This is a genomic window from Brachybacterium sp. J144, assembly GCF_036321705.1.
In the GTDB taxonomy this organism is placed as follows: Bacteria; Actinomycetota; Actinomycetes; order Actinomycetales; family Dermabacteraceae; genus Brachybacterium.
In genome coordinates, this window is sequence record NZ_JAZDCG010000031.1 from 113,210 (window position 1) to 168,803 (window position 55,594).

The window sequence follows — 55,594 nt, forward strand, 5'->3', positions numbered from 1 at the left end:
TGGTCTCGATGACCGGGGACGGGGTGAACGACGCCCCGGCGCTGAAGAAGGCCGACGTCGGCGTCGCGATGGGCATCAAGGGCACCGAGGCCACGAAGGAGGCGGCCGACGTGGTACTCGCCGACGACGACTTCGCGACCATCGGCGCCGCGGTCGAGATGGGTCGGACCATCTACGACAATCTCCGCAAGGCGATCGTGTTCATCCTGCCCACCAACGGCGCGCAGGGCCTGGTCGTCCTGGTCGCGGTGGTGCTGGGTATGACCCTGCCGCTCACCCCGGTGCAGGTGCTGTGGGTCAACACCATCACCGCCGTCACCCTCGCGCTCGCCCTCGCCTTCGAGCCCGGGGAGCCCGACGTCATGGACCGCCCGCCCCGCCCGCCGGGCGCCTCGATCCTCTCGCGCGCGGGCGTGGTCCGGATCGTGTACGTCTCGCTCCTGCTGGGCGCGGTGACGGTCGCGGTGTTCCTGGGTGGCCAGGCCGCGGGGGTGGCCCTCGAGGTCTCCCGGACCACCGCCGTGAACACCCTTGTGGTGGGGCAGATCTTCTACCTGCTCGCCTCCCGCTTCAGCGCCGGCACGAGCCTGCGCCGGGAGCTGCTGACCACCAACCCCGTCTCCTGGGCGTGCATCGCGGTCATGCTCCTGCTGCAGGTCGCCTTCGTGCACCTGCCCCCGCTGCAGGCGGCGTTCGGTTCCGCGCCGGTGGGCTGGGTCGGCTGGCTGATCCCGCTCGGCGCCGGGCTGCTGGTGCTCGCCGTGGTCGAGGTCGACAAGGCGCTGCGCCGCAGGTCCCGGTAGACTCCCGCGGGTGCCTCCGGGCACCGGGAGGGTTGTCAGAGCGGCCGAATGAGATGGTCTTGAAAACCATTGTGCAGTGACCCTGTACCGCGGGTTCGAATCCCGCACCCTCCGCTCACCGCGCCACCTCGGCCCGCGCCCACGCGGCGACCCGTCGGGCCAGGTCGCGGTCCAGCGCGGCCACGGAGCGGCGCAGCAGCGTCGGCCGCCCCCGCAGCGCCCCGCGCCCGTCGGGCCCGATGTAGGAGCCGGGCGGGAGCGGCTGGGTCGCGGCGAACAGCACCGCGGCGGCGCCGTCCGACGGGGACATCGCGAAGGGGCGGCTCGCGGCGGTGACCACCCGGTCCAGGCGAGCCGAGCCGGTCGCGTTCTGCAGGTTCGTCAGCACCCAGCCCGGATGCACGAGCTGCAGGTCCACGGAAGAGCCAGCCTCCTGCAGACGCTCGGCGAACTCGAGCCCCCACAGCATCGTCACCAGCTTGGAGCGCCCGTAGCCGGCGCGCAGCGACCAGCCGCCCCGGGTGAAGTGGGGATCGGCGAGGTCGATGGCGCCGAAGGTGTGGGCGTGCGAGGCGGTGACCACGATCCGCTCCCGCACCAGCGGCAGCAACAGGTCGGTCAGCAGCAGCGGGGCCAGGGCGTTCACCGCGGTCATCCGCTCGAAGCCGTCGGCGGTGACCTCGCGGCGCCGGGTGACCGTCCCCGCGACGTGGATCAGCAGGTCGATCCCGCGCCCCTCCACCGCCGCGGTGATCCGGGCGGCGCCGGCCCGGACCGCGGCGAGGCCCGCGAGGTCCAGCTCCACCAGCCGGATCGCGTCGGGGCGGCCCGTCTCCCGGACGATCCGCTCCCGCACGATCTCCCCCTTGGCGCGGCTGCGTACTCCGAGCACCAGATCGGCGCCCCAGCGGGCCAGCTGCAGCGCCGCCTCCCGGCCCAGCCCGTCACTCGCCCCGGTCATCACCACGGTCCGGCCACGGAGGTCGGGCTCGCGGAGGTGCTCCCACGCCATCACCGTCATGCGGCCATCGTAGGAGGCGGTCAGGCCGCGAGCGTACGATGGGAGGGCAGGTCCCGCGCCGTCGTCGCACCGAGGAGAACACCGCAATGGCCCAGTACACCGGCGTCCCCGTCAGCCCCGGCCGCGTGGTCGGCACGATCCGCACCATGGCCCCGCCGGTCGCCGAGCCCGCCGCCGATGCGACCCTCCCGGAGGGGGCCGACGCCGCCGCCGAGGCCGAGCGCATCCCCGCCGCCGCCGCCGCGGTGCAGGCCGCTCTCACCCGGCTCGCCGAGCGCGCCAGCGGGGACGGGAAGGCGATCCTCGAGGCCACCGCGCAGATGGCCGCGGACCCGTCCCTGACCACCACCGCCAAGGGCCTCGTCCTCAGCGCCGGCAAGAGCGCCGAGCGGGCCGTGTGGGAGGCCGGTGACCAGGTCGCGACGATGCTCGAGGGCCTCGGCGGCTACATGGCCGAGCGCGCCACCGACGTGCGCGACGTGCGCGCCCGCATCGTCGCCGAGCTGCGCGGCGAGCAGGCCCCGGGCATCCCCGACGTCGACGAGCCCTTCGTCCTCACCGCGATCGACCTCGCCCCCGCCGACACCGCGACCCTCGACCCGGAGCGGGTCCTGGCCCTGGTCACCTCCGACGGCGGCCCGCAGTCCCACACCGCGATCCTCGCCCGCCAGCTGGGCCTGCCGGCGATCGTCGCCGCCAAGAGCATCCACGAGTTCGCCGACGGCACTGAGGTGTTCGTCGACGCCGGCTACGGCACCGTCACCGACGAGGTCACCGAGGAGCACCACCGCTTCGCCGCGGCGTGGAGCGAGCTGCAGAAGAACCCGCTGACCTACGAGGGCGGCGGCGGGGTCCTCGCCGACGGCCACACCGTCCAGCTGCTCGCCAACATCGGCGGCGCCAAGGACGCCGAGAAGGCGGTCGCCGCGCACGCCGACGGGGTGGGCCTGTTCCGCACCGAGTTCCTCTTCCTGGACCGCGAGGACGAGCCCACCGTCGAGGAGCAGACCGCCGCCTATCGCGAGGTCTTCACCCTGTTCCCGGGGAAGAAGGTCGTGGTGCGCACGATCGACGCCGGCGCCGACAAGCCGCTGCCCTTCCTCACCGACGCCGAGGAGCCCAATCCCGCGCTCGGCGTGCGCGCCTACCGCACCAGCTGGGAGAAGCGCTCCGTGCTCACCAACCAGCTCGACGCGATCGCCGCCGCGGGCGCGGACACCGAGGCGACCCCGTGGGTGATGGCCCCGATGATCTCGACCGTCGAGGACACCGAGGACTTCGCCGCGCTGTGCGCCGAGCGCGGCCTCAGCCCCGCCGGGATCATGGTCGAGACCCCGTCGGCCGCGATCACCGCGGACCGGCAGCTCGCCGCGTGCGACTTCGCCTCGATCGGCACCAACGACCTCACCCAGTACACGATGGCGGCCGACCGCATGCTCGGCTCCCTCGCACACCTCAACAACCCGTGGCAGCCCGCGGTGCTCGCCCTCGTCGAGGCGACCTGCACCGGCGCCGCCACGGCGGGCGGCAAGCCCGTGGGCGTATGCGGCGAGGCGGCGGGCGACCCCGGCCTCGCGGTCGTGCTCGTGGGCCTCGGCGTGACCTCCCTGTCGATGACCCCGCGCTCCCTGCCCGCGGTCGCGAAGGTGCTCTCCACCGTGACCCTCGAGCAGGCGCAGGAGCTGGCACGGGCCGCCGTCTCCGCCCGCACCGCCGAGGAGGGCCGCGACGCGATCCGCGCGGGCCTCCCGGTGCTCGGCGAGCTGGGTCTGTGACCAGCCACTGACCGCAGGACGCGCGAAGGGCGCCCCACCGCGAGGTGGGGTGCCCTTCGTCTGTCGTGCGCGGGGCTCTCAGGCGTCCGCGTCGAGATCCGTCTCGAGCAGGTCGCCGAGGGCCTTGAGGGACTCCTCGGCGCCCGCGCCCTCGGCCCGCAGCACGACCTGGTCGCCGTTGCCGGCACCGAGGGTCATGAGCATCAGCATCGAGGCGGCGGGGACGGGGTTGCCGCCGACCTTCTCGATGGTGACCTGGGCGGGCTGCTCGCCGGCGGCCTTGGAGAAGATGGTGGCCGGACGGGCGTGGAGCCCGGAGGCGCTGGCGATGGTGACGGTGCGCTCTGCCATGGGATGGCCTTTCAGTCGGGGTGGTGGTGGCGGGTGCCTACGGGATGGGACCTTAGCGGACCCGTCCCGTCAGAGCTGAGCCTTCCGGGCGGCGATCGCGTCGCGCACGGCAGGGAACAGCGGGTGGTCGGCTGCGAGGCCGGTCACCTCGGTGGTGGCGGCATCGGCGTCGGACGTCCGCAGGATCTCCTGCAGGCGGTCGACCTCCTCATCGCCCTCGGGGGTGAAGGCGAGGGCCGCGGCGAGGGAGCGCAGCAGGGCGTCGGCGGTGAGGCCGCGCTCGGCGAGCTCCGCGGCCGGGCCGATGATCCGGTCGTCCCGGGAGAGCTTGCGCAGGGGAGCGCGGCCCACCCGCTCGACCGGATCGGGCAGCGCCCGGTTCGCGAAACGGCCCTGCACCTTCGTGCGGTAGGCCTCCATCTCCTCGGGGGCGAAGCCGTGCTTGGCCACCAGCAGCGAGGAGGTCTCCTCGAGCACCGCCGCGACCTCGGCCGAGACCTGCGGATCCGCGACCGCGTCGGCGATCGTGGCGTGGCCCGCGGCGAAACCGTGCCAGGCCGCGGTGGCATGGCCGGTGTTCACCGTGAACAGCTTCCGCTCGATGTACGGCCCGAGCTCGTCGACCCAGGTGATCCCCGGGACGTCCGGCTCGGCGCCGCCGAAGGGGCCGCGCTCGACGGCCCACTCGTGGAAGTCCTCGACGGTGACGTCGAGGCCCGAACCCTCGGCCTGCACCGGCACGATGCGGTCCACGGCAGTGTTCGCGAAGAAGGCCTTCTCGTCGAGGTCCTCGCCCGGGTAGTTCGCCCGGATCTCCTGCTCGAGCAGGTCCGTCGCGTTGATCGCGTTCTCGCAGGCGAGGACCGCGATGCGCGGGGCGCCCTCGGGACGCGCCGCGATGCCGGCCGCGATGGCCGGCGCCACGAAGCGCAGGATGTGGGCGCCGACGGCGGTGGTCACCAGGTCCGCGTCGGACAGCTCCGCGGTCAGGGTCTCCGGGTCGCTCGAGGAGTTCACGGCCCGGAAGCCGTCGACGACGGTCTCCGTGGGGTGCTGGCCGACGGTGCGGACCGTGTACGAGTCCGCCGCCTGCAGCTGGCTGATGAGCGCGTCTGCGACATCGGCGAAGACGAGCTCCGCCCCGGCCTCGTGGAGCAGGAGCCCCACGAAGCCGCGTCCGATGTTGCCAGCGCCGAAATGGACGGCCTTCATCTGTGCCTCACTCCCCGTCCTGGAAAATCGCCAGGATCTCGTCCGCGGTGGTCGCCTGCTCGAGCTTCTGCACCTGGGAGGCGTCGGAGAAGGCCATCGCGACCTTCTGCAGCAGCTCCAGGTGCTCGTTGCCGACACCGGCGATGCCGATCGCGAAGCGCACGGTCTGGCCGTTCCAGTCGATGCCGTCAGGGTAGCGGACCACGCTCATCGCCGAACGGCGGATCGAGGACTTCGCCTCGTTCGTGCCGTGGGGGATCGCGAGACCGTTGCCCATGACGGTCGAGACGGTCGCCTCGCGGTCATGCATCGCCGCGACATAGGCGGCGTCCACCGCCCCGGCGGCGACGAGCAGGCCGCCCGCCTCCTCGATGCCGGAGGCGGCGTCGGTCGCGGTGCCGGAGAGGACGATCGACTCGCGGGTCAGGATCGACGCGCCGGCCGGCTGCTCCGCCGGCGCTGCCGCGTCCGGTGCCGCTGCGGCCGGTGCCGCTGCCGCGTTGTTCCGCTGGCCGACGAGGTCGACGACCTCGTCGTAGCGGGGCGAGTTCATGAACTGGTCCACGCTCACGTGCACGGCCGAGCCGGTGCGCTGGCGGGCACGATCGGTGAGCTCCTTCTGGGTGACGACGACGTCCCACTCGTCGCTCAGGTTCGAGATCGCCCGGTTGGTGACCTCGACGTCGTCGAAGCCGGCCGCGCGCACCTTCTTGCGCAGCACGGTCGCGCCCATGGCGGAGGAGCCCATGCCCGCGTCGCAGGCGAAGACGATCTTGCGGATCGGCCCGGTGTGGCCGGAGGCGTCGGCCGCGGCGGCGGCACCCGCCCCCGCACCCGCGCCGGCGAGCGCGCCCGCGACGGAGGACTTCTTGCCCTTCATCTCCTCCATCTTGGCGGTGGCGGCGGCGAGGTCGCCGTCGTCCTGCTTGCCGATCTTGAGGAACAGGGTCGCCAGCAGGAAGCTCACGAGCGCCGCGCCGGCCACGGCGAGGGCGATGCCCAGGTAGGAGTCGCGCGCGGCGACGCCGAAGATCGCGAAGATCGACCCGGGGGAAGCCGGGGCGATCAGGCCGGTGCCGAACAGGACGTTGACGAAGACACCGGTCATGCCGCCGCCGATCGCGGCGATGATGAGCAGCGGCTTCATCAGCACGTAGGGGAAGTAGATCTCGTGGATGCCGCCGAAGAAGTGGATGATCGCGGCGCCCGGGGCGGAGGCCTTCGCGGCGCCGCGGCCGAAGACGGAGAAGGCGAGCAGGATGCCGAGGCCCGGGCCGGGGTTCGACTCGAGCAGGAAGAGCACCGACTTGCCGTCGACCGCGGCCTGGCTGATGCCGAGCGGCGTGAGCACGCCGTGGTTGATGGCGTTGTTGAGGAAGAAGACCTTCGCCGGCTCGATGAGGATCGACACCAGCGGCAGCAGGCCCGCGTTGACGAGGGCGGCCACGCCGTTGGAGAGCAGCGTCATCAGGCCGTTCACGATCGGGGCCAGGCCGAAGAAGCCGACCACCAGCATGAGGAAGCCGAAGATGCCGGCGGAGAACATGTTCACGAGCATCTCGAAGCCGGCGGGGATGTGCTCCTGCCACAGCCGGTCGAGCTTCTTCATGAGCCAGGCGGCCAGCGGCGCCATGATCATCGCGCCGATGAACATGTGCACCTGGCCGAGCTCGGCGTAGTCCGCGGCGTTGTTGCCGGCCGCGACCCACTCCTCGAGCAGGCGGGCGTTCTGCTGGGCGATCAGCCAGTCGGAGCCGCCGATCACGCCCATGGTGGCGATGACGCCGACCACGGCGCCGCGCGCCTCGTAGACCATGCGGCCGCCCGTGTTCGCGATGAGCAGCGGCAGCAGGTAGTGGATCATCGGGCCGACGACACTCGCCAGCGGCTCGTTCGGCGTCCAGCCGTCAGGGATGAAGAAGGCGGTGAGGATGCCCCACGCGATGAGCGCGGGGATGTTCGGCATCACCATGTTCGACAGGGAGGTGCCGACCTTCTGCAGCGCCACGCGCGGGGAGAACCCGCGAGGCGCCTCGGTCGCTGTGGTCATGACTCGTCCTCGACTCCGGGGGCCGCGGCGCACCGGGCGGGGCGCCGGGAGCCCGGGATCGGCACTGACCATGGGGGATGGGGACGTCACAGGCTCAGGAGCAGTCTAGGACGGTCCCACAGGTCAGCACAGGAGGGCGAGGGTCCCGGAGCGAACACGCGGCGCGTGCCGCACGGGGCGAGCGGTTGCCCGGGGCGAGGAGGGTCACCCTCGGGGAGGGGTCAGAGCTGGCCCTGCGCCTCGGTGCCCGCGGGGATCGGGGTCATGCGGGTGACCGTCGCCGGCTTCGCGACCAGGTCCTTCACATCCGCGCGGAGGATCTCGACGACGCTCCCGGAGCCGTGCGTGTCGAGGTCCTCGACCGTCGTCCACTTCTCGATCATGGTGATCGTGCCGTCCTCGGAGTCGTGGATCGCGTAGAGCTCGCAGCCCTGCTCACCGTGCACGGCGGCGATGCCGCGCTGCATGGCGTCGGCCAGCTCCTGCTTGCGGTCGGGCAGGGGGTAGAACACGGCGGTGACGACGACGGTCATCGGAACTCCTTCGAACCAGCGGCGGGGTCGGTCACCTCCGAGGCTACCGGCGCGCGGTGTCCGTACCCCGCGTCGTCCACCCCTCGACAGATCTATCGAGAAACGATAGATTTCTGTCGTTCCTCGAGAGAAGGAGGGGTCATGAGGGCCTCCACCATCGTCATCCTGCGGATCATCCTGTGGATCTCGCTCGCGGGCAGCGCCGTCGTGCAGCTCGCCGTGGTCACCTCCCCCTGGTGGGACCAGGACGCCCCCGACCGCGTCGACGGCATCACGGTCTCGCTGATGGTCCTCGCGGTGCTCGGGATCCTCGCCCTCCAGGTCGTGGCGGTGAGCATCCTGCGCCTGCTCACCCTGGTGCGGAAGGGCCGGGTGTTCTCCGCGCGCTCCTTCCGCGAGGTGGACCGGATCGTCGTCGCCGTGCTCGCGATCGCCGCGGTGGTGCTCGGGGTGCCGATCGTCGGCGCGATCGCCAACCGCCTGCACCCGGGGGATGCGATGGCCCCCGGCATGGTGCTCGTGCTCGGCGGACTGGCCCTCGTGGTCGCAGGGGTGGCGCTGGTGATCCGGGTGCAGCGCCAGCTGCTGGTGCAGGCCACCGAGACCCTCACCCGGGCGGAGCACCTGCAGTCCGAGCTCGACGAGGTGATCTGAGTGGGCATCGTGGTGGACATCGACGTGCAGCTCGCCCGTCGGCGGATGACCGTGGGCGAGCTCGCCGAGCGGGTCGGGATCACCCCGGCCAATCTCGCGGTGCTGAAGAACGGTCGGGCGCGGGCGGTGCGCTTCACGACCCTCGCCGCGCTGTGCGAGGCGCTCGACTGCCAGGTCGGGGACCTGCTGCGGCACGAGCCCGACGGGGAATGAGAGCGGGCGCACACTCCACCGTCCACAACGCGGTGTCGCATGTCGGCTCGGTGCCGTAGGCTCGAAGAGGTCGCTCCGGCGACTGCGCCGCACCTGCGGCGGATCTCCCGTCGGCACCTTCGACGGGGGCAACGGACCACTGAAGTGGTTCACGACCGAAGGAATATCGCCATGGCAACTGGCACCGTCAACTGGTTCAACTCCGAGAAGGGCTACGGCTTCATCGCCCCCGAGGATGGCAGCGCGGACGTGTTCGCGCACTTCTCCGCCATCGTCGGCACCGGCCGTCGCGACCTGGTGGAGAACCAGCGCGTCGAGTTCGACGTGGAGCAGGGCCCCAAGGGCCTGCAGGCGTCGAACATCCGCCCCCTCTGAGACCTCCCGCCCGTCCCTGATCAGGGACCTGCGGATCGCGCCCGTCGCCCCGGCCCCGTGCCGGAGCGGCGGGCGTTCCTCATGTCCTCACCAGTCTCACCAGTCTCACCAGTCCAGGGCGTGCTCCCCGGGCCCGAGCTGCCGGTCCGTGCCCGGGAGCAGCACGCGGGCGCGGGTGCCGTCGGGGACGGTGAGCCGGAGCGTGCGCGCCTCCCGGTCCACCGCCAGCGAGATCTCGCCCGCCCGCGTGCGGCGCGTCATCGTGATCCGGCCGACGGGGACGTCGGGATCCGGCGCCACCAGGAAGTTCCCCCAGCCGTCGGGTCCGCGGCGCAGCCCGGCCACGTTCTCGTGCAGCCAGGTCGCCGGGGTGCCCATGAAGTAGTGCGAACAGGATCGCGGGTCCTCCCACATCTCCATGAAGGTCGAGTTCCCGGCCTCGAGCCAGGCACGCCAGCCGGGTGCCGTGGGATTCGCGAGCACCCGCCAGGCGAGCGCCCCCTGCCCGGCCGCGGAGAGCACCGGGAGCAGGAAGCGCACGCCCAGGTGGCCGCAGTCGTGGTGGTCCCCGGCCCCCTCGATCGCCCGCACCAGGTTCTCCTGCACCGCCGCGACGTGCTCGGCGGGCACCGTGCCGAGCGCGAGGGGGAGCAGGTTCGAGGTCTGCCGGTAGCCGTGGCCGGTGCCTGCGGGGTCGCGGTAGAGACCGCGCTCGGCATCGAGGAAGACCCGGTTCACGGCCTCCTCGAGCTCCTGGGCGGAGGCGCGCAGCTCCGCGCCGCCGGCGAGGTCCGCCAGCTCGAGGGCGTGGGCGAGGCGGCGCAGGGCGCTGCCGACCATCAGGGTGGCGCTGAGCCGCTTGTCGTCGGGGGCGGGGCCGGGGCTGCCCGGGGTGAGGTAGTCGCCGAGCACCCCGGAGATCAGTCCGTCGCCGTCGCGGCGGGACAGCTCGTGGTCGAGATAGCGGCGCGCCGCGGGCTCGTGGGTGCGCACCGCCTCGAGATCCCCGTACTCGCAGGCCAGCTCGTCGAGCAGCACCGGCATCAGCGTGGTCCATTCGGGGGCGGGGGAGAGTTCCTCATAGCCCCAGCCGGGGTTCGGTGAGATGACCGAGAGGGAGCCGTCGGCGCGCTGCGCGTCGACCTGGTCGTCGAGCCACTTGCGCAGCATGCGGTGCATGTCGAAGCTCGTGGTCATCGCCGCGAGCGCGGTCAGCGCGTCGCCGGTCCAGCCGTTCTTCTCGTGCATCGGGGTGTCGGTGGGGACGTGGTGCATGTTGTTGGCGAGCGAGGCGCGCATCGCCGCGTCGAACCGCGCGACGAGGGGCTCCGAGCAGGTCAGGGTGCTCGCCGGGGCGAGATCCGCATGGGCGAGCAGCCCCGCCACCCGCACGTCGGCGAGATCTCCGGCGACGGCCTCGAGCTGCACGTAGCGGAATCCCTTGTAGGAGTGCTGCGGCTCGAAGGACTCGGCGATCCCGGGGCGCAGGCGGACGTCGTCGCGCTGGAAGCGGTCGCCGCGGATGTGCTCGCTGTCGTCGTCGACCGTGCCGTCGGCCCGCAGCTTCTCCCCGTGCCGGGCCCGGAAGGCGACCGGCTCGGCGAGGGCGTCGACGTGCGCGGCGAGCTCGAAGCGGCACCACCCGGCGATCACCCGTCCCAGGTCCAGCACGATCCGTTCGGGCCCCACGGAGACGGTGCGGGGGGCGATCTCCTCGCGCACCACGATCGGCTCCTGGGCCTGGAGCTGCAGGATCGGCTCGTCCCCGACCGCTCGTCGTCGGGAGGCGGGGCGGTCCGGCTCGACGAGCACCGGGTCCCAGGCGGTGTCGTCGTAGCCGGGCAGGCGCCAGGCGGCCGGGTCCTCCCGGGGGTCGAAGGTCTCGCCCGCGTACATCGAGTCGTGCGTCACCGGCCCCGGGGCGGTGCGCCACTCGGGGCCGGTCGCGAGGATCCGCGAGCTGCCGTCGGCGAGGTCCACGCGCAGATGCGCCCAGGCCCGCACCGGTCCCCGCCACGGCGCCTGCTCCCAGCGCCACACGTTCTCGGTCGTGAGGGCGTGGAAGCCGCGACCCAGGTCCAGACCCAGCACGTTCTCGCCCGCCCGCAGCAGCGGGGCGATGTCGACCTCGAGGACCTGCACGCGGGCCCGCGGATCGGTCAGCCCCGGATCCAGACGGGAGGCGGACGCGGGGGAGCCGTTCACCCAGGCGCGCACCGTGCCGAGCCCTGTGTACCGCCAGCGTGCGGACAGCGGCGGGGAGGGCAGGTGCAGCACCGCGCGCAGCAGCGGGTTCTGGGGGTCGTCCCCGGGGGCGGTGATCCATCGGGCATCGAGCGGATCGAGGGCTGCGGACAAGGCTGCCACCTGGTTCTCTGTGCGACGTCGGCGTCGGCGTCAGTCTGTCACGCAGGGAGCGGGGAGCGGGGCGGCTCAGCTCCCGAGGTGGCCCGAGAGCAGCTCCATCCGACGGGCGCTCTCGCCCTCGAGGCCCACGATCCGCGCCTCCTTGCCGCGCTCGGCGTACTTGCCGCGGACCGCATCGAGGGCCGCGACGCTCGAGGCGTCCCAGACGTCCGCGCCCGTGAGGTCCACGATCACCACCTCGGGGTCGCCCGCGTAGTCGAAGCGGTAGACGAGATCGTTGCTCGAGGCGAAGAACAGCTGGCCGTGGACGAGATAGCGGCGCACGTCGACCGTGCCGTCGCCGTCGAGGTCGCTCTCCCACACCGCCTCGATGCTCACCAGGTGCGCGACCCGGCGGGCGAAGGCCACGATCGCGGTGAGCACCCCGGCGATCACGCCCACGGCGAGATTGTGGGTCGCGACGGTCGCCACGACGGTCACCACCATCACCAGGGTCTCCGAGACGGGCATGCGGCGCAGGGTCGACGGGCGCACGCTGTGCCAGTCCACTGTGGCCACGCACACCATGATCATCACCGCCGCGAGGGCCACCATCGGCACCCGGCCCACCACGTCGCTCAGCAGCATCACCAGGACCAGCAGGAACACCCCGGCGCTGAGCGTCGACAGCCGCGTGCGGCCCCCGCCGTCCTTCACGTTGATCATGGTCTGGCCGATCATGGCGCAGCCGCCCATGCCGCCGAAGGCCCCCGCGGCGAGGTTCGCGACGCCCTGCCCCCAGGCCTCCCGGGTCTTGTCCGAGTGCGTGTCGGTGAGGTCGTCGACGAGCTTCGCGGTGAGCAGAGATTCCATCAGGCCCACGAGCGCCATCCCCACGGCATAGGGCGCGATGATCCGCAGCGTCTCGAGGGTGAGCGGCACATCGGGGATCATCAGCGCGGGCAGCGACTCGGGCATCTCGCCCTGGTCGGCGACGTCCGGGACCTGCCATCCGGTGACCACGACCAGGACGGTGAGCACCGCGATCGTGATCAGCGGAGCGGGGATCACGGTGATCAGCCGCGGCACCACGATCAGCAGGGCGAGGGCCAGCGCGAGCAGCGGCAGCACCACCCACGGCACGTCCCCGCCGAACAGGTGGGGCAGCTGGGCCGTGAAGATCAGGATCGCGAGCGCGTTGACGAAGCCGGTCATCACCGAGCGGGGGATGAAGCGCATCAGCCGCGCGACGCCCAGCAGCGCCAGCACGATCTGCAGCACCCCCGCCAGCAGCACCGCGGCGATCAGATGGTCCATGCCGTGCGAGGCGACCAGCGGGGCGATCACGAGCGCGGTCGCCCCCGCCGCGGCCGAGACCATGGCGGGCCGCCCGCCCACGATCGCGATGGTGATCGCCATGATCACCGCCGTGAACAGGCCCACCCGCGGATCCACCCCGGCGAGCACGGAGAAGGACACCACCTCGGGGATCATCGCGAGCGCCACCACCAGCCCGGAGAGCAGCTCGATGCGCAGCAGCCGCGGGGAGCGGAGGGCGGAGAGGATCGAGGGCGGGCTCGCCTGGGAGTGGGCAGGGGCGTCGGGGAGGACGGAGGATCGGGTCACCGGGACATGATCCCAGGCTCCGCCCCGGGGCCGCTGGCACGATGGCCCGATGGACATCCCCGGAGCGCTCGCGGCCGTGTGGCGGCGGATCCCGCCCGACGCGGCCCCCTCGCCCGGCTGGTGGCTGGTGCTCGCACTCGTCGTGACCGCGCTCGCGGTGAGCGTGCCCGTGCTGTGGCGGCTGACCCGCCCGGCCGTGACGATCGTGCACGAGCTCGGCCACGCCGTGGTCGGCGTGCTCTGCGGTCGGCGCTTCACCGGCTTCGTGGTCAGCGCCGACATGTCCGGGCACGCGGTGACCGTCGGGCCCACCCGCGGGTTCGGCCGGATCGCGTCCACCTGGGCGGGCTATCCGGCGCCCGCGATCCTCGGCGCGCTGCTGGTGCAGATCGCCCTCGCCGGCTGGGGGCGCACGGCGCTGTTCGCGGCCCTGATCGCGCTGGTCCTCGCCCTGGTCTTCTCTCGGTCGCTGCACACCGTGCTCGCCGTGCTCGCCACCGCAGCGGGCGTCGGCGCCCTCTGGTGGTGGGGCGGCCCGGGACCGATCGCGCTGCTCACCCTCGCCGCGGGCGCCTTCCTGCTGCTCGGTGCGTGGCGGCACCTCGGGGCGGTGATCGCCTCCGGTCGCAGCGGCGACGATCCCGCGCAGCTCTCCCGGCTCACGGCTCTGCCCGCCGGGGCCTGGACCGCCTCCTTCGTCCTCGTCCTCGCCGCCTGCACCCTGTGGGCGGGGGCGCTGCTCGCCGGACCGCTGGGCGATCTGCTCTGAGACCGCGGCTCGCGCCTGGTCTACGCTGGGCGCTTCCGCCCGCCGTCCCGAGGAGCCCCATGTCTGCGATCGCCGTCCCGGCCCGCCGCCCCGTCCTGGCCGATGCGCTGCCCGCGCACCGAACCCTGCTGACCGATGCGGGGCTGATCCTCGCCGGCGTCGTCGTGCTCGCCGCGCTCGCGCAGGTGACGATCCCGCTGCCGCTCGTGCCGATCACCGGGCAGACCCTCGGCGTGATCCTCGTCGGCGCGTCCCTCGGCTCCCGTCGGGGCGCCCTCTCGATGCTCGCCTACCTGCTGGTCGGCCTCGCGGGCGCGCCGGTCTTCGCCGAGTTCTCCGGCGGGCCCGCCATGCTCCTCGCCCCGAGCTTCGGCTTCGCGCTGGGATTCGTGCCCGCCGCCTTCGTGGCCGGCTGGTTCGCGGAGCGGGCATGGGATCGTCGGCCGCTGATGGCGCTGGCCGGCTTCCTCGCCGCGAGCGCGGTGCCCTTCCTGGTCGGCGTCCCGTACCTCGCGATGATCCTGCACTCGGTGATGGGTGTGGAGATCACGCTCGGCTCGGTGCTCGCCGCGGGCCTGTGGCCCTTCCTGCCCGGTGGCGTGGTGAAGGCCGCGATCGCCGCGGTGCTGCTCCCCGCCGCCTGGCGCGGGGTGCGGGCGCTCGACGCGCACCGCTGACCCCGCACCGAGGCGGACCTCAGGCTCGGGCTCCGGTGCCGGCGCTGAAGGGCGCCAGGTGGCGGCCGATGTGCTCGGCGACCACCGCGGTGTGCTCCTCCTGGTGGGCGGCGACGACCCGCACGAAGCGGTCGTGGATCGACTCGCCGGAGGGCAGTGCGCCGTTGAGGGAGTCGCCGTAGCCGACGTGGAGGATCTGCCGGGCATCGTCCGAGCGGATCAGCTCGGTGAGGTCGACCCCCTCGAGGGTGGTGGGGGTGCGGTCCTCGTGCGCGGAGACCTGGTAGCTCGCGCGGGCCTTCACGTAGGAGGCGCGGGAGATCTCCCAGATCGTGGCGAACAGCTCCGGGTCGTGGACGGCGATGACCTCGAGGGCGCACAGGTAGCTGGTGCCGGAGGTCTTCAGATGCACGTGGCCCTGCGTCGCCTCGACGCACAGCGGGTAGATCGAGAACTTGTCCGAGCCCGAGTGCAGCGAGATGCGGTAGCCGCCGAACTGCTCGGAGATCGCGTGATGGGCCTCGAGGTTCCGGCGCAGCTCCTCGGCATCGCCGAGGAAGTCCAGGCCCTTCTCGAAGCCGTCCACGTAGCGCGGGGCGAAGCTGAACCAGCTCGCCCCGAGGCGCTTGAGCTCGGTGGCCAGGTAGAAGTGCTCGAAGAAGGTGGTCAGCCAGGCCGTCTCGTCGACCGCGAACTCGATCTCGATCTCGTGACGGGCGTTCTCCATGGCGTGGCGGTACAGACGGATCGCCTCGGCGACCGCCGCCCCGTACTTCACGGTCGCGGTGATCACGTCCTGCTCGGTGACCTCGATCTGCGAGTGGCCGACGTCGAGGGTGAGGCCGGCGTAGCGGGCGAGCGTCTGCTCGAGGGTGTCCTCGAGGGCGTCCCAGGGCAGGGAGGCGGCGTCCGCCGCGGTGACGCCGCCGGTGACGTCGGCGACGTGATCGCCCGGATCGAGCGTGAACATGACGAATCCGGCCTCGAGGCCGCGGTCGATGCCCTCGGTGGTCTTGATGTGGTCGCAGTCCGCGCCGAAGCCGCCCTCCCAGCCGGCCTCGAGCAGGCCGAAGACCGCCTCGTCCATGACGGTCCGGGCCGAGCGGCCCAGACGGTCCATCTCGCGGATCGACTGCTGGGCCAGCACCGGCATGACCCCCTGGCCGTGGGCGGCGAAGGCCGCTGCCTGCCCGGGACCGGCCAGGCCGATGCGGTCGCCGGTCCCGACCGAGGTGCGGTGGCGGCTGATCAGCTGCGGGCGCAGCACCTCGAAGGCGTCCTGCAGGGCCTTCGCGTTGGCGGTACTGAGCGGGCCCTCGAGCAGATGGGCCTCGCCGTCGGGGCGGATCTCGCCCTCGAAGGGGGCGAGCGCGTCCGCGGCGGCGGCGCGCACGTGCAGGGAGCGGACGGCGCCGTCGTAGTGGATGTCGGCCTCGAGCGCGTCGGTGCGCAGGGTCATGGATCTCTCCGATCAGAAGGGGTCTGAGGTGGGGTCTGTGCGGGGTGGGGTCAGCGGGTCAGGTCAAGCAGGATCTTGAGGTCGGCCGTGGCGCCCTCGGCGGCCGCGCGCAGCACGGCGGGCGCCTCGGCGAGCGGGACCGTGCGGGTGCGCAGCGGGGAGACGTCCACGGCGCCGCCGGCGATCAGCTCGATCAACTCCGGGAAGACATGGCGGCTGTTGCGGGAGCCGAGCACGTCCAGCTCCTTCTTGATCAGCGCGGACTGATTGAAGGTGACCTCGCGGGTGCCGTTGCCGATGAGCACCAGCCGGGCGCCGACGGCGGCGGCCTCGATCGCGCCGAGGAAGGAGACCGGGAGGCCGGTCGCCTCGAGCACCACGTCGAAGCCGTCCCCGTCGGTGGCGCGGGCGACGAGGTCGGGGATCTCCTCCGTGCGGAGATCCGCGGTGCCCTCGGCGCCGAGGGAGGCGGCGAGCTCGAGGCGGTCCGGGAGGATGTCGGCGCTCCAGACCCGCGCCCCGTGCGTCCGCGCGGACAGCAGGGTGAGCTGGCCGATCGTCCCGGAGCCGAGGACCAGCACCCGCTCGCCCTCGCGCACCCCCGCCCGGCGCACGGCATGGTGGCCGATCGAGAAGGGCTCCACCAGCGCGAGGTCGCGGGGGTCGAGGCCGCGGGCGGCGTGGAGCCGGTCGACGGGCAGGGTGATCAGCTCCTGGAAGGCGCCGTCGCGGTGCACGCCCAGGGTCTCGTTGTGCACGCAGGCGTTGATCAGCCCTCGGCGGCACGAGTAGCAGGTGCCGTCCTGCAGGTAGGGGACGCCGGTGACCACGTCGCCCGGGGCGAAGCCGCCCGGATCTCCCTCGATGCGCACGATCTCGGCGGAGAACTCGTGGCCGGGGACGCGCGGGTAGCTCGCGAAGGGCTGCGTGCCGCGCAGGACCTGGAGGTCGGAGCCGCAGATCCCGGCGTAGAGGATGCGCAGCAGGGCCTCGCCCGCCGCCGGGACGGGGTCGGGGACCTCCTCGACCTGGACCTCGCCCGGTGCTCGCACGCGCAGCGCTCTCATGGTGCTCCTCTCGGCGCCTTCGCCCTGGGAATTCGCTTGCCGGAAACGATTGCATATCTTCGGCCTGCATGGAAGAGTCGGCCCACGCCGGATTCGCACCGGGATCATGCAATTGTTGCAGTGGGGAGGTGGGCATGTCCGTGACCCTGCGGGACGTCGCCGAGCGCGCCGACGTCTCCGTCGCGACCTGCTCCCGCGCCTTCCAGCGCCCCGAGCTCGTCGGCGAGGCCACCCGCGAGCGGATCCTCGCCGCGGCGTCGGCCCTCGGCTACCGGCCCAACCGCAGCGCCCGCGCCCTCATCACCGGGCGCACGGGCGTGTACGGCGTGATCGTCCCCGACCTCGAGAACCCCTTCTTCGCCGCCGTCCTCAAGGGGGCGCAGGCGCGGGCTCACGAGCTCGGCACCCAGCTGCTGATCACCGACGCGGGGGAGGCCCCGGAGGGGGAGCTGCCCCTGGTGCGGACCCTCGCCGCCCAGGTCGACGGGATTGTCCTCTGCTCGAGCCGGATGGACGAGACGTCCCTGCGCGAGGCCGTCTCCCTCACCCCGCTGAGCCTGGTCAACCGCATCTCCCCGGACCTCTCGGGGGTCTACGCCGATCCGCTGCCCGGCATCCCCACCGCGCTCCGCCACCTGCGCCGCACCGGGCACACCCGCATCGGGTACGTCGGCGGCCCGCCCGCGAGCCGCTCCGACGCGGTGCGCCGCGAGGTGATCGCCGAGCAGTGCGCGGCCGCCGGGATGGACTGGACGGACATCGGCGCCTTCACCCCCGACGTCGACGGCGGCCGCCGCGGCGCCGAGGCGGTGCTGCTCAGCGACGTCACGGCGGTGCTCGTCTACAACGACCTCATGGCCCTGGCCCTGCTCGAGCGGCTCGCGGGCTTCGGGGTCGACGTCCCCGGGGAGCTCTCGGTCGTGGGCTGGGACGACATCCCCTTCTCCTCCCTGCTCCATCCCGGACTGTCCACGGTGCAGGTGCCCCGCTACGACATGGGCGTGACCGCCGTGGACCTGCTCCACGACGACGCGACGAGACCCCGGCGCGAGGATCCCGTGCGCACCCGCATCGGCCTGCCCACCACCTTCGTGCCCCGCGGCACGACTGGACGCGCCCGCGCGGTGGACCCCGCCGGTACCCTCACCCCATGACCGCCACCGACGCACCGCTCAGCACCCCGCTCGCCGAGCTCCCGGGCGTGGGCTCGCCCGCCCCCCGCGCCCTCGCCGAGCAGGGGCTCCGCACCCTCGGCGACCTGGCCGGCAAGGACTGGACGACCCTCGCCGCACTGCACGGCGTCGGCCCCGCCTCCGGCCGACGGATCCAGTCGGCGCTCGCCGCCCACGGGGAGAGCCTGCAGAACCCGCCCGCCCCGGACACCCGTGGGGCGAGCGTGACCGCGGGGAACACCGGCGTCGGTGCGAAGGACATCAAGACCCACGCCACCACGGTGACCCCCGAGGAGTACCTGGAGACCGTGACCGGGCGCCGCCACGAGGAGGGCCTCGTGCTGCTCGAGCTGTTCCGCGCGGCGACCGGCGGCGCCGAGGCCGTGATGTGGGGCCCGAGCATGATCGGCTTCGGCGAGGTCCACTACCGCTACGCGAGCGGACGCGAGGGCGACACCTTCCACCTCGGCTTCAGCCCCCGCTCCTCCGACCTCTCCCTCTACGGGCTCACCGGCACCCCGCGCGCCGAGGAGCTGCTCGCACGCCTGGGAAAGCACCGCCTCGGGAAGGCCTGTCTCTGGGTGAAGAAGCTCGAGGACGTCGACCAGGATGTGCTGCGGGAGATGGTCGAGCACGCCTGGGGGACCCCGCCTGAGGCCTGCTGACCCGGCTAGCATCGTCTCCGACCCCGCCCCCTCGGAGAGGACCCCATGATCACGAGCCCCGCGACCGCCGCCCGCCCCTGGGACGAGATCCCGGCCGGGGCCGCCGACCTCCGCCTGGTGGTCAGCGACATGGACGGCACGCTCCTCACCCCCGACGGCGAGCTGCCCGCGGGATTCTGGGAGCTGATGGGGACGCTGCGGGAGCGAGGCATCGCCTTCGTCCCCGCGAGCGGCCGCCAGCTCGCGACGCTCCAGGCCATGTTCGGCCCCGATCCGGCCAGCGGCCGCGAGGGCGTGCCCAGCTACATCGCGGAGAACGGCACCCTGGTCCTGCACCAGGGCGAGGTGGTCGAGACGACGCCGGTGGGGGAGGGGACCACCGCCGAGGTCATCGAGCTCGTGCGCGCCCTGAACGCCGACGGCGCCGGGCTGGGCCTGGTCCGCTGCGGGGTCGAGAGCGCCTACGTCGAGGCCGAGGACGAGCACTTCCTCACCGAGGCGCGCACCTACTACCACCGCCTCACCTCCGTCCCCGACCTCACCGCCGTCGAGGGGCCCACGCTCAAGCTCGCCGTCTTCGACGCGGTCGACGCCGAGGCGACCGCCCCCGCCTTCGACCGCTTCACCGTGAGCGAGCAGGTGGTCGTCTCCGGGCGGCACTGGATCGACGTCATGAGCCCGACGGTCGACAAGGGCCGCGGAGTCCGGGCCCTGCAGGCCGCGCTCGACGTGACCCCGGCCCAGACCGCCGTCTTCGGCGACTACCTCAACGACACCGGCCTGTACGCGACCGCCGACTGGTCCTTCGCGATGGCCGACGCCCACCCCGGCATCACCGAGCTCGCCCGCTACATCGCCCCCGGCAACGACGAGCGGGGCGTGCCGCGCGTGCTCGAGCACCTGCTCGGCCTCGGCCGCTGACCCCGCCCTCAGGAGAGACATGACCGAGAACGTGACGCTCGCCGTCGGCGACCCCGCCCCCGACTTCGACCTGCCCACCGCCGGCGGCGGCCGGGTGAGCCTCGCCGACCTCCGCGGCGCTCCCGCGCTGCTGTGGTTCTACCCCGCCGCGAACACCTCCCTGTGCACCCGGCAGGCCTGCGACCTGCGCGACCACCACGAGATGTTCGCCGATGCCGGCTACCGCGTCGTCGGCATCTCCCCGGATCCGGTGCCGGAGCTGGACCGCTTCGTGGCGGAGCAGGGCCTGCCCTACACGCTCGCCGGCGACGAGAGCCACGAGACCATGGCGGCCTACGGCGCCTGGGGCGAGAAGAACATGTACGGGAAGGTCGTCGAGGGCGTGATCCGCTCGACCTTCGCCGTCGACGCCGACGGGATCCTCACCCTGGTGAAGTACCGCGTCGGCACCCCCTCGCACATCGCGCTGCTGCAAAAGCGCCTCGGGCTCACGGCCGACGGGTGAGCGGCCGGGTGTGACGTGATCCGCCCGGGCTCGCTTTGGCGCACTCCGCGCCAGCCCGTATGCTGTATCGGCGTGCTGCGTGCGAGCGCAGCGCCAGGAGACGTGGCAGAGCGGCCGAATGCGCTCCCCTGCTAAGGGAGTAGGTGGTGATAAACCGCCTCGGAGGTTCAAATCCTCTCGTCTCCGCCGCAGCAGACAGCCCCCGGCAGGGTCCTCCCGCCGGGGGCTGTTCGCGTTCCAGGGCCGCCGGGTGCTCAGCCGTCCTCGGACAGCGGGGACCACTCCGGGCCCGTGCTCTCCCGCAGCTCCGGGTCGCGCAGCACCTCGGTGCCCTCGCCGGTCAGCAGGCGATGGGCGAGCTCCCGCAGGGAGAGACGCAGCAGCGCTCGGGCCCGCGAGTCGTCGCCCGCGGCGAGGGCCTCGAGCAGCTCGTCGTGCTTCTCGGGGAGATCGGCGCGGACCCCGAAGCCGAGCGGATCCGAGAAGGAGCCCATCCGGGTGAGGATCACGATCGTGCTCATGGCGGAGGCGAGGAAACGGTTCCGGGCGATCTCCGCGAGCTGCTGGTGGAGGTCCAGATCGGCGTTCCCCGCCTCGATGACCTCCTCGGCCGCGAGGGAGGCCGCGCTGCGGGCCGCGCACTCGCGGAGCGGCGCGAGCAGCTCGCGAACCCCGTCCTCGTCCCCGTCGGCCCGCAGCTGCGCGGCGCGATCGGCGACGATCGTGGCCGCCTGCATCTCGATGCCCAGGCGGTAGTCGATGAACTCCGACATCGTCTCGGGGTCCATGCGGGTGACGAACAGGCCGCGGCCCGGGAACTGGGTGAGCAGGCCGTCGCGCACCAGGCGCTGGCAGGCCTCGCGCAGCGAGGAGCGGGAGATGCCCATCTGCTTGGACACCTGCACCTCGGGGATCCCGTCACCGGGGCGGAGGTCGCCGTAGTAGATGGCGTTGCGCAGCTCCAGCTCGACCTGGTCGATGATCGAGGGCCGCCGCAGCGGCTGCATCATCGGCAGCTGGACCGTGTCGCGTCGCGGGGTCATCCGGTTCCTCCAACAGCTCGGGCGCGATGGCGCGGGGGCGACCTGCAGTATTCCACCGCTGCGTCCGCTCCGCGATCGGTGCGGGGTCCCGCGATCCGCCCCCTGTACCCTAGGCCCGTTCGTCCCGCGCCGACGCGGTCGCCCTTCGCTGTCGGCGGCCGTCGTTCGGCGCCGACTCCCAGGAGGCCCCGTGCCCGAATACGACGCCCTCGTCGTGCCGACGCTGACCAGCGAGTTCCCCGTCGTCGGCGACGATCCCCATATCGACGCCCCGCTCCGTGCGAGCGTGCGCCGGCTGTCCACCCTGCTGGGCCGCACGCTCGCGGACCAGCACGGCCCCGAGCTGCTCGAGCTCGTGGAGCAGGTGCGCCAGCTGACCAAGTCCGCGAAGTCCGAGGACACCACCGCGAGCGCCCGCGACGTGCAGGCCCGCCTCGCGGAGCTGCCCCTCGAGCAGGCCACCGCCCTCACCCGCGCCTTCACCCAGTACTTCCTGCTGGCCAATGCGGCCGAGCAGGTCTACCGGGTGCGCGCGCTGCAGGAGCGGCCCGCCGCCGAGTCGTGGGTGCCGCGCGCCGTCGAGGGCGTCGTGGAGAAGGTCGGGGCCGACGGGCTGCAGAAGGCCGTCGACTCCCTCGACGTGCGCCTCGTGTTCACGGCGCACCCCACCGAGGCCAGCCGCCGCGCCGTGCTGACCAAGCTGCGCCGCATCTCCGACCTCCTCGCCACCGAGACCGAGGAGGGGACGGTCGAGCGCCGCCGCCAGGACCACCTGCTGTCCGAGGCGATCGAGGCGCTGTGGCTGACCGACGAGCTGCGGCGCACCCGCCCCACCCCGCAGGACGAGGCGCGCAACGCTCTCTACTACCTGCGCCAGCTCTACCTGCACACGATGCCCGGCTTCCTCGACGACCTGCGCGAGGAGCTGCGGGCCAAGGGCGCCGACCTCACCGAGCGCCAGGTGCCGCTGCGCTTCGGCTCGTGGATCGGCGGCGACCGCGACGGCAACCCCTTCGTCACCGCCGAGGTGACGCGCGAGGTGCTGCAGCTGCAGTCCGAGGCCGCGATCGACATCGCCATCGAGATGGTCGGGGAGCTGATCGCGGACCTGTCGATCTCCAGCGCCCTGGCCGGCGAGGACGCGGAGCTGCGCGGGTCCATCGCCGCGGACCTCGCTTTCGAGTCCGAGGTCGACGAGACCCAGCAGGAGCTCTTCGACCAGGAGCCCTACCGCCTCAAGCTCGGCACCATGCGCGCCAAGCTCCGCGCCACCCGGGATCGGGTACGCAGCGGCGAGGCGCACGTGCCCGGGCAGGACTACCGCGACGGCGAGGAACTGCTCGGCGACTTCGACGTGCTGCGCGAGTCGCTGCGCCGCCACGGCGCTCATCGGGTCGCCGACGGGGCTGTCGCCATCGCCCAGCAGGTGCTCGCCGGCTCCGGGCTGAACCTCGCGACGCTCGACATCCGCGAGCATTCCGAGAAGCACCACCACGTGCTCGCCCGGCTCTTCGACCGCGTCGGCGAGCTGGACCGCCCCTACGACGAGCTCAGCCGCGCGGAGCGCACCGAGGTGCTCGGCGCCGAGCTGGCGAGCCGTCGGCCGCTGGTCGGCACCTCGATCAGCGAGGACCCCTCGCTCCTCGACGACGCCACCCGCACCACCTATCGGGTGTTCGGCGAGATCCGCGATGCCCACCGCCGGTACGGCCGCAGCGCCATCGAGACGTACATCATCTCGATGACCCACGGCGCCGACGACGTCCTCGCCGCCGCGCTCCTCGCCCGCGAGGCGGGCCTGGTCACCCTCGCCGGCGGTCCCGGCGCGGAGGAGAACCGGGCCGACATCGGCTTCGTCCCGCTGCTCGAGGAAGTCGCCGAGCTGCGCCACGCCGACGAGATCCTCGAGGCGCTGTTCGCCGACCCCTCCTACCGGGAGATCGTGCGCCTGCGCGGCAACCGCCAGGAGGTCATGCTCGGCTACTCCGACGGCAACAAGGACGCCGGTGTCATCACCAGCCAGTGGGAGATCCACCAGGGCCAGCGTCGGCTGCGCGACGTCGCGGCCCGCCACGGCGTGACCCTGCGGCTGTTCCACGGCCGCGGCGGCTCCGTGGGACGCGGCGGCGGCCCCACCTACGATGCGATCCTCGCGCAGCCCTACGGCGTGCTCGAGGGCGAGATCAAGTTCACCGAGCAGGGCGAGGTCATCTCCGACAAGTACATGCTCCCCACGCTCGCGCGGGAGAACCTGGACCTGTCGCTCTCGGCCGTCATCGAGGGCTCCGCGCTGCACACCGCGCCGCGCACCAGCCCCGAGCAGCTCGAGCGCTTCGGCGGCGTGATGGAGAAGGTCTCGGACGCGGCCTTCGCCCGCTACCGCACCCTCGCGGACGATCCCGACCTGCCCGAGTACTTCGTGACCTCGACCCCCGTCGAGCAGCTCGGCGACCTCAACATCGGTTCGCGGCCCTCGAAGCGCGCCACCTCGGACAAGGGCCTCGACGGCCTGCGCGCCATCCCGTGGGTGTTCGGCTGGACCCAGTCGCGCCAGATCGTGCCCGGCTGGTTCGGGGCGGGCTCCGGCCTGAAGGCCGCGCGCGAGGCCGGCCTCGAGCCGGACCTCCACGAGATGCTCAAGCACTGGCACTTCTTCCGCAGCCTCATCAGCAACGTGGAGATGCAGCTGGCGAAGACCGACCTGCAGATCGCCGCGCACTACGTGCACTCCCTCGTGCCCGAGCGACTGTGGCCGCTGTTCGACCGCATCAAGGAGGAGTACGAGCTCTCGGTCGCGGAGATCGAGCGGCTCACGGGCGTGCTCGAGCTGCTCGACGGGCAGCCGGTCCTCAAGCGCACCCTCGCCGTGCGCGACCGCTACCTCGACCCGATCTCCTACATGCAGGTCGCGATGCTGCAGCGCGTGCGCGCCGCCGCGGCGGCCGGCGAGGAGCCCGACCCCGAGCTGCAGCGGGCCCTGCTCACCACCATCAACGGCGTGGCCGCCGGCCTCAAGAACACCGGCTGAGCCGCCACCCCGCCCGTAGCCCCGCCCCGGGCACCCGCCACGCCACCCCGCCCCACCCCGGTCCGGCTCGGTTACCGGCGGGTAGCGGTACCTGAGGGAGCATGTTCAGCGGAACATGCTCCCTCAGGCGCCGTAACGCATCCGGCCCGCCCCGGGCGGGTCCGTCGGGGGACGCGACGTCCGACCGAGTTCCCGGCCGGGGCGGCCCGACCAGCGGCTCTCGGGTGGGGCGTCCAGCCCCCGGGACACGAAGGCGCGGCGGAGCGTCGACAGGAAGCGGCCGGGCGCCGCGATGTCGTCGGCGTTGAGGAAGGGCAGCGTCCACCCGAGGGAGACGAGGGACTCCCGCCGGGCGTGATCCGCCCGCCACTGCGAGATGCCGCGACGGTCCTTGTCGTGGCCGCGCCGGTGGTAGTCGCCGTCGTACTCCGCCCCGATCAGCGCCCCTTCCCAGGCGAGGTCGAGGCGGCGCATCGCGCCGTTGTCCGGATCGAGCACGGGGAGGTTCGGCACGGGCTCGGGGAAGCCGGCGCGCATCACCAGCAGCCGCGCCCGGGTCTCGCCCGGTGACTCCACCCCGGGGCGAGCATCGCGCAGTGCCGCGCGCACGGCGGGGATGCCATGGGCTCCGCGGCACTCGTCCAGACGCTCCTCGATCCGTGCCACGTCGAGCCCCCGGTAGCGGCTGCGCGGGCCGAGGAGGTGGTCCAGGGCAATGACCAGGTCATTGTGCGGCAGGACGGACGCGAGCTCGACCAGGCACACCACCGGATGCGAGACCCGCAGGCCGCGGACGGTGATGGTCCGAGCGGGCGGCATGCGGTGCACCGTCACGAACTCGCCGGCCTGACGCCGAGAGTCCCCGGGAACGCGGCAGTGGATCGGCGGTGGCGGGGACGGCGACTCCGCTTCCGGGAGTCTGCTCGGTACCGGGGCCGGGAGGCGACCCGTCGCATCCGGCTCACCCAGTCGGCACACGCCGCCGTCGAGCCACCACGGCATGGGGATCCCGCGCAGGAGTGCCGCGGTCGAGTGACTCGCGACCGCGTCCGGCAGGATCTCCCGCTGCAGCACCGCGAGGATGCGATCGAGGCTGGCGGGGTCCGCGGCGGGCGTGTGGAAGCCGGTGAGCGGGCTCTGCAGCTCCGGCCCGCGCAGCCGCCGCGCGGAGACCCCGAGCTCGACCCACTGCGCGCGGGGGAGGAGGACTCGGGGCGGGAGGGGAGTGGCGCGCATGCTGCCAGGCGTTACGGCGCCTGAGGGAGCATATTCGGGCGATCATGCTCCCTCAGACGCCGCTACCAATGAGTAACCCCGAAAAGCGGGCGAGGGGCGGCGCAAGCCCGGCCGTCAGCGTCCGGTGCCGTCGACGGCGAACTCGTCGATGCGGGCCAGCTCCTCCGAGGTGAAGGAGGGGTTGTCGAGCGTCTGGATGTTCTGCTCGAGCTGATGCACCGAGGAGGCGCCCACGAGGGCGGTCGCGACCTGCGGGTGGCGCAGGGCCCAGGCAAGGGCGAGCTGGGCGAGGCTCTGCCCGCGCTGGTGCGCGATCTCGGAGAGGCCCCGCACACGCGCCTGGTAATCGGGGTCCTTGACCTGGCGCTCGCTGAGGGAGCCGGAGGAGCCGCCGGCCCGCGATCCCTTCGGCACCCCGGACATGTAGCGGTTGGTGAGCAGGCCCTGCTGCAGCGGCGAGAACACTGCGAGCCCCACACCCAGATCCGCGACCGTCTCGAGCAGGCCGTTCTCCACGTGCCGGTTGAACATCGAGTAGGAGGGCTGGTGGAGGAGCAGCGGGGTCCCCATCTCGCCGAGCAGCCGGGCGGCCTCCCGGGTCCGCTCGGGGGAGTAGTTGGAGACACCCACGTACAGCGCGCGCCCGCTCACCACGGCCTGGTGGAGCGCCCCCATCGTCTCCTCGAGCGGGGTCTCCGGGTCCTCGCGGTGGTGGTAGAAGACGTCCACGTAGTCCAGCCCCATCCGCTCGAGGGACTGGTCGAGCGAGCTCAGCAGGTACTTGCGCGAGCCGCCGTCCCCGTAGGGACCCTCCCACATGCGGTAGCCCGCCTTCGTGGAGACGATCAGCTCGTCCCGATGCCGGGCGAAGTCCTGGGCGAGGATGCGCCCGACATGGGTCTCGGCGCTGCCCGGCGGCGGGCCGTAGTTGTTGGCGAGGTCCAGGTGGGTGACGCCGAGGTCGACGGCGCGGCGCACGATGTCGCGGAGGGTGCGCGGATCGCGGTCCTCGCCGAAGTTCTGCCACAGGCCGAGGGAGATCGGGGACAGGCGCAGGCCGGAGCGGCCCGCGCGACGATAGGGGGTGTGCTCGTGCCGGTACTGGGCGGGGACGTAGGCCTCGTTGCTCATGCGTCCAGCATAGGGGGCCATCGCAGGTCAGCGCGGGACTGCCGTCCGTCAGGGGAGCGGGCGGACCATCACGCGCATGCCCAGTCCGGGCACCTTGAGGTCCGCGGCGTTCCCCGCGAAAGGCACCGGGCGGCCGACGTCGGCGAAGCCGCAGCGCGCGTACCAGGCGGCGAGCTCCGGCCGGGAGTCCAGGACGCGCAGGTCCAGGATCTCCAGCCCCTGCGCCGCCCGACGGCGGGCCTGCTCCTCGAGCAGCGCCCGGCCGATCCCGCCGCCCTGGACGTCGGGGGCCACGGCGAAGAGCCCCAGCTCCGCGCCCCGCCCGTCCTCGTGCAGGGCGGTGTAGCAGCAGCCCACCACGGCGCTGTCGCGCTCCGCGACCAGCAGCAGATGGGCCTGGTCGGTGATCGCCTCGCGGATCTCGTCGGCGTCGGCGCGGGCCCCGGCGACCAGATGCGCCTCGGTCGTCCAGCCGCCCTCGGCGCGGTAGGCGCGGTGCACGATGTCGAGAAGGATCCCGAGGTCCGCCGGGCCCGCCTCGCGCAGGGTCACCGCGCCGTGACGCGTCGCCGTCACAGGACGCCCGCCGTCCGCAGCCCCTCGAGCAGGCCGTGCCCGTCGGGCGCCTGCACGTCGGCCGGGGAGTCCGTGTCGTGGGAGCGGGCCGCGAGCGGACGCAGGGTGCCGTGGGCGAGCAGCTGCTCGGACTCGGTGAGCTGGCGGATGACGATCGCCTCGACCCTGTCCGGGTGGTCCGCGGCGAACTGCGCGTAGATCGACGGGTCGTGCTGGCCGTCATCGCCGATGAGCAGCCAGCGCACGCCGGGGAAGGTCTCCGCGAGCTGGGCGAGGGAGCGCTGCTTGTGCTCCGGGCCGGAGCGGAAGAAGCCGGTGTTGGTGGGCCCCCAGTCGGTCAGCAGCAGCGGGCCGTCGGGGTAGCCGTTCTTGTAGAGGAAGCGCTTGAGCACCGGGAAGACGTTCCAGGCGCCCGTCGACAGATAGACCACGGGCAGCGCCGGATAGCGGTGGGCGAGCCGCTGGTACAGCATCGGCATCCCCGGGACCACCTGGCGGGAGGACTGGTGCACCACGAAGGCGTTCCAGAAGGCGAGCAGCGGACGCGGCAGCCAGGTCACCATGACGGTGTCGTCGATGTCGCTGACCAGCCCCACCTGCGCGTCGGAGGGGAAGACCGTCACCTCGGCGGTGACCTCGTTGCCGGGGACGGTCCACAGCACCGCCTGGTGGCTGCCGGGCTCGAGGCCCACCTCGAGGCGGGCGTCGACGATCCCGGACCGGTCCGCCCGCACCGACACCTCGTGGTCGCCCAGGCGGATGTGCACCGTCCGATGCGGCGCGACCTGCCCCGCGAAGTTCCGCCAGCCCCGCACCGCCATCGTGCGCATGTCGTGCACGGGCTTGTCGTGGAAGTCGGCGGGGGTGCCGGGGGAGGCGTACAGCACCTTCGCGAGGACCCGCACTTGCTCGGTCGAGCCGTAGCCGTGGAAGGGCTGCAGGCGCAGGTCCCAGCCGAGCCGGCGCAGCGCGGTGCCGACGGTGACGTTCTTGATGTCCTCGAGCCGGGACGCCCAGTGCGGTCGATCGGAGGCGCCGCGCGCCGACAGGGCGCGCAGCAGCGCCCGGGGGGCGGGCGTGCGGGAGGTCACGGGCGCGGGCCGGTCAGAGGCCGCGTGCCATCTTCAGCCAGGCGCCGTCCGCGTCGTCCTCGCGGATCTCCCAGCGGTCGCCGGTGTCCTGGAAGCCGAGGGAGGTGTAGAGCGACTGCGCGACGGTGTTGGTCGGGCCGACGTACAGCGTCACCGTGTCGGCGCCGTCCTCCTTGGCCCAGCTGAACACGGCCTCGGCGAGGCGCTGCGCGAGGCCGCTCTTGCGGGAGCTCGGCGTGACCCACATGGCCTGCAGCTCGCGCTCGTTCTCAGGGGAGTCGCCCTCGTGGCGCACGGCCACGACCGCGAGTGGCTGCCCGTCGTCGACCGCAAGGAACCAGGCGGCGTCCTGCACGCGCTGGCGCCACACCGAGTCGTCGTAGGTCGATTCCTTCTCCCAGCTCTGTCCGAAGGCGGCGGGATCGGTGCTGAGCGAGCGGAGACGGATCTCGCGCACGAGCGACCAGTCGTCCTCCTGGGCGCGGATGATGTCGGCCATGGCTGTCCTCCTGAGCCGTCCTGGGATCGTCACGGGCGAGTGCCCTGGTGTTCATGCCGCGGCGCGTACGCCTCCGCGGCGCGACGGCGCCGGGTGCACGTTCCCCAGCATTGTAGGGGGCATCACGATTCGGTGCTCGCCACGTCCCGGCGCTTGACACAATGGTGCGCATGTCGAAGCTGCGAGTCCTCACCGTGTGCACCGGGAACGTGTGCCGCTCCCCGGCCGCGGCGGTCATGCTGCGCCAGGCGATCGCGGAGGCAGGTCTCGCGGACCGGGTCGAGATCGGCTCGGCGGGCACCAGCTGGGAGGCCGAGGGGATGCCGATGGACGAGCGCACCGAGCTCGCCCTCGAGCGCGCCGGCTACGCGCGGCCCTTCGAGCACACGGCCAGCACCATCCACCTGCACGAGCTGCTCTGCTGGGACCTGGTGCTGCCGATGACGGCGGAGCACGCGCAGACGCTGCGGCGCATGGCCGAGCAGGCGCCGAGGGAAGGGGCCGCGCCCGAGATCGTGATGTGGCGACGCTTCGACCCGAAGGCCCCGGAGGGCGCCCCCGAGACGGAGATCGCGGTGGAGGACCCCTGGTACGAGGGGCAGGCCGCCTTCGACCGCACGATCCGGCACATGCGGCGCAGTCTGCCGGGCATCATCGAGCATCTGCGGGAGCGGCTCGGCTGAGGGGCGGGCCGGGGCCGGGAGGGGCGGGCGTCAGCCTTCGCGGCCGCGCGAGCGCAGGCTCGAGACCTGCCGGCCACGCCAGGTGGCGCCGATGAAGCCGGCGGCGGTGAGGAAGCCGATGCCCAGCGCGGCGATCAGCACCTGCCGCAGGCGGCCGAAGGGCGAGTCGGAGTTCTCGGTGAACGCGCCCAGCAGCTGCACGATCGGTCCACCGCCCTGACCGGTGGAGGCCGACGCCGGGGCCGGGGAGGCGGGATCCTCGTCCTGCACCACGACGATCTCCTCGGACTCCTCCGAGGAGCTCTCCGTGCTCGCCGCTGAGGCGCTCCCGGGGGTGCTCGAGGGCTCCTCGACGGGGGGCTCGGGGGACCGCTCCTCCGTGTCCGGGGTGTCGTCCGGCTGCTCCACGGTGCGGGGGGCGTCGGTCTCCGGCTCCTCCTCGGTCTCCGGGGCGGGGGCGGGCTGCAGCTCGGCGTCCGGGTCGGACGTCTCCGGCTGCTCCGTCTCCGGATCGGTCTCCGGGGTGGTCGGCGTGGGCTCCTCCGTCGGCGTCGCCGTGGGCTCCTCGGTGGGAGTGGTGGTGTCCGGGGGCGTGCTCGTGGGTGTCCCCGTCGGATCCTCGGTCGGCTCCTCGGTGGTCGGCTCCTCAGGGGCCGACGACTCCTCGGTCTCCTCCTCGTCGGTGGAGGGATCCGGGACGATCGTCTGGGGCGGGGCGGGGCTGCTCGGGGCCGACGGGGTGAGCTCCTCGTCCGTCGTCGGCGACGTGGTGTCGGGCAGCAGCGTCGGGTCCGGCGACGCTGTCGCCGTGTCCTCCGTCGGCTCCGGCTCCGTCGGCTCGGGGGACTCGGTCGCCGTGTCCTCCGTCGGCTCGGGGGACTCGGTCGCCGTGTCCTCCGTCGGCTCCGTCGGCTCCGTCGGCTCCTCGACGTCGGGCTCGGTCACGACCGCATCGGCGCAGTGGGCGGCGTCGCCCGCGCGTACGGCCTCCGGCGGGGGGACGGAACCGTCGTCGCAGGCGGCCGAGTTCGCGGGGCGATCGGGTCCGGAGCCCGGATCGGCGAGGCCCGGAGCGGCCGCGGCGGGCACGGCGAGGACCAGGGCGGCGGATCCGGCGCACAGGCGCGCGCGAAGTCCCTGCATGGTGGATCCCCCCTTCCCTGATCGCAGATCCGAGCTGCGTGCGGCGATGTCCCGGTGGGTCCGACGGAGCATATTACCGTACGGATCCTTTACCTCCGGTAAGCATCGTCCCCAGGAATCCCTGGGGGCGCAACCCCGATGTGGACGCCGACACCCCGGTGTGAGGGAAGAGATCTTGACGCCCCCTTGACCGATCCTTGACGGAAGGTGGTGCGTGTCACTCGGCGAGGACGCCGTCGACCAGCTCCTTCGCCGACTCCAGCACCTGGGCGACATGCTCCTCGCCGCGGAAGGACTCGGCGTAGATCTTGTAGATGTCCTCGGTGCCGGAGGGCCGGGCCGCGAACCAGGCCGACTCGGTGGAGACCTTGAGCCCGCCGATCGCCCCGCCCGCGGGAGCCTCGGTGATCGCCGAGGTGATCGACTCGCCCGCGAGCTCGGTCGCGGTGACCTGCTCGGGGCTGAGGGCGGCGAGCTTCGCCTTCTGGGCGCGGTCCGCGGGGGCGTCGATCCGGGAGTAGGCGCTCGCGCCGAAGCGCTCGACCAGCTCGCCGTGGAGCACGCTCGGGGAGCGGCCGGTGACCGCGAGCATCTCCGAGGCGAGCAGGGCGAGGATGATGCCGTCCTTGTCGGTCGTCCACACCGAGCCGTCGCGGCGCAGGAAGGACGCGCCCGCGCTCTCCTCCCCGCCGAAGCCGACCGAGGAGTCGATCAGGCCCGGGACGAACCACTTGAAGCCGACCGGCACCTCGAAGAGCTCCCGGCCGAGCGACGCGGCGACCCGGTCGATCAGTCGGGAGGAGACCAGGGTCTTGCCGACCTTCGCGGCGGCGGGCCACTCGGGGCGGTTGCCGAAGAGGTAGTGGATCGCGGTCGCCAGGTAGTGGTTGGGGTTCATCAGCCCGGCGTCCGGGGTGACGATGCCGTGGCGGTCCGCGTCCGCGTCGTTGCCGGTCGCCACGTCGTACTGATCGCGCTTCTCGAGCAGCGAGGCCATCGCCCACGGGCTCGAGCAGTCCATGCGGATCTTGCCGTCCCGGTCCAGGGTCATGAAGGACCACTGGGGGTCGACCTCGGGGTTCACGACGGTGAGGTCGAGGTCGTGCATCTCGCTGATCTCGGCCCAGTAGTCCACGGCCGCCCCGCCCAGCGGGTCCGCGCCGATCCGCACGCCCGCGCGACGGATGGCGTCGAGGTCCACGACCGAGGGCAGGTCCTCGACATAGGTGTGCAGGAAGTCGTAGCGGCCCGCCTCCTGGAGCGCCTTCTGCCGCCCCGCCCGTCGGACCTCGCGCAGACCGCCGCGCAGCAGCGCGTTGGCGCGATCGGCGATCCAGCCCGTCGCGTCGGACCCCGCGGGGCCGCCGTGGGGCGGGTTGTACTTGAAGCCGCCGTCGCGAGGCGGGTTGTGGCTGGGGGTGACGACGATGCCGTCGGCCCGGCCCGGATCCTCCGCCGCCCGCCCGCGGTTGTGCACCAGGATCGCGTGCGAGACCGCGGGGGTGGGGGTGTAGCCGTCGCGGGCGTCGACGAGGACGGGGACCTCGTTGCCCGCGAGGACCTCGAGCGCCGTGTCGAAGGCCGGTCGGGAGAGGGCGTGGGTGTCGCGGCCGACGAACAGGGGGCCGCGGATGCCCTGCGCTGCGCGGTACTCCACGATCGCCTGCGTGGTCGCGGCGATGTGGTCCTCGGTGAACCGGGTGTCGAGGGAGGAGCCGCGGTGCCCGGAGGTCCCGAAGGACACCGCCTGGTCCGGGTCGTCCGCATCGGGGTGGCGATCGTAGTAGGCGTCGAGCAGGGCGTCGACGTCGACGAGATCCTCGGGAAGAGCCTTCTGTCCGGCGCGGGGGTGCATCATCACCACTCCATCCTCATTGGGGGTCGCAGCGCCACTGTAGGTCAGGAGCGGGGATCGCGACGCCGAGGGCCCGGAGGGCGGGACGCGCCGTTCAGCTGCGGCGGCTGCGCACCAGCAGGACGATGCCGACGATGGTCAGCACCAGCCCGACGAGGCCCGCGACGACCCCGATGATCGGGCCCACGAGCATCGGTACCGCGACGCCGAAGACGCCGATGGGGCCGAGGTAGACGGCGCCCTCCGTGCCCGTGCAGCTGAGGGTCGCGGTGGTCTCCTCGACCGCGACCACGCCGAAGCGCTGCTCGTAGACGGTCCCGTCGGCGAGCTGGACCTCGCCCGAGGACGGGGCCTGCGAGATCGCGCCCGGGGTCGCGGACTCGGCCGTGCACTCCGCCGTCGCGACATCCGCCGCGGGCACGTAGACCATCACCATCTGGCCCGAGCCGAGCTCGACGTCGGTGCCGGAGGCCTCGATCGGGATCGGCTGGCCGCCGATGTCGTCGACCACGGCGCCGACGCCCCAGAGCAGCCCGCCGATCGTCGCGATCGGGGCGACCACCACGAGCAGCACCAGCCCGATGATCAACGGCCACAGTCCGCGGCGACGGCGCGGGGCACCGGGTGCGGACGGGCCCGGCGCGGAGGCGGGCAGCGGGCCGGTCACCGGTCCGACGGCCGGGGTCCACCCGTCGGGGGCAGCGGGACCGGGGGTGCCGGAGGGCGCGGAGGCCGAGTGGAAGGACGGCGCGGAGGCCGACGGGCCGGGCTGCGCGGGGCCGGGCAGGCCGTAGGACGGCCGCCGGCGATCGTTCGGCGGCGTGGACTCGGCGTCGGACATCGGGCCTCCTTCGGGCAACGGGCGCGACCAGCCTACCGGCCGTCCCTGCAGGCCGCGCTCAGGCCGGGAGCTCAGACCAGGGGCAGCTCGCGCAGGACCGCGGCGATCGATCCTGCGATCACCGCCGTCGCGATCGGGGTCACCACCCAGATGCCCACCATGGTCCGGGCGACGTTCCAGCGCACCTGCCGCGGCCCCATCGCCACGCCGGCCCCGATCACGCTCGAGGCGAGGCTGTGCGAGGAGGACATGGGGAACTCGAGCCCGATCGCACCGAGCCCCATCAGCCCTGCCGAGGTGGACTCTGCGGCGAGCCCCTGGGAGGCGGAGAGGTCCGTGAGGCGACGGCCGATGGTGCGGATGATCCGGTGCCCGCCCATGAAGGTCCCCGCCGCCATCGCGAGGGCGATCGGCAGCATCAGCGCGAGCGAGGCGCCCGTCGGCAGACCGAGGGGGATCACGACGATCGCGACGACGGCGAGCGGGATGCGCGAGTCGGCGATGCCGTGCCCGGTCGCGACGAGCCCCGCCGTCACGGTCTGCGCGAAGCGCACGTGGTCGATCCGGACCCGCTGGGTGCGGATCAGGGCGAGCAGGGCCTGCATCACCGCGTAGGAGATCCCGATCGCCAGCAGCGGCCCCACCACGGAGATCGCGAGGATCCCCGCGAACCGCCCCCAGGGGGCGGACGACCCGGCGATGAGCGAGACCCCGAGCACCCCGCCGAAGAACGAGTGCCAGGTGGAGGAGGGCATGCCCATCCACCAGGTGAGGATCTCCCAGGCGAGGGTCGCCGTGATGATCGCCAGCAGGCAGAGGGCGAGCACGTCCGGGGCGTCCACCAGCTGCGCGGCGAGCGGCTCGAGGCCGAGCAGGTGCAGCGCCCAGGGCAGCGACAGGCCGATCATCACCATGCCCAGCAGGGCGCCCAGCAGGTTGAGGATCGCGGCCATGCCGAGCGCGGTGGACTCCCGCAGCGAGCGGGTGGTGATCGCGGTGGAGACGGCGTTCGAGGCGTCGTGGAAGCCGTTGTAGTAGGCCATCACGAGAGCCATCAGCACCACCAGGCTCAACAGGAGGGGGCTCACTCAGGAATCCTTCACGCGCAACAGGTCGACGATGCGCGCCGTCTGCTCCTGCAGCTCGAGGGTGCGCCGGACGGAGTGGGCGACGTCGTGGAGGGGGAGCACCTCGCCCACCGCGCCGCCGCGCCGGTACAGCTCCGCGAGGGCCTGGCGCACGAGGCGATCGCCCTGGCGCTTGAGCTTGCGGGTCTGCGGATAGTAGTCGCCCATCTCGCTCATCGCGCTCAGCTTCCACGAGGCGGAGACGGTCAGCTCGGCCGCCCGCTCGATGCCGGTGGCGGCTTCCAGCAGCGGCGTGGGGAGGGTGCCGACGCGGGTCCCGGCGAGCAGCTCGCCGGTGTGCTCCATCGCGTCGAGGGTGTCGGCCATGGTGAGCGCGAGGTCGTACAGCAGCTCGGCCTCATAGGGGGTGACCAGGGATTCCGCGAGGCGCTGGGCGATGCGCCGGGTGAGCTCCTCGGCGCGCGTGGACTGGTCGTGCAGGCGCGGCGCGATGCGCACGCGATCGCGGTGCCCCTGGCCGATGAGCTTCGAGTGGGTGTCCGCGGACTGGACCAGCAGCTCGGCCAGCTCGCCGAAAAGGTCGTACATCGGGCGCTCGATCCGCCGCGCGAAGAACGCCACCGATCCTCGTCCCTCCTCGCGCCCGTGGCGCTCTCACGGCCCTGACGGGCGGTCCTGACGGATGGTGAAGCTGAGGCGCCGGACCGGGATGCGCCTGTCGGCGCGAAGGCCGCTCGAAGCGGCAAATGTTGGAGCCCGGGGCAACCGCGGCCCGGCGCCCGGCCATCGTAGGGCACGTGGGCCCCCGGCGCAGGGTCGCAGGTCGCGGGGAATGACGAGCGCCACGCCGCGGCCGGCTCACTCCAGGTGGCCGGCCTCCGCCTGGCGTCCCGCGGCCGTCAGCTCCTCGCCGGTGGAGAGCAGGCGCTCGGCCTGCCGCGTGCGCCGGTCGTCGGGGTCCTCGTCGGCCAGCTGGGCGGTGCCGTGGGCGACCAGCGTCGCGACCGCCCCGGCGCGGCGCAGCGCGAGCCCCAGGTCGCCGGTGAACGCTCCGCGCAGGATGTCGTCCATCGTCCTCTGCACCTGCTCCACGTCCGGGGGCTCCGCGAAGCCCGAGAGATAGCGCAGCCCGGGGATCGTGCGGGAGCCCGCCCGGTACCGGAGCACCACGTCCTCGCCGCTCTGGCGCACCCAGGTGTGCAGCACGTACAGCCGCCACAGCGCGCCCGGCAGGGAGGTGGCGGGCGATCCCGACCAGAGGGCGGCGAGATCCGAGAGGCCGTCCTCGGCGGCCAGACGCAGCACCCGCTCCACCACCTCCGGGTCGGAGCTGTGGAACACGCCGTCGAGCAGGGCGGCCGCGGAGTCGTGGGCGAGATCCGTCGACGCCGCCGGATCGGGCTCGCCGGGGATCGCCTCGGCCGTGGAGGCGAACAGCGGGGCGGGGCGGCGGAAGCGGGGCGAGGAGCTGGATCCGGGGGAGGACATGCCCTGCACTGTACGACTCCGTCGGACGCCTGCGGCTCCCGGCCGCTGTGCGTACGCTGGGAGCATGACCATCCCCCGGCAGATCGGCCCCGAGACGGGCCCGCGCACGGCACTGCCCGACTACTCGCGCAGCAGTGCGACCGTCGAGCGGATGGTCGCGCAGCTCGACGGGCCCCGCCGCCGCACCGGGGGAGGCAACGGGCAGGTGCGGGCGCTGCTGCCCGCCGCGGCCACGCGCGACACGCTGCTGCGGGGCGCCGTCGGGGTGCTCGCCCTCGGTGTCGCCCTCGCGGCGCTGATCGGGGTGATCGCCGTCTGGCTGACCGTGCCGGAGGGGCACTCCCCGGACATCGGCCGGCTCCTTCTCATGCTCACCCTCGCGCTGCTCGCCCTGATCGTGGGCCTGCTCGGACTGCGCTTCGCCTGGGTGGCGATCGCGACCGCCCGCGCCCGCGTCGAGATCGGCGAGGACTCCCTGCTCGTGGTCGGTGCGCTGCGCTCCCGGCGCGTTCCCTGGGACGAGATCCTCGCGATCGAGTCCCGGGTGGTGCATCCGGTGCACTGGCTCACCGCGGCGCTGCGCCTGCGCGACGGCTCGCGCGTGCTCATGCCCGCCTTCGACCGGCACATCTGGTCCTACTCCCGGCCGACGGGGGAGGACGTCCGAGGACTCCGCCGGGAGCTGCACGAGCGGGAGCTCGCCCGGCACCCCCGCCGCTGAGGCGACCCGACCCCATCCCCGGAAGGAGCGCCCGTGGAAGCGCTGATGATGACCCTCGGCTCCGGCTGGGTGAGCGGGATCCGTCCCTACTTCATGATCTTCCTGCTCGGCCTGTCCGGGCGGCTGTTCGACCTGGAGCAGGTGCCGGGCGTCCTGCAGCGCACCGATCTGCTGGTGATCACCGGGATCCTGCTGGTGGTCGATCTCGCGGCGGACAAGATCGCCTTCCTCGACTCCTTCTGGGACCAGCTGCACACCGTGGTCCGGCCGATCGCGGGCGGCGCGATCGGCTTCCTGCTCGGCGGCGAGACGGACACCACCACCGCGATCGTCATGGCCGTGCTGGGGGCGGCCACGGCCTTCGGGGCGCACTCGGCGAAGGCCACCGCCCGGGCGGTCGTCAACGTCTCCCCGGAGCCGGTCAGCAATGCGCTGGTCTCCACCGGCGAGGACGTCGCCGCGGTGGTGATGGGCCTGCTCACCATCCTGCTGCCCGCGCTCGCGGCGCTGCTCGCCCTCGTGCTCCTCGGGCTCGGCATCTGGCTGATCGTGCGGCTGCGCCGCGCCTACCGGGACCTGCGCGACCGGCTGCGCGCCTCCCGCGCCGACCGCGCGCGCCCCTGAGGCGCGGCGAACACACCGCTCAGCTGGCGGGCGCCGCGCTCGTGCCCTCGTCCCACAGCGCCGCGACCGCCGCGGCGACCTTGTCGCGCGGCAGGTCGGAGACGCTCAGGACCCCCTCCTCGTCGAGCGGCAGGTGCCCGAGCCGCCAGGCGCCGCTCGGCTCGACGTGCATCATCATCGGCACCTGGTCCGACGGGTCCGTGAGGTCGGTGCGGCGCAGCGAGACGGTGCGCTCGGCCCCGTCGTCGAGGAAGGCGATGACGATGTCGGCGATCGAGTCCGGGACGACCGCCGGGTCCGGCAGGGCGGTGACCTGGAAGGAGTCCAGCTCGTCCTGGGTGAGCATGAGGACCGCGCCGTCCGCCTTGACGACGAAGGCCATCCGCATCGCGGGGCCCTCCGAGAGCGCGATCCCGAGCCAGCGGTCCGCGGAGGTCAGGGCGGTCGCCACGATCTGGCCCTCCTCGCCGAGCGCCCACTGCCCCTCGCCGGAGCGCTCGACCTTGCCGCGGGCGCGCAGCCCCGAGGACACCGCCGCCGTGACGAACTCCCGCGCCTCCTCGGGAGCCGAGCGCAGCCCGATCTGCTCCCGCGTGATGCGCCCGTTCTCGGTGTCGCGTAGCCCGAGCATGAAGTCGATCTCGTAGGCGGTGTAGACCACCACCGGATCCTGGTCCTGCTCGTGGCGCGCGGTCGTGCTGGTCTCGCTCATCGATCCCCCTGAACTCGTGATGTCCTCCCGGAAAGCATGGCAGAGGCGGCGGCGCCGGTCACCTCCGCGCCGATATCCTCCTCGGATGGACAGCTCGCGGCAGGACGCCCATGACCTCGGCGGGGACAGCGCCCGCGCGGTGTACCGGGACCTGCTGCGCTTCGGGCCCCGCTCCCGCAGCGGCCTCTCCGCGCGCCTCGGCCTCTCGGCGCCGACCGTCACCCGGGTCACGCGCGATCTGCTCGAGCGCGGGCACCTGCACCCGCTGGACACGGTGCCGCTCGCCAAGGGGCGTCCGCAGGAGCCGCTCGACATCGAGGAGAACCTCGGGCCCCGCTTCGTGGGGGTCAAAGCGACGGCCGACGAGATCCACGCCGTGGTCACCACCGTGCGCGGCAACCTGCTCGAGGAGCTCGTGCTCCCGCATGCGGCGACCCGCCCCGACGACCTGCTCGCGGCGATCAGCGCCCCGGTCGAGGCGCTCATGGCCGCGCATCCGCGGGTGATCGGGGTGGGGGTGAGCCTCGGCGCCCGCGTCGCCGGGCGGCGCTCGGTGCTCTCGTCCTCGCTCCTGCACTGGGACGAGCCGGTGGACGTCGGCGGGCTCCTCGGGGCGCGTCTCGGCCTCCCCGTGACCGTCGAGAACGACCTCTTCGCGATGGTGCAGGGCCTGCACTGGTTCGGGGTGGGCCGCGCCTACCGCTCCTTCTGCGTGCTCACCGTCGGCGCGGGCGTCGCGATCGGCAGCGTGATCGACGGTCGCCTCGTCGAGGGGCGCAGCCATCTCGCGGGGCTCACCGAGCAGCTGCCCGCGCGCGTCGGGCCCGACGGCGCCGTCCTCACCCTCGGGGAGGTGGCACGCCTGGACGCCCTGCTCGACGAGGCCCGCCACCGCGGCCTCCTCACCCCCGAGGACGGGCTCGAGGCGCTCCGCGAGCAGCTGCGCGCGGGGGAGCCGGGGGCTCGGCGCCTCGTCGCGGATCTCGCCTGCGACCTCGCCCGGACCGCCTCCGCGCTGGTCGCGGTGCTGGATCCCGAGGCGCTGCTCATCGGCGGCGAGACCGTCGACCTCGTGCGCGAGGCCGACGGGCTCTTCGAGGAGGTGCTACGCGCCGCGGTGCACCCCGTCCAGCGGGATCTGGTGATCCGGCTGCTCTCCGGCGACTTCGACGACTGGGCGCGCGGCGCCGCGGTCATCGCGATCCAGCAGCACGTGGGCGTGCCCGCCTGACCCCGATGACCGCGACGCCGTGCGGTCCCCTCAGCCGAACAGGGCGTTGACCCGCTCGTTGTAGGCGGCGAAGTCCGCGCCGCCGATCCGCCGCATCCAGCACTCGTCGAAGGCCGGCTGCATGATCGACGCGATCGCCGCGGAGTTCTCCACCAGCGGGTACAGGCCCGTCTCCCCGGCCTCCACCCGGTCGGTGAAGGCGGTGACGTCCAGGCCCCGTTCGGCGTAGGAGGCGATGGCCGCCTCGGTGCCGACATCCGTCGCGGGGAAGAACGGGGCGCGGTCGCCGATGATCTGCTGCGCCTCGTCGGAGGCGAGGAAGGCGATCAGCCGCGCCGCCTCCTCCTGGTGCTCCGACTGCGCAGCGATCGAGTCGCCGAGACCGTTGAACATCGACATCGGCGTGCCGGCCGGTCCCGTGGGCAGCGGGGCGATCCCGAGGTCCACGCCCTCGAGATTCGCCCAGGTGGTGATCATCCACGAGCCCGCCAGCCCCAGGGCGGCCCGGCCCGACTGCACCTGGGTCTGCAGGGGGCTGGAGTCCCCGAACATGCCGAAGGGCGGGAAGAGGCCCTTGTCCACGAGGCCGAAGTACCAGTCCATCGTCGCCGCGAAGCGGTCGTCGTCGTAGTGGAAGGCCGTGCCCCAGGTGTCGGCGTCGGTGAAGGTCCATCCCGTGGCGAGCGCGAAGGCCGACCAGGAGGTCTGGCCGACGTAGTCGATGCCGGCGTCGGCGCCCAGGCCGTAGCGCGCCACGCGCGTCGGATCGAAGCCGTCCTCGTCCCCGCGCACACCGTTCTCGTCGACCGTGAGCCGGGCGAGCAGGCGCTCGAAGGAGCCGCCGTCCTCGGGATTCCAGTCGAGGCCCGCCAGGTCCTCCTCCGTCAGCCCCTCCTCCTCGAGCATGTTCTTGTCGTAGAGCACGGCGATGGTGTCGTAGTCCTTGGGGATGCCGTACCGCTTCCCGTCCTGCCCGGTCCACAGCTCCTGCAGACCGTCCTGGAAACGGTCGGCGGTGACCTCGGCGAGCGGTGCGAGGTCGTCGAGCGGGGCGATCACCCCGAGCTTCACGAACTCGGGATAGCGGGCCAGATGGTCCGCGAAGGCGTCGGGGCCGGCACCCGCGACGAAGCCCGCGGTGAGCTTCGTCCAGTAGTCGTCCCAGCCCAGCTGGGTGACGCGGACGAAGACGTCCGGGTTCTGCGCCATGAAGGCGTCGATCGCGGCGGAGTAGGCGGGCAGCTGGTTCGCGTCCCACAGCCAGTAGTCGATCTCGGTGGCTCCGGGCGGGGCGGCGCTCGTCCCGCAGGAGGCGAGCGAGACGGTGCCCGCGGCGCCGGCGGCGAGGGCCGCGGAACCGGTGAGCAGGCGCCGACGGGACAGGCCGCCGCGGCGCGGGTGATGGGTCGATGCAGTCATCTGGGGCACCTCATTTGATCCCGCTGAAGCCGATGGAGTTCACGATCTTCTTCGCGAACAGCGCGAAGAGGATCAGCATGGGCGCGGCCGCGACCAGGGTCGCCGCCATCAGCCCGGACCAGTCCGGTCCCGTGCCCGGGGCCTGGGCGCGGAAGACGCCGAGGGCCACCGTGAGCACCCGGGACTGGTCGGTGTAGGAGACCATCAGCGACCAGAAGTACTCGTTCCAGGCCGACATGTAGGTCAGCAGCGCGAGCGTCGCGAGCGGCGCCGAGGACATCGGCAGGATCAGGGTGAAGAACACCCGCGCCTTGCTCGCCCCGTCGATCAGCGCCGCCTCCTCCACCTCGCGGGAGATGTTGTTGAAGAACTGGCGCAGGAAGAAGATCGCGAAGCTCGAGATGAACAGCGTGGGCAGCATGATCCCCAGCAGCGTGTCCACCAGGCCCAGGTTCTTGATGAGGATGAAGTTGGGCAGCAGGGTGAAGATCTGCGGGATCATCAGCGAGCCGAGGAAGACCAGGAACACCGTGTCCCGGCCGCGCCAGCGCAGCCGCGAGAAGGCGTAGGCCGCCATCGCGCAGGAGAAGGTCTGCACCACGGTGATCGTGGTCGCCACGATCACCGAGTTCAGCAGGTAGCGCCAGAAGTTGATCGAGGCGCCCGAGCCGCCCTGCGAGATCGCGGTCTCCACGTCCTGCAGGCCGAAGACCCGCTCGAAGCCGCCGGTGTTCAGACCCACGGGCAACAGGCTCGCGGAATCCGTGGCCAGGGCGTTGTTGCTGGACAGCGCGGTGCGCAGCATCCAGTAGAAGGGGAACAGGGTGATCAGCAGGAAGATCACCATCACGGCCCAGGCCGCGATCTTCCCCCAAGGGATCGCGCGGCGGGGGCGGTGCGCCATCGACGTCGTGGTCATCGCACTCTCCTCTCAGTCCAGGTCCGACTGGCCGGCACGGCTCATCCAGTACTGCGCGAAGGTGATCACCATGAGGATCACCAGCAGCGCGACGGACAGCGCCGAGGCGTAGCCGAACTCGTACTGGGCGAAGGCGTTCTCGTAGATGTACATCTGCAGCACCTTCGAGGCGTCGGCGGGGCCGCCCTGGGTGGTGACCGAGATGGTGTCGAACACCTGGAAGGACCCGATGATCGTCATGATCAGCACCAGCGCGAGGATCGGGCGCAGCAGCGGCAGGGTGATGCGGCGGAACATCGCGACCTCCCCGGCGCCCTCGGTGCGCGCGGCCTCGTAGAGGTGGGCGGGGATCGACTGCAGGCCCGCGAAGAGCAGCAGCGCGGTGTAGCCCATGTGCCGCCACACGTTCACCAGGGCGACCGTCGGGATCACCCAGGTCTCGTTGGCCCAGAAGGAGATCGGGTCGAAGCCGATCCACTGCAGGAAGATGTTGACGATGCCCAGCTGGGTGTCCAGGATCCACAGGAACACGATCGCGGCGACCACGTTGGAGACCAGGTACGGGGCGAGCACCAGGGAGCGCAGCACGGTGGACTGCGTCAGCCGCTGCATGAGCACGGCGATCACCAGCGCCACGATCGTCTGGATGCCGATGTTGAGGATGACGTACCAGACCGTCACCTTCAGCGAGTTCCAGAAGACCGGGTCGGTGAGCAGCCGACTGTAGTTGTCCAGGCCCACCCACTGCGGCGGGGTCAGCGTCGTGTACTCGGTGAACGAGTAGTACAGGCCGGTCAGCAGCGGCCAGACCAGGAAGACCAGCAGGCCGATCGAGGCGGGCGCGATGAACAGCAGCGCCAGCTTCGTGTCGTCCTTCCGATGGCGTCGGCGGGGGGCCGACGGGGCGGTGCCCCGCGGCGGATCCGCCTCGGTGGTGATGGTGGACATCGTCGTCCTCTCTCCGGGGTGGGTGGGGGTCGGTGGGGTCAGGGTCGAGGCGAGCCCGAGGGGAGCGCTTCGACCTCGAGCAGGAAGGCGGTCTCGGGAGCCATGACGGGGGCGGCGAGGCCCGTGCGCACGAGCACGGAGCCGGGGACGTCCACGTGGTCGATGAGCTCGGGCGGCCCGTAGCCGCGGCCGCGGCCGTCGGCGGCGGGGTCGACGCCCTGCCGCGCCCAGGCGGGCCAGGTGTATCCCGTGGGCGCCGGGCCGATCCGGTGCAGGTGCACCCGGTAGGGGCGCTCCGGGTCCAGCCCGGGAAGACGCAGGGCGCCGACGGGGGCGATGTCCGGAGTGTCGACGGCGGTCACGGTGAACAGGCCGCGATCGCGGGCGGGGGAGAGCACCCCGGTGATCCAGATGCTGTCCTGGCCGCGATCGGCGCGGACCAGGTCGCCCGTGAAGAGCAGGTCGCGGTGCTCCTTGTGGCGGGCGATCCAGGTGCGCAGCTCCTCGAGCTCCTCGGCGCTCGCCTGGCGCAGATCCCATTCGATGCCGAGATGGCCGAGCAGGGCGCTCGCGGCGCGGAAGGAGAGCGAGTGCAGGCGGCCCGTGGTGTGGGAGGCTCCCGAGGCGATGTGGCTGCCCATCAGCTCGAGCGGCACCAGCTGGGCGGTCCAGCGGTTCATGGTCGCGCGCTCGAGCGGGTCGATGCAGTCGGAGACCCAGATCCGGTCAGCGCGCTCGAGGATGCCGAGGTCGACGCGGGCGCCGCCCGAGGAGCAGGACTCGATCTCGAGACCCGGATGAGCGGCCTTGAGGCTGTCCCACAGCCGGTACAGCGCGAGGGTCTGCGCATGGACGGCCGCGGCGCCGGTGGCCTGGGTCGCGGCCTCGACGAGGTCGCGGTTGTGGTCCCACTTGATGTACGCGATGTCGTACTCGGTCAGCAGGGCGTCGATCGCGTCGTGGACGTGCTGCCACGCCGCGGGGATCGAGAGGTTCAGGACCTGCTGGTGCCGGGCGGGCAGCGGCATCCGCTCGGGGGACGGGGCCATGATCCAGTCGGGGTGGGCGCGGGCGAGATCGGAGTCGGGGCTGATCATCTCCGGCTCGAACCACAGCCCGAACTGCATCCCGAGGCCCGTCACGTGATCGATCAGCGGGCCCAGGCCGTTCGGCCAGACCTCCTGCGAGACGGTCCAGTCGCCGAGCCCGGTGGAGTCGTCGCGGCGCGAGCCGAACCAGCCGTCGTCCAGCACGAAGCGTTCGACGCCGAGGTCCGCGGCGCGGTCGGCGAGCTCGGAGAGCACGGCGAGGTCGTGGTCGAAGTAGACGGCCTCCCAGACGTTGAGGGTGACGGGGCGGCGGGTGTCGGGATAGGGGAGGCCGCCGTGCTCCTCCCGCGCGCGGAGGTGGGCGTGGAAGCGGTGGGCGATCGCGTCCAGACCCGCGGCGGAGTGGGCGCCGTACAGCCACGGTGAGGCGAGGGAGGCACCGGGGTCGAGCCGGCCCTCGCCGGGCAGCAGCAGCTCGCCGCCGCCGATCACCTGCACGCCCGCGGAGAGCCGTTCGGCGAAATGGAGGTGGTTGCCGGAGAAGGCGGTGTGCACGGCCCAGATCTCACCGGAGGAGAAGTCGAAGCCGGAGGTCCCCAGGTGCAGCAGGTGTGCGGCATCCGCCCCCGTGCGCCCACGCCGGTTCTCGCGCAGGTGCGTGCCAGTGACCATGGCGCGCCGCTGGGGAGCGCGCTCCTTGGTCCAGCGGCCGCCGAAGTCGAGGATCTGATCGGCGTCCAGCGGGACCGGCAGCACCGGGGTGAGGTGCTGGACCGTGTAGGCGTCGGAGCCGGTGTTCGTGACCTCGGCGCGGACCCGCACCAGCCCCGAGGGGAGCAGCTCGACCTCGAGCAGCGCCCCGAGGCGGAGCTCCTCGTCGGCGAGATCGAAGCACACGAGCGCGGGGCCGGTCTCGACGGCATCGTCCGCGCCGGGGACGAGGTCGCGCCCGGCGCCGCCCTCGGTGATCCGCACGCCGAGGACGCGGAGCCGCGGGGCGGTGCCGGAGCCGTCGTCCCGGGCACCGGTGAGGCCCGGGCGGCCCAGCCAGCCGTCGGCGTTCTGGGGGAGCAGGCCGGTGCGCAGCGGCACGTCCGGTCCGTTGCTGGAGATCGCGGGGGTGGTGACGGCGAAGAGGGCGGAGAGCCCCGAGGCGTCGAGGGGGCCGAGGTCCGAGCCCCAGTGCAGGACCGCCGGAATGCGGCCGCCGGTGGTGTCGAGCACGAGGGACACCCCGGCCGCGCGGAGGTGGAGGCGGTGGGTGCGGGGATCGGCAGGCATCGGCGCTCTTCCTGATCGGGGGACTGCAGGGGGTGGCGGAGTCGGGGATCGGGACCGTCGCTGGTCGATCCGACCATTTACTTACGCCTCGAAAGTAAACCCCCTCCGCCTCGGCGTCAAGGCCGGCCCGCGCGCCAGCATCCGGGCACCTGCTGCGCCTGCTTCCTGCGGCGCTACCCTGGCCTCTCCCCTCCGAGACGGCAGGAGCCGACCGATGATCTTCACCCAGTCCTCGAAGCTGCGCGATGTGTGCTACGAGATCCGAGGACCGGTCCCCGCCGAGGCAGCCCGCATGGAGGCCGAGGGGCACAAGATCCTCAAGCTCAACATCGGCAACCCCGCGCCCTTCGGCTTCGAGGCGCCCGACGAGATCCTCGTCGACATGATCCGGAACCTGCCCACCGCGCAGGGCTACTCCGACTCCAAGGGCATCCTCCCGGCCCGCCGCGCGGTCGCGCAGTATTACCAGACCAAGGGCATGCCGGGCATGGAGCTCGACGACATCTACCTCGGCAACGGCGTCTCCGAGCTGATCCAGATGACCTGCCAGGCGCTCGTCGACGACGGTGACGAGGTGCTCGTGCCCGCGCCCGACTACCCGCTGTGGACCGCCTCGATCGCGCTCGCCGGCGGCCGCGCCGTGCACTACCGCTGCGACGAGGAGCAGCAGTGGTGGCCCGACGTCTCCGACATCGCCGACAAGGTCACGCCGCGCACCAAGGCGATCGTCGTCATCAACCCCAACAACCCCACCGGCGCCGTCTATCCCGAGCATGTGCTGCGGGAGATCGTCGAGGTGGCCCGCAAGCACGGGCTGATGATCCTGGCCGACGAGATCTACGACAAGATCCTCTACGACGACGCGGTCCACACCCATGTCGCGAAGCTCGCCCCGGACCTGCTCACGATCACCTTCAACGGCCTGTCCAAGGCGTACCGGGTGGCGGGATTCCGCGCCGGCTGGATGGCGCTCTACGGTCCGAAGGAGCATGCGACCAGCTTCATCGAGGGCCTCGACGTGCTCTCGAACATGCGCCTGTGCCCGAACGTCCCGGCACAGCACGTCGTGGCGACCGCGCTCGGCGGCTATCAGAGCGTGGGCGAGCTGCTGCTCCCGGGCGGGCGGTTGCGCGAGCAGCGCGACGTCGCCTACGAGGGACTCAGCGCGATCGATGGCGTGAGCGTCGTGAAGGCCTCCGGGGCGCTCTACATGTTCCCGCGCATCGACCGCGAGATGTACCGGCTCGAGGACGACGAGCAGTTCGCCTACGACCTGCTCCGCTCCAAGAAGCTGCTGGTCAACCACGGCACCGGCTTCAACTATCCCGAGCCCGACCACCTGCGGCTGGTCACCCTGCCGCAGGCCGATGTGCTCGCCGACGCGGTCGACCGGATCGCCGACCACCTGGCCGCGATACGCCGCTGAGGCCTCCCGCGCGGCCCCCGGCCTCAGCGCAGCAGCAGGCCGAGGACCGTGGCGAGCACGGCCAGCAGCGGCAGCCCGCCCTGCTTCACGGCGGCCGCGCGGTGCTCGGGGGAGCTCAGCAGCAGCACGGTCGCGGCGGCGAGCATCGAGCCCGTCCCCGCGAGCGACAGCGTCGCCCCGACCGTCACGCCGCCCGCGAGGACCAGCACCGCGCCGAGCGCCGCGAGCACGGCGAGGAACAGGTTGTAGAAGCCCTGGTTGAAGGCCAGGGCGCGGGTCGCGGCGATCTCCTCCGGGCTCTGCGCGCCGAACACCTTCTGCGCCTGGGGCCCGCCCCAGGCGAGCGACTCCAGGCGGAAGATGACGACGTGGAGCGCGGCCGCGGCGAGGGCCAGGACGGAACCGAGGATGAGCACGAGGGCCTCCGGGGGTGGGGGGGTTGTGGAATAGCCATTCCAGTATAGTGTGGGCCGTGGCATCGCACCTCCCGTGCGATGCGCACTGCGGAGAGGAGAGCGGCATGGGGCGACAAGCGGGTTTCGTCCATGAGGACGCCGTGCGCTCCGCGCGCGACGTCTTCTGGCATGAGGGCTTCGACGGAGCGTCCCTCGCGGCGCTCCAGCGGGCCACCGGCCTCAACGCCAGCAGCCTCTACCACGCCTTCGGCTCCAAGCGCGGCCTGTTCGATGCCGCGGTGGAGGACTATCTCGAGCACGTCGTGCGCCCCGGGCTCGTCGGGTTCCAGGTGGAGCATGTCGCTCCCGGTGCCCTCGAGGCGTACTTCCGCTCCGCCCGCGAGATCCTCGCGGACCCGTCCGGCCGCGCCGTCCCCGACGGCTGCCTCCTGGTGAACACCGCGTGCTCGGGCCTCGCCCGGGACGACGGCATCGCCGAGGCGGTGCGCGCCTACCGTGCCGAGCTCCTCGCCGCATTTTTCCGTGGGGCCGCTGCTCGGTACCCCGACCGGCCGGCCGATGAGCAGCTGCGGCTCGCCGAGACCTGCGTCGCGCTGCTCGTCAGCGCCCTGGTCATGACCCGGGTGGACACGCGGTCGGCGCTCGCCGCCCTCGATGCCGCCCTCTCGTATCTCGACTGAAGGAGAACCTGCCATGAAGCCCCTCTACAGCACCGAGGCGCTCGCCACCGGCGGCGGCCGCGACGGCCGCGTCGACGTGGTCGACTCCGACCTCGCCTTCGACCTCGCGATCCCCGTCGCCATGGGAGGCAGCGGCGGCGGGGCGAATCCCGAGCAGCTCTTCGCCGCCGGGTACGCCGCCTGCTTCCACTCCGCGCTGCAGGCCGTCGCCCGTGCGCAGAAGACGGCGATCGACGGCTCGAGCGTCGGTGCCCGCGTGACCATCGGCTCCGAGGATTCCGGCGGTTTCTCGCTCGCCGTCGAGCTCGAGGTGGTGCTCCCCGATCTCGATCACGACGCCGCCCAGGCGCTTGCCGACGCGGCCCATCAGGTGTGCCCCTACTCGAACGCCACCCGCGGCAACATCCCCGTCACCGTCACCGTGTCCGACGACTGAGCGCTCCCTCGCGCGTCCCGCCCTCCCCGGGCGGGACGCGCCGCGCGGGTCAGGGGCGCAGCAGCACCTTTCCCCCTCGGCCGGCGGTCAGCGTGGCCGAGACGGCGGCAGCGACCTCCTCCAGCGGGAAGATGCCCGCGACCGGCAGCGAGACGTCCCCGGAGAGCAGGCCGGAGAGGATCTCGCCGAGGAGGCGGCGCCGCACCTCGGGGGACATCTCCTGCGAGACCCGGGAGCCCCAGAACCCCTCGACCCTCAGGTTCCGGAAGATGATCGGTCCGGAGGGGAGGGCCATGGTCGAGCCGCCCATCGCGCCGAAGACCACCAGGCGGCCGCCGTCACCGAGCAGCGAGAGCACCTGGGCCGACGCCTCCCCGCCGACCGAGTCCAGACCGGCGGCGACGTGCGCCTCGCCGATCAGGGAGCGCGCCTGCTCCTGCCAGTCCTCCCGATCGGTCGCGATCACGTCGCCGATGCCTTGCGCGGCGAGCTCCTCGACGCCGCTGCCGCGCCGCACGAGGCTGATCACGCGGATCCCGCGGATTCGGGCGAACTGGGCGACGAGGCGGCCGACGGCCCCGGTCGCGGCGTTCTGCACGAGGACCTCTCCGGGCGCGAGATCGAGGTGCTCGAGCAGGGATACGGCGCTGAAGGGCATGGCCACGAGCTGGGCGGCGGACTCGTCCGGCAGCTCGGCGGGCAGCGGGATCAGCGAGGAGGCGCGGGCGGTGACGAGCTCCGCCCAGGCACCGGGGATCGCGCTCGCGGCGACCCGGTCGCCGACGGCGAGCCCCTCGACGCCCTCCCCGAGGGCCCCCACCACGGCGACGCCCTCGCTGCCCGCGCCGGAGGGGAGCGCGGGGCGGACGCCGTAGGTGCCGCGAATCGTCCACAGGTCGTGATGGTGGATCGGGCTCAGGAGCATCCGCAGCAGAACCTCGCCGGCACCCGGGGTCGGGGAGTCGACGGCGGCGGTGCGGAGGACATCGGCGGGTTCGCCGAAGCGGTCATAGGTCACGGTGAGCATCAGGGTGCCTCTCGTTGTGGAATGGTCATTCCACTATATGCACTTGGGCCCGAAAGGGATCGTGCCCGGGATGCGCTGTTCCGGGATTCACACAGGGGCCGGAGGCCGGGACCGGTTCTCCGGTCCGACCTCCGGCCCCTGTGTGGCGGGATGCCGGCGACGTCTGCGCGCGGCTCAGGCGTTCGAGGGCAGCGGAGCGCCGTCGCGCGAGACCCGCACCATCTCCTCGCGGTCCACGACCTTGATGCGGGCACGCGGCTCGCCGTCGGCGTCGAGGGCCGCGGCGCCGAGGGCCTTCTCGTGCTCGTCGAGCGCCATCCAGCCGTCCCAGGTGGTGTACTGCACGCCGCGCTCGTCGAGCACCGACAGGATCGCATCGGCCTCGCGCTCGGGGGCGGCGGCGAGGGTTCCCGCGGCGATGTCCTCGAGCAGGCAGGTGATGGTCTCGATCGCATCGGACTTGGTCGCACCGATCAGGCCGACGGGTCCGCGCTTGATCCAGCCGTTCGCGTACACGCCGGGGATGACCGTGCCGTCGGCCTCGGTGACGCGCCCGGCCCGGTTGACCACCACGCCGCGGGCGGCGTCGTAGGGGAGCCCGGGCAGCTCGGAGCCGTGGTAGCCGACCGCTCGGTAGACCGCGCCGAGCTCGTAGTCGACGAACTCGCCGGTGCCCTCGAGGCGGCCGTCGGCATCGAGGCGGGTGCGCTCGAAGCGCATGCCGGTGACGGCTCCGTCCTCGCCGAGGACCTCGACGGGGCGATGCCAGAAGTGCAGGTGCAGGCGGCGGGAGACCGGGCCGCCGTGCGCGTCCGTCGGCGCCTCGCCCGCGGCCTCGCGGCGCTGCTGCTCCTCGGTCCAGCCCACGAAGGTCTGCACGATCTGGTCGGTGCGCTTGTCCGCCCGGATGGTCTCCCACTCGGCCTCGGTGATCTGCTCGAGGTCGCGCGGGTCCATGACCACCTGGAGACCCTTCGGGTGCGCGAGCTCGCGCGCCTCGAGCGGGGAGAACTTGGTCTGCGCGGGGCCGCGGCGCCCGAAGACGTGCACGTCGGTGGTGGACGCGGCCTTCAGCCCGTCGTAGACGTTCGCGGGGATCTCGGTGCGCAGCAGCTCGTCGGCGCTCTTGGCGAGCACCCGGGCGACGTCGAGGGCGACGTTGCCGTTGCCGATCACGGCGACGTGCTCGGCGTCGAGCTCCCAGGTGCGGGGGTAATCGGGGTTGCCGTCGTACCAGGCCACGAAGTCGGCCGCGCCGAAGGAGCCCTCGAGCTCGATGCCGGGCACGTCGAGGTCCGCGTCCTTGAGGGCGCCGGTCGCGAAGATGACCGCGTCGTAGTGGGTGCGGAGATCCTCGACGGTCAGGTCGGTGCCGAACTCGACGTCGCCGAGGAAGCGGATGTCGCCCCGGCCGAGGATGCGGTGCAGCGCGGTGATGATGCCCTTGATGCGCGGGTGATCGGGGGCGACGCCGTAGCGGATCAGGCCGAAGGGGGCCGGGAAGCGGTCGAACAGGTCGATCGCGACCTCGAGCTCGCCGTCCTTGACCTGCTGGGTGCGCAGGAGGGTCTCGGCGGCGTAGACGCCGGCAGGTCCGGCGCCGACGACGGCCAGGCGGAAGGGCTGCGGGTTGGAGGACATCGCACCTCGGTCTCGTGGCGCGGCGGCGCCGATCGGCTGCAGGGCGGCGAGGGTCTCCCCGGACCGCCAGGATTTCCGCACCACTGTATACGCGTTAATGCTCTCCCCCGGAGGAGTGTGAGCGGGGCGACGCCAGTCCGCGCACACGCGTTCACGGGGCGACACGGGGCTCAGGCGGCGGAGCCCTCCCGGCGGCGGTAGATGGTCCAGAAGTAGGCGCCGACGAGCACGGCGCCCCCGACGATGTTGCCCAGGATCACGGGGATCAGGTTGTCCCACACCACCGCGCCGACCGTGATCGCGGCGAAGTCGCCGCGGTCGACGCCGGCCGCCCGCACCGCCTCCCCGGCCCAGAAGCCGTCGCCCGCGCCGTACTTCACGAGCAGACCCATCGGGAGCAGGAACATGTTCGCGACCGAGTGCTCGAAACCTGTCGAGACGAACAGGACGAGCGGGCCGGTCACGGCGAGGAGCTTGTCGGTCACTGTCGTGCCCGCGGTCGCGGTCCACACCGCGAGGCACACGGCGAGGTTCGCCAGGACGCCGAGCACGAAGGCCTGGTGCCAGTCGTGGGAGAGCTTGCCCTGCGTGAGGTTCAGGACCACCAGGCCCCAGGCCGACCCGTTGGTGGTGTGGGTGCCGGCGAGCATCACGAGCAGCGCCACGGTCACCGCGCCGATCAGGTTGCCGAGCAGGGAGATGCCCCAGTGGGCGAGCATCTGCGCGGTGGTGATCCGCTTCGACAGCCACGGCATCGAGGTCAGGGTGGTGCCGGTGAACAGGTCGGAGCCGCTGATGACGACCAGGCCGAGGCCGATGGCGAAGACGGTGCCGCCGAGGACCTTGGCGAGGCCGACGGGCCAGTCCGCCATGCCCTGCTGCGAGGTGATCATGGCGATGAAGCCGAGGGCGATGAACCCGCCGCCCGAGAGGGCGAGCAGGAACATGCGGTCCAGCGGCGCGGTGGCCTTGGCGTGCATCGCGTCCTCGAGGGACGCGGCGAGGGCCTTCGGGGCGGGGATCCGGGTGCTCTGTGCCGCCGGGGCAGGGGCGGGGCTCGAGGTGGGGTGCGACATGGGGGCTCCTGGGCGGGGATGTGACCGGATCCGGGTCGCGCCGAGGGCACGGCTCGGATCCTCCGTGGTCAGGCTAGGACCCCCGGGGCACCCTCCGGAGGGACTTCCGGCGGATCCGCCCCGCTCAGGTCGCCGGGTCCGAGAGGGGGACGACCCCGACGGCGACGTCGAGGGTGCTCGTCGCCCCCGGCGGGCCATAGACGATGCCCTTGAGCGGGGGCACGTCGGCGTAGTCGCGGCCCCAGGCGGTGGTCACGAAGCGCTGGTCGACGAAGGTGCGGTTGGTGGGGTCCACGTCCACCCAGCCGGCCCCCGGCACGAGCACGCTCAGCCACGCGTGCGAGGCCGCGGAGCCGATCATCTCCCCGACCGGCTCGGTGCCCAGGGCCCCTGAGGTCGAGGGGGCGGTGCGCAGGTAGCCCGAGACGTACCGTGCGGCGAGACCGGCGGCTCGGACCGCGGCGAGGCCGACGTGCGCGAAGTCCTGGCAGACGCCGTGCCGTGCGGCGAGCACCTCGGCGAGGGTCGAGGTGACGGTGGTCGCGGCCGCGTCGTAGGTGAAGTCGGTGTGGATCAGCGCGGTCAGGTGCGCGAGGGCCTCCCCGATGGGGCGCTCCGGGGCGAAGACCTCCGCCGCGATCTCCCGGGCCGCGCTCCCGGCGGGGATCCGCGGCGAGGCGTGGACGAAGTCGATGCTCGCCGCCGGGATCAGCGTCCCCCAGTGCTCGGGGGTGCACTGCTCCCAGGGGCGGTCGAGGTGCTCGGCCGGGTAGCGCCGATCGGCGACGCTGACCAGGGCGTGCGAGTGCACGTCGAGCTGCTCGTGGGGCTGGTCGACGAGCAGATAGGTGGAGGAGTTGCCGTAGAAGTCGGTGTGGGCGGTGAGCCGCGCGGGAGCCGGGTCCACGACCACCTCGTGGGAGAGGACCCGCTGGTGCGGGGTCGCGCGCGGTTCCACGTGCGCGCGGCCCACGTTGCGGGTCACCGGCTTCGCGTAGCGGTACCGGGTGAGGTGGTGGACCTGGTAGTCCACGGCGGGCGCCGGCTCCTCCTCGCCGTGGCGGAGGGGGATCTCGGGCAGGGTGCCGGGACGGAGCGGATCAGACATCGTCGACCCCCCAGCGGGACGTGGACTCGGACGGGCGGAAGAAGCGGTTCTCGAGGGCGGTGGCCAGCTCCCGCAGGGAGGCGATCGCGCCGTCGATCTCCGTGAGCAGCGGGGTCGGTGTCCCGTCGGGACCGGCCCCGGCGTCCTCCGCGGGCTGCAGCAGGTCGTGGGCATGCCAGCCGGCCAGCCGGGTGCGCAGCGAGGTCAGCGGCGCCCGCAGCTCGAGGGCGGGGGTGCCCTCGGGCAGCCGGTCCAGGGCCGCGGAGAGCCGCTCGATCTGGAAGGCGATCGAGCGGGGCAGGGTGGTGTCGGCGAGGAGCAGCTCGAGGAGGAGCTCGGGGCGCACCGCGGCGTGATAGGCGCGGCGGTAGGCGGCCCCGGACTCGGTGATCAGGGCGACGGTGCGGGCGAGGCGGGTCTCGACGGCGCGCGGCCGGCGCCGGCCGAGCGTCGCCCGGAGCAGGGCGAGCAGCGCGAGCGAGCGCTCGATCCGGCGCCCCGCCTCGGTGAGGTCCCAGCCCAGATTGCGCGGCATGGAGTCGGAGACGGCGCCGGACAGCGTGAGGCAGCCGTCGACCACCTCCGTGAGCGCCTGCTCGACGGGCTGCAGGTCGTGACCGTCCAGGACCGCGAGACGGGCTCGCATCGAGGCGATCACGGGCCACACGTCATCGGTGATCAGGTCCCGCAGGGTGCGGGTGGTGTGGGCCAGGGCGACGTAGGACTGCGCGAGCGAACCGGGGCGCCCGACCTCGGTGAGCAGGCTGCGCACCTCCCGGCGGATCGCCGAGGGCGAGGCCCCGTCGATCGCGGCGAAGCCGGGATAGGTCGTGGTCACGTCGGTCACGGCGCGCAGCAGCACGGACTGGGTCTGGCGGGCCGAGGGCGAGCGCTCCGAGGAGAGGTCGTTGACGGTGTCCAGCACGGTGCGCAGCATGCGGGCGGTGAGGTCGACCCGCTCGAGGTAGCGGCCGAACCAGAACAGGTCCGAGCCGATCGACCGGGTCATCGCCGGGTAGGCGCTGAGCAGACCGGCGGGGTCCTCCGCGGTGTCGATCGCGGGGAGGACGCGAGGGGCGGGATCGGCCGTCTCGTCCCCGGGGTTCCCGGCGGTCCCCGGGACGCTGGTCTCGGCGGGCACCACCCAGACGTCCTTGAGCGCCTCGGGTCCGGCGTCGGCGGTGCGGGCGACGCCGCCGGGGAGCACCTCGTAGCCGTCCCCGGTGGCGATCACGAGCATCTGCAGGGTGAGGGGCCGGTCCACCAGGCCGTCACCGCCCGCGGGATCGGCCGACGGCCAGCCGGCGGCGGTCCCGCCGTCGCGCAGGTCCTCGGGGGCGGGACGCAGCAGCAGGTCCTCGTGGAGGATCTGCCGGCACAGGTCGGGCAGGGCGGCGGCGAGCGCCGGATTCTCGAGCAGGCCCGCACCGAGCGGGTTGAAGATCTCGACGTCGCCGCTCCGCGCCGCCTCGAGCAGGCCGGTGACCCCGCCGCCCGCGGACGGGCCGAGGTCCAGCGGGTCCAATCCCGCCGAGGGCACCAGGCGCAGCACGGCGTCGACCGTGTCGCCCGGGTCCTCGTCGCCGCCCGGCAGGCGCAGGGTGAGGGCGCCCGAGCCCGTGCGCAGGTCGCCCGCCGAGACCAGGGGGGCGCCGAGGAGGTTCGCGAGCCAGCTGTGGTCGAAGGCGCGCGCGGGGTCGTCGGCGTCGTCGGCCAGCACGACGGTGCGGCCCACGCGCCCGCCGGAGCGGGTGCGCTGGTGCAGGGCGGTGCGGACCCCGTCGAAGTACGGGTGCAGCCGGCGCAGCGGGGTGGTGCTGTAGAGCGAGGGCGCGCAGCGGGAGAGGACGCGGCGCAGCTCGAGCGCGAGGCCCGCTCCGCCGGGGACGTCCACCGCGTCCTCGAGCACCGTCCAGGAGCCCTCGGCGGTGCGGGCGATGGTCGTCGAGAGCAGGAACAGATGGTGGTTCCCGCGTGAGGGGATGCCCACCGCGGGGCGCAGGTACGCGGGGTCGGCGAGGAGCTCGGCGACTGGGGCGACGTCGGTCGCGAGCACGGTGCGGGGGCCGTAGAGGTCGGAGTAGAGCGCGTCGAACAGCCGAGCGCGCTGGATCAGCCCGGCGGAGATCTGCTCCCACTCGCCGACGTCGAGGACCACGGGGACCGGGTCCACGAGGGGTGGGGGGATGGAGACGTCGGCGGCGATCATCGCCGCCGCCGACGTCGCGGCCCGGCGCCGGCCCGCGGCGCCGAGCTCGTCCAGCTCGGCGGCCAGGACCGGTGGTGCGGTGATGCTCACCGGGTCATCGTAGGCATGCCGCTGCGGCCGACGTTCAGCCGGCCGTGACCACCGGCGCACCCTCGGAGGGCTGCACCACCACGAAGCCCGGGCCATGGAAGCCCAGCTGGAAGGACTCGCCGGACCCGCGACCGATGAGCGAACCCATCTTGAAGTCGTTCTTGATCTGCGGCTGCAGGTTCGCGGACCAGCACACCGCGGCCTGCGGATCCACGAAGGTGGGCTGCTGGGAGCAGTCCAGCAGCATCGGCGGGCCGTCGGAGGTCACCGCGACCATGCCCTGGCCCTGGAGGAGGAGGTTGAACAGGCCGCCGGCCATGAAGCCCGCGCCGCCGAGGGACCGGATGTCCCACTGGATCGAGCTGTCGAAGGCGAGCATGTTCTTGGTGTTCAGCGTCAGGGCCTCGCCCTCGAGCTGGATCAGGAAGATCTCCTCCGCCTGGCGGGCGTAGAAGATCTCGCCCTGGCCGCGGGTGCGCATCAGGTTGCCGCCCTCGCCAGTGGCCATCTTCTTCAACAGCTTCATCCCGCCGCCGGAGCCCTGGTAGGAGAAGTCCATCTGGCCCTGATAGGCGACCATCGCGCCCTGGGCGGAGATGATCTCCGGCGCCTGCGGGTTCAGCGAGCAGCGCAGCATCTTCGAGGACTGCAGCGCCCAACGGTCGGTGGTCTGGCGCTCCTGGTT

At 72.7% G+C, this 55,594-nt stretch carries 52 protein-coding genes and 2 tRNA genes (2 of these 54 cut by a window edge); 21 read left to right on the top strand and 33 right to left on the bottom strand.

Annotation, left to right across the window (positions count from 1 at the left end):
* Positions 1 to 803: the end of an HAD-IC family P-type ATPase gene (locus V1260_RS12060; RefSeq protein ID WP_329747063.1), read on the top strand. Its footprint begins 1,885 nt before the window's first position; only the last 803 of its 2,688 coding nucleotides appear in the window; its start codon lies beyond the left edge, outside the window; its stop codon occupies positions 801 to 803.
* A 26-nt stretch (positions 804 to 829) separates the two neighbouring features.
* Positions 830 to 917, top strand: a tRNA-Ser gene (locus V1260_RS12065).
* Between the two features lies 1 nt (position 918).
* Here V1260_RS12065 and V1260_RS12070 read toward each other — a convergent pair.
* The gene (locus V1260_RS12070) at positions 919 to 1,824 is read right to left on the bottom strand and encodes an SDR family NAD(P)-dependent oxidoreductase (protein WP_329747064.1); all 906 of its coding nucleotides are present in this window, start codon (positions 1,822 to 1,824) and stop codon (positions 919 to 921) included.
* An 86-nt stretch (positions 1,825 to 1,910) separates the two neighbouring features.
* Here V1260_RS12070 and ptsP point away from each other — a divergent pair, with 86 nt between their 5' ends.
* Positions 1,911 to 3,599: a phosphoenolpyruvate--protein phosphotransferase gene (ptsP, locus tag V1260_RS12075; RefSeq protein ID WP_329747065.1), complete on the top strand. Its 1,689-nt coding sequence runs from the start codon at positions 1,911 to 1,913 to the stop codon at positions 3,597 to 3,599.
* A 78-nt stretch (positions 3,600 to 3,677) separates the two neighbouring features.
* Here ptsP and V1260_RS12080 read toward each other — a convergent pair whose 3' ends face one another.
* The 4 genes from V1260_RS12080 to V1260_RS12095 all read right to left on the bottom strand — a co-directional run bounded on the left by V1260_RS12080 (position 3,678) and on the right by V1260_RS12095 (position 7,745).
* The gene (locus tag V1260_RS12080; protein ID WP_329747066.1) at positions 3,678 to 3,950 is read right to left on the bottom strand and encodes an HPr family phosphocarrier protein; all 273 of its coding nucleotides are present in this window, start codon (positions 3,948 to 3,950) and stop codon (positions 3,678 to 3,680) included.
* 69 nt (positions 3,951 to 4,019) lie between these two features.
* Positions 4,020 to 5,162: a mannitol-1-phosphate 5-dehydrogenase gene (locus V1260_RS12085; RefSeq protein ID WP_329747067.1), complete on the bottom strand. Its 1,143-nt coding sequence runs from the start codon at positions 5,160 to 5,162 to the stop codon at positions 4,020 to 4,022.
* Between the two features lie 7 nt (positions 5,163 to 5,169).
* A complete protein-coding gene (locus V1260_RS12090; protein WP_329747068.1) occupies positions 5,170 to 7,212 on the bottom strand; it encodes a PTS sugar transporter subunit IIA in 2,043 nt (680 codons plus the stop codon).
* A 221-nt stretch (positions 7,213 to 7,433) separates the two neighbouring features.
* Entirely contained in the window at positions 7,434 to 7,745 is a 312-nt protein-coding gene (locus V1260_RS12095) for a putative quinol monooxygenase (RefSeq protein ID WP_329747069.1), read from the bottom strand.
* Between the two features lie 141 nt (positions 7,746 to 7,886).
* Between V1260_RS12095 and V1260_RS12100 the strand changes: the two genes are divergently transcribed.
* The 3 genes from V1260_RS12100 (at position 7,887) to V1260_RS12110 (ending at position 8,987) form a co-directional block, all read left to right on the top strand.
* Complete coding sequence (locus V1260_RS12100; RefSeq protein ID WP_329747070.1) at positions 7,887 to 8,399, top strand: DUF2975 domain-containing protein; 513 nt, start codon at positions 7,887 to 7,889, stop codon at positions 8,397 to 8,399.
* Entirely contained in the window at positions 8,400 to 8,612 is a 213-nt protein-coding gene (locus V1260_RS12105; protein ID WP_329747071.1) for a helix-turn-helix domain-containing protein, read from the top strand.
* A gap of 171 nt (positions 8,613 to 8,783) precedes the next feature.
* Entirely contained in the window at positions 8,784 to 8,987 is a 204-nt protein-coding gene (locus V1260_RS12110; RefSeq protein ID WP_329747072.1) for a cold-shock protein, read from the top strand.
* Between the two features lie 105 nt (positions 8,988 to 9,092).
* Here V1260_RS12110 and V1260_RS12115 read toward each other — a convergent pair whose 3' ends face one another.
* Together V1260_RS12115 and V1260_RS12120 are read right to left on the bottom strand one after the other, a co-directional pair.
* Entirely contained in the window at positions 9,093 to 11,345 is a 2,253-nt protein-coding gene (locus V1260_RS12115; protein ID WP_329747073.1) for a family 78 glycoside hydrolase catalytic domain, read from the bottom strand.
* Between the two features lie 75 nt (positions 11,346 to 11,420).
* Positions 11,421 to 13,016, bottom strand: coding sequence for a SulP family inorganic anion transporter (locus V1260_RS12120; RefSeq protein WP_442878158.1), 1,596 nt, complete (start codon positions 13,014 to 13,016; stop codon positions 11,421 to 11,423).
* Between V1260_RS12120 and V1260_RS12125 the strand changes: the two genes are divergently transcribed.
* Complete coding sequence (locus V1260_RS12125) at positions 13,009 to 13,728, top strand: M50 family metallopeptidase (protein WP_329747075.1); 720 nt, start codon at positions 13,009 to 13,011, stop codon at positions 13,726 to 13,728. The genes V1260_RS12120 and V1260_RS12125 overlap by 8 nt on opposite strands.
* 59 nt (positions 13,729 to 13,787) lie before the next feature.
* Positions 13,788 to 14,405, top strand: coding sequence for a biotin transporter BioY (locus tag V1260_RS12130; protein WP_329747076.1), 618 nt, complete (start codon positions 13,788 to 13,790; stop codon positions 14,403 to 14,405).
* A 19-nt stretch (positions 14,406 to 14,424) separates the two neighbouring features.
* Here the strand turns inward: V1260_RS12130 and V1260_RS12135 are convergent, their stop codons facing one another.
* Both V1260_RS12135 and V1260_RS12140 read right to left on the bottom strand, forming a co-directional pair.
* The gene (locus tag V1260_RS12135; protein ID WP_329747077.1) at positions 14,425 to 15,864 is read right to left on the bottom strand and encodes a tagaturonate epimerase family protein; all 1,440 of its coding nucleotides are present in this window, start codon (positions 15,862 to 15,864) and stop codon (positions 14,425 to 14,427) included.
* A gap of 50 nt (positions 15,865 to 15,914) precedes the next feature.
* Positions 15,915 to 16,931 carry a zinc-binding alcohol dehydrogenase family protein gene (locus V1260_RS12140; protein ID WP_329747078.1) on the bottom strand — a complete coding sequence of 339 codons (1,017 nt, stop codon included), beginning with the start codon at positions 16,929 to 16,931 and terminating at the stop codon, positions 15,915 to 15,917.
* A 134-nt stretch (positions 16,932 to 17,065) separates the two neighbouring features.
* On the opposite strand from V1260_RS12140, the gene V1260_RS12145 reads away from it, so the two are divergent.
* The 5 genes from V1260_RS12145 (at position 17,066) to V1260_RS12165 (ending at position 20,380) form a co-directional block, all read left to right on the top strand.
* The gene (locus V1260_RS12145; RefSeq protein WP_329747079.1) at positions 17,066 to 18,085 is read left to right on the top strand and encodes a LacI family DNA-binding transcriptional regulator; all 1,020 of its coding nucleotides are present in this window, start codon (positions 17,066 to 17,068) and stop codon (positions 18,083 to 18,085) included.
* On the top strand, positions 18,082 to 18,768 hold the full coding sequence (locus tag V1260_RS12150) for a DUF1801 domain-containing protein (RefSeq protein WP_329747080.1): 687 nt from the start codon (positions 18,082 to 18,084) through the stop codon (positions 18,766 to 18,768). Before V1260_RS12145 ends, V1260_RS12150 begins: the two co-directional genes overlap by 4 nt.
* 45 nt (positions 18,769 to 18,813) lie before the next feature.
* Positions 18,814 to 19,689, top strand: coding sequence for an HAD-IIB family hydrolase (locus V1260_RS12155; RefSeq protein ID WP_329747081.1), 876 nt, complete (start codon positions 18,814 to 18,816; stop codon positions 19,687 to 19,689).
* A gap of 19 nt (positions 19,690 to 19,708) precedes the next feature.
* Positions 19,709 to 20,194: a peroxiredoxin gene (locus V1260_RS12160; RefSeq protein ID WP_329747082.1), complete on the top strand. Its 486-nt coding sequence runs from the start codon at positions 19,709 to 19,711 to the stop codon at positions 20,192 to 20,194.
* Between the two features lie 96 nt (positions 20,195 to 20,290).
* Positions 20,291 to 20,380, top strand: a tRNA-Ser gene (locus V1260_RS12165).
* Positions 20,381 to 20,448: 68 nt separating this feature from the next.
* Here the strand turns inward: V1260_RS12165 and V1260_RS12170 are convergent.
* Positions 20,449 to 21,237: a GntR family transcriptional regulator gene (locus tag V1260_RS12170; protein ID WP_329747083.1), complete on the bottom strand. Its 789-nt coding sequence runs from the start codon at positions 21,235 to 21,237 to the stop codon at positions 20,449 to 20,451.
* A 190-nt stretch (positions 21,238 to 21,427) separates the two neighbouring features.
* Between V1260_RS12170 and ppc the strand changes: the two genes are divergently transcribed.
* The gene (gene ppc, locus V1260_RS12175; protein ID WP_329747084.1) at positions 21,428 to 24,265 is read left to right on the top strand and encodes a phosphoenolpyruvate carboxylase; all 2,838 of its coding nucleotides are present in this window, start codon (positions 21,428 to 21,430) and stop codon (positions 24,263 to 24,265) included.
* 123 nt (positions 24,266 to 24,388) lie between these two features.
* Here the strand turns inward: ppc and V1260_RS12180 are convergent, their stop codons facing one another.
* From V1260_RS12180 to V1260_RS12200, 5 genes are all read right to left on the bottom strand, one after another.
* Positions 24,389 to 25,501 (bottom strand): DUF559 domain-containing protein, encoded by a 1,113-nt coding sequence (locus V1260_RS12180; RefSeq protein WP_329747085.1) that lies wholly within the window; start codon positions 25,499 to 25,501, stop codon positions 24,389 to 24,391.
* A gap of 114 nt (positions 25,502 to 25,615) precedes the next feature.
* Positions 25,616 to 26,632: an aldo/keto reductase gene (locus tag V1260_RS12185; RefSeq protein WP_329747086.1), complete on the bottom strand. Its 1,017-nt coding sequence runs from the start codon at positions 26,630 to 26,632 to the stop codon at positions 25,616 to 25,618.
* Between the two features lie 48 nt (positions 26,633 to 26,680).
* Positions 26,681 to 27,208 carry a GNAT family N-acetyltransferase gene (locus V1260_RS12190; protein ID WP_329747087.1) on the bottom strand — a complete coding sequence of 176 codons (528 nt, stop codon included), beginning with the start codon at positions 27,206 to 27,208 and terminating at the stop codon, positions 26,681 to 26,683.
* Complete coding sequence (locus V1260_RS12195; protein WP_329747088.1) at positions 27,205 to 28,299, bottom strand: App1 family protein; 1,095 nt, start codon at positions 28,297 to 28,299, stop codon at positions 27,205 to 27,207. Before V1260_RS12195 ends, V1260_RS12190 begins: the two co-directional genes overlap by 4 nt.
* Before the next feature lie 13 nt (positions 28,300 to 28,312).
* The gene (locus V1260_RS12200) at positions 28,313 to 28,798 is read right to left on the bottom strand and encodes a GNAT family N-acetyltransferase (protein WP_329747089.1); all 486 of its coding nucleotides are present in this window, start codon (positions 28,796 to 28,798) and stop codon (positions 28,313 to 28,315) included.
* Between the two features lie 170 nt (positions 28,799 to 28,968).
* On the opposite strand from V1260_RS12200, the gene V1260_RS12205 reads away from it, so the two are divergent.
* Positions 28,969 to 29,481 carry an arsenate reductase/protein-tyrosine-phosphatase family protein gene (locus V1260_RS12205; protein ID WP_329747090.1) on the top strand — a complete coding sequence of 171 codons (513 nt, stop codon included), beginning with the start codon at positions 28,969 to 28,971 and terminating at the stop codon, positions 29,479 to 29,481.
* A gap of 30 nt (positions 29,482 to 29,511) precedes the next feature.
* Here the strand turns inward: V1260_RS12205 and V1260_RS12210 are convergent, their stop codons facing one another.
* The 6 genes from V1260_RS12210 to V1260_RS12235 form a co-directional block, all read right to left on the bottom strand.
* Positions 29,512 to 30,624 (bottom strand): hypothetical protein, encoded by a 1,113-nt coding sequence (locus V1260_RS12210; protein WP_329747091.1) that lies wholly within the window; start codon positions 30,622 to 30,624, stop codon positions 29,512 to 29,514.
* Between the two features lie 217 nt (positions 30,625 to 30,841).
* On the bottom strand, positions 30,842 to 32,479 hold the full coding sequence (pgm, locus tag V1260_RS12215) for a phosphoglucomutase (alpha-D-glucose-1,6-bisphosphate-dependent) (protein WP_329747252.1): 1,638 nt from the start codon (positions 32,477 to 32,479) through the stop codon (positions 30,842 to 30,844).
* Between the two features lie 94 nt (positions 32,480 to 32,573).
* A complete protein-coding gene (locus V1260_RS12220) occupies positions 32,574 to 33,320 on the bottom strand; it encodes a hypothetical protein (protein ID WP_329747092.1) in 747 nt (248 codons plus the stop codon).
* Between the two features lie 71 nt (positions 33,321 to 33,391).
* Entirely contained in the window at positions 33,392 to 34,408 is a 1,017-nt protein-coding gene (locus V1260_RS12225) for an inorganic phosphate transporter (RefSeq protein ID WP_329747093.1), read from the bottom strand.
* On the bottom strand, positions 34,409 to 35,029 hold the full coding sequence (locus V1260_RS12230) for a DUF47 domain-containing protein (RefSeq protein WP_329747094.1): 621 nt from the start codon (positions 35,027 to 35,029) through the stop codon (positions 34,409 to 34,411).
* Positions 35,030 to 35,266: 237 nt separating this feature from the next.
* Positions 35,267 to 35,896 carry a hypothetical protein gene (locus V1260_RS12235; protein ID WP_329747095.1) on the bottom strand — a complete coding sequence of 210 codons (630 nt, stop codon included), beginning with the start codon at positions 35,894 to 35,896 and terminating at the stop codon, positions 35,267 to 35,269.
* Between the two features lie 64 nt (positions 35,897 to 35,960).
* On the opposite strand from V1260_RS12235, the gene V1260_RS12240 reads away from it, so the two are divergent.
* Positions 35,961 to 36,617, top strand: a complete 657-nt coding sequence (locus V1260_RS12240; RefSeq protein ID WP_329747096.1) for a PH domain-containing protein — start codon at positions 35,961 to 35,963, stop codon at positions 36,615 to 36,617.
* 33 nt (positions 36,618 to 36,650) lie between these two features.
* Positions 36,651 to 37,241 (top strand): DUF4126 domain-containing protein, encoded by a 591-nt coding sequence (locus tag V1260_RS12245; RefSeq protein WP_329747097.1) that lies wholly within the window; start codon positions 36,651 to 36,653, stop codon positions 37,239 to 37,241.
* A 19-nt stretch (positions 37,242 to 37,260) separates the two neighbouring features.
* Here the strand turns inward: V1260_RS12245 and V1260_RS12250 are convergent, their stop codons facing one another.
* Positions 37,261 to 37,953, bottom strand: a complete 693-nt coding sequence (locus tag V1260_RS12250; RefSeq protein ID WP_329747098.1) for a hypothetical protein — start codon at positions 37,951 to 37,953, stop codon at positions 37,261 to 37,263.
* Positions 37,954 to 38,038: 85 nt separating this feature from the next.
* Between V1260_RS12250 and V1260_RS12255 the strand changes: the two genes are divergently transcribed.
* Positions 38,039 to 39,184 carry an ROK family protein gene (locus tag V1260_RS12255; RefSeq protein ID WP_329747099.1) on the top strand — a complete coding sequence of 382 codons (1,146 nt, stop codon included), beginning with the start codon at positions 38,039 to 38,041 and terminating at the stop codon, positions 39,182 to 39,184.
* A gap of 30 nt (positions 39,185 to 39,214) precedes the next feature.
* On the opposite strand, the gene V1260_RS12260 is transcribed toward V1260_RS12255, so the two are convergent.
* Genes V1260_RS12260 through V1260_RS12275 form a run of 4 tightly spaced genes read right to left on the bottom strand, consistent with a single transcriptional unit; the run spans position 39,215 to position 44,800 of the window.
* Entirely contained in the window at positions 39,215 to 40,603 is a 1,389-nt protein-coding gene (locus V1260_RS12260; RefSeq protein ID WP_329747100.1) for an ABC transporter substrate-binding protein, read from the bottom strand.
* 10 nt (positions 40,604 to 40,613) lie between these two features.
* Positions 40,614 to 41,522 (bottom strand): carbohydrate ABC transporter permease, encoded by a 909-nt coding sequence (locus tag V1260_RS12265; protein WP_329747101.1) that lies wholly within the window; start codon positions 41,520 to 41,522, stop codon positions 40,614 to 40,616.
* Positions 41,523 to 41,534: 12 nt separating this feature from the next.
* A complete protein-coding gene (locus V1260_RS12270) occupies positions 41,535 to 42,470 on the bottom strand; it encodes a carbohydrate ABC transporter permease (protein ID WP_329747102.1) in 936 nt (311 codons plus the stop codon).
* A gap of 38 nt (positions 42,471 to 42,508) precedes the next feature.
* Positions 42,509 to 44,800 carry an alpha-galactosidase gene (locus tag V1260_RS12275; protein ID WP_329747103.1) on the bottom strand — a complete coding sequence of 764 codons (2,292 nt, stop codon included), beginning with the start codon at positions 44,798 to 44,800 and terminating at the stop codon, positions 42,509 to 42,511.
* Positions 44,801 to 45,014: 214 nt separating this feature from the next.
* Between V1260_RS12275 and V1260_RS12280 the strand changes: the two genes are divergently transcribed.
* Positions 45,015 to 46,226 (top strand): pyridoxal phosphate-dependent aminotransferase, encoded by a 1,212-nt coding sequence (locus tag V1260_RS12280; RefSeq protein ID WP_329747104.1) that lies wholly within the window; start codon positions 45,015 to 45,017, stop codon positions 46,224 to 46,226.
* A gap of 23 nt (positions 46,227 to 46,249) precedes the next feature.
* Here the strand turns inward: V1260_RS12280 and V1260_RS12285 are convergent, their stop codons facing one another.
* On the bottom strand, positions 46,250 to 46,642 hold the full coding sequence (locus V1260_RS12285; protein WP_329747105.1) for a DUF1304 domain-containing protein: 393 nt from the start codon (positions 46,640 to 46,642) through the stop codon (positions 46,250 to 46,252).
* A 104-nt stretch (positions 46,643 to 46,746) separates the two neighbouring features.
* Here V1260_RS12285 and V1260_RS12290 point away from each other — a divergent pair, with 104 nt between their 5' ends.
* The gene (locus V1260_RS12290) at positions 46,747 to 47,322 is read left to right on the top strand and encodes a TetR/AcrR family transcriptional regulator (protein WP_329747106.1); all 576 of its coding nucleotides are present in this window, start codon (positions 46,747 to 46,749) and stop codon (positions 47,320 to 47,322) included.
* A gap of 13 nt (positions 47,323 to 47,335) precedes the next feature.
* Positions 47,336 to 47,758: an organic hydroperoxide resistance protein gene (locus V1260_RS12295; protein WP_329747107.1), complete on the top strand. Its 423-nt coding sequence runs from the start codon at positions 47,336 to 47,338 to the stop codon at positions 47,756 to 47,758.
* Between the two features lie 49 nt (positions 47,759 to 47,807).
* On the opposite strand, the gene V1260_RS12300 is transcribed toward V1260_RS12295, so the two are convergent.
* The 6 genes from V1260_RS12300 to V1260_RS12325 all read right to left on the bottom strand — a co-directional run.
* Positions 47,808 to 48,785, bottom strand: a complete 978-nt coding sequence (locus V1260_RS12300; protein WP_329747108.1) for a zinc-binding dehydrogenase — start codon at positions 48,783 to 48,785, stop codon at positions 47,808 to 47,810.
* Positions 48,786 to 48,959: 174 nt separating this feature from the next.
* Entirely contained in the window at positions 48,960 to 50,426 is a 1,467-nt protein-coding gene (locus V1260_RS12305) for an FAD-dependent oxidoreductase (protein ID WP_329747109.1), read from the bottom strand.
* Between the two features lie 170 nt (positions 50,427 to 50,596).
* Entirely contained in the window at positions 50,597 to 51,502 is a 906-nt protein-coding gene (locus V1260_RS12310) for a formate transporter FocA (protein ID WP_329747110.1), read from the bottom strand.
* 124 nt (positions 51,503 to 51,626) lie between these two features.
* Positions 51,627 to 52,610 carry a transglutaminase family protein gene (locus V1260_RS12315; RefSeq protein WP_329747111.1) on the bottom strand — a complete coding sequence of 328 codons (984 nt, stop codon included), beginning with the start codon at positions 52,608 to 52,610 and terminating at the stop codon, positions 51,627 to 51,629.
* Complete coding sequence (locus tag V1260_RS12320) at positions 52,603 to 54,909, bottom strand: circularly permuted type 2 ATP-grasp protein (protein ID WP_329747112.1); 2,307 nt, start codon at positions 54,907 to 54,909, stop codon at positions 52,603 to 52,605. Before V1260_RS12320 ends, V1260_RS12315 begins: the two co-directional genes overlap by 8 nt.
* A 34-nt stretch (positions 54,910 to 54,943) precedes the next feature.
* On the bottom strand, positions 54,944 to 55,594 hold the 3' portion of the coding sequence (locus V1260_RS12325) for an AIM24 family protein (RefSeq protein WP_329747113.1). It continues 27 nt past the right edge of the window; the window shows 651 of its 678 coding nt (coding positions 28-678); its start codon lies beyond the right edge, outside the window — the gene reads right to left on this strand; its stop codon occupies positions 54,944 to 54,946.

Bases quoted from the DNA above. Each gene is read 5' to 3' on its own strand.
- V1260_RS12310 (WP_329747110.1), bottom strand. From the start codon at position 51,502: ATGTCGCACCCCACCTCGAGCCCCGCCCCTGCCCCGGCGGCACAGAGC.
- V1260_RS12145 (WP_329747079.1), top strand. From the start codon at position 17,066: ATGTCCGTGACCCTGCGGGACGTCGCCGAGCGCGCCGACGTCTCCGTC.
- V1260_RS12100 (WP_329747070.1), top strand. From the start codon at position 7,887: ATGAGGGCCTCCACCATCGTCATCCTGCGGATCATCCTGTGGATCTCG.
- V1260_RS12295 (WP_329747107.1), top strand. From the start codon at position 47,336: ATGAAGCCCCTCTACAGCACCGAGGCGCTCGCCACCGGCGGCGGCCGC.
- V1260_RS12260 (WP_329747100.1), bottom strand. From the start codon at position 40,603: ATGACTGCATCGACCCATCACCCGCGCCGCGGCGGCCTGTCCCGTCGG.
- V1260_RS12290 (WP_329747106.1), top strand. From the start codon at position 46,747: ATGGGGCGACAAGCGGGTTTCGTCCATGAGGACGCCGTGCGCTCCGCG.
- V1260_RS12205 (WP_329747090.1), top strand. From the start codon at position 28,969: ATGTCGAAGCTGCGAGTCCTCACCGTGTGCACCGGGAACGTGTGCCGC.
- V1260_RS12130 (WP_329747076.1), top strand. From the start codon at position 13,788: ATGTCTGCGATCGCCGTCCCGGCCCGCCGCCCCGTCCTGGCCGATGCG.
- V1260_RS12275 (WP_329747103.1), bottom strand. From the start codon at position 44,800: ATGCCTGCCGATCCCCGCACCCACCGCCTCCACCTCCGCGCGGCCGGG.
- V1260_RS12170 (WP_329747083.1), bottom strand. From the start codon at position 21,237: ATGACCCCGCGACGCGACACGGTCCAGCTGCCGATGATGCAGCCGCTG.
- V1260_RS12220 (WP_329747092.1), bottom strand. From the start codon at position 33,320: ATGTCCGACGCCGAGTCCACGCCGCCGAACGATCGCCGGCGGCCGTCC.
- V1260_RS12250 (WP_329747098.1), bottom strand. From the start codon at position 37,953: ATGAGCGAGACCAGCACGACCGCGCGCCACGAGCAGGACCAGGATCCG.
- V1260_RS12155 (WP_329747081.1), top strand. From the start codon at position 18,814: ATGATCACGAGCCCCGCGACCGCCGCCCGCCCCTGGGACGAGATCCCG.
- V1260_RS12140 (WP_329747078.1), bottom strand. From the start codon at position 16,931: ATGAGAGCGCTGCGCGTGCGAGCACCGGGCGAGGTCCAGGTCGAGGAG.
- V1260_RS12200 (WP_329747089.1), bottom strand. From the start codon at position 28,798: ATGGCCGACATCATCCGCGCCCAGGAGGACGACTGGTCGCTCGTGCGC.
- V1260_RS12125 (WP_329747075.1), top strand. From the start codon at position 13,009: ATGGACATCCCCGGAGCGCTCGCGGCCGTGTGGCGGCGGATCCCGCCC.
- V1260_RS12095 (WP_329747069.1), bottom strand. From the start codon at position 7,745: ATGACCGTCGTCGTCACCGCCGTGTTCTACCCCCTGCCCGACCGCAAG.
- ptsP (WP_329747065.1), top strand. From the start codon at position 1,911: ATGGCCCAGTACACCGGCGTCCCCGTCAGCCCCGGCCGCGTGGTCGGC.
- V1260_RS12150 (WP_329747080.1), top strand. From the start codon at position 18,082: ATGACCGCCACCGACGCACCGCTCAGCACCCCGCTCGCCGAGCTCCCG.
- V1260_RS12235 (WP_329747095.1), bottom strand. From the start codon at position 35,896: ATGTCCTCCCCCGGATCCAGCTCCTCGCCCCGCTTCCGCCGCCCCGCC.
- V1260_RS12210 (WP_329747091.1), bottom strand. From the start codon at position 30,624: ATGCAGGGACTTCGCGCGCGCCTGTGCGCCGGATCCGCCGCCCTGGTC.
- V1260_RS12085 (WP_329747067.1), bottom strand. From the start codon at position 5,162: ATGAAGGCCGTCCATTTCGGCGCTGGCAACATCGGACGCGGCTTCGTG.
- pgm (WP_329747252.1), bottom strand. From the start codon at position 32,479: ATGCACCCCCGCGCCGGACAGAAGGCTCTTCCCGAGGATCTCGTCGAC.
- V1260_RS12300 (WP_329747108.1), bottom strand. From the start codon at position 48,785: ATGCTCACCGTGACCTATGACCGCTTCGGCGAACCCGCCGATGTCCTC.
- V1260_RS12185 (WP_329747086.1), bottom strand. From the start codon at position 26,632: ATGAGCAACGAGGCCTACGTCCCCGCCCAGTACCGGCACGAGCACACC.
- V1260_RS12120 (WP_442878158.1), bottom strand. From the start codon at position 13,016: ATGTCCATCGGGCCATCGTGCCAGCGGCCCCGGGGCGGAGCCTGGGAT.
- V1260_RS12080 (WP_329747066.1), bottom strand. From the start codon at position 3,950: ATGGCAGAGCGCACCGTCACCATCGCCAGCGCCTCCGGGCTCCACGCC.
- V1260_RS12070 (WP_329747064.1), bottom strand. From the start codon at position 1,824: ATGACGGTGATGGCGTGGGAGCACCTCCGCGAGCCCGACCTCCGTGGC.
- V1260_RS12240 (WP_329747096.1), top strand. From the start codon at position 35,961: ATGACCATCCCCCGGCAGATCGGCCCCGAGACGGGCCCGCGCACGGCA.
- V1260_RS12160 (WP_329747082.1), top strand. From the start codon at position 19,709: ATGACCGAGAACGTGACGCTCGCCGTCGGCGACCCCGCCCCCGACTTC.
- V1260_RS12315 (WP_329747111.1), bottom strand. From the start codon at position 52,610: ATGTCTGATCCGCTCCGTCCCGGCACCCTGCCCGAGATCCCCCTCCGC.
- V1260_RS12180 (WP_329747085.1), bottom strand. From the start codon at position 25,501: ATGCGCGCCACTCCCCTCCCGCCCCGAGTCCTCCTCCCCCGCGCGCAG.
- V1260_RS12110 (WP_329747072.1), top strand. From the start codon at position 8,784: ATGGCAACTGGCACCGTCAACTGGTTCAACTCCGAGAAGGGCTACGGC.
- V1260_RS12265 (WP_329747101.1), bottom strand. From the start codon at position 41,522: ATGACCACGACGTCGATGGCGCACCGCCCCCGCCGCGCGATCCCTTGG.
- V1260_RS12255 (WP_329747099.1), top strand. From the start codon at position 38,039: ATGGACAGCTCGCGGCAGGACGCCCATGACCTCGGCGGGGACAGCGCC.
- V1260_RS12090 (WP_329747068.1), bottom strand. From the start codon at position 7,212: ATGACCACAGCGACCGAGGCGCCTCGCGGGTTCTCCCCGCGCGTGGCG.
- V1260_RS12305 (WP_329747109.1), bottom strand. From the start codon at position 50,426: ATGTCCTCCAACCCGCAGCCCTTCCGCCTGGCCGTCGTCGGCGCCGGA.
- V1260_RS12270 (WP_329747102.1), bottom strand. From the start codon at position 42,470: ATGTCCACCATCACCACCGAGGCGGATCCGCCGCGGGGCACCGCCCCG.
- V1260_RS12280 (WP_329747104.1), top strand. From the start codon at position 45,015: ATGATCTTCACCCAGTCCTCGAAGCTGCGCGATGTGTGCTACGAGATC.
- V1260_RS12135 (WP_329747077.1), bottom strand. From the start codon at position 15,864: ATGACCCTGCGCACCGACGCGCTCGAGGCCGACATCCACTACGACGGC.